This is a genomic window from Butyricicoccus sp. AF35-5AC (genome assembly GCF_003477715.1).
Classification (GTDB): Bacteria; Bacillota; Clostridia; order Oscillospirales; family Butyricicoccaceae; genus Agathobaculum; species Agathobaculum butyriciproducens.
This window is the reverse complement of sequence record NZ_QUDX01000001.1, coordinates 384,624-442,294: the sequence shown is the minus strand read 5'-3', so window position 1 is coordinate 442,294 and position 57,671 is coordinate 384,624. Positions and strand designations below refer to the sequence as shown.

53 protein-coding genes and 1 other annotated feature (1 of these 54 only partly in view) are annotated in these 57,671 nt (G+C 54.9%); of the genes, 14 read left to right on the top strand and 39 right to left on the bottom strand.

All coding sequences use genetic code 11. The annotated features are described in order from the left end of the window. The 8 genes from accD to DWZ82_RS02030 all read right to left on the bottom strand — a co-directional run. On the bottom strand, positions 1–826 hold the 5' portion of the coding sequence (gene accD / locus DWZ82_RS02065) for an acetyl-CoA carboxylase, carboxyltransferase subunit beta (RefSeq protein WP_442861213.1). The gene continues 8 nt to the left of window position 1, outside the view; only the first 826 of its 834 coding nucleotides appear in the window; the start codon lies at positions 824–826; its stop codon lies off the left edge, out of view. A gap of 218 nt (positions 827–1,044) precedes the next feature. Next, positions 1,045–2,388: an acetyl-CoA carboxylase biotin carboxylase subunit gene (gene accC / locus DWZ82_RS02060; protein ID WP_118478372.1), complete on the bottom strand. Its 1,344-nt coding sequence runs from the start codon at positions 2,386–2,388 to the stop codon at positions 1,045–1,047. A 20-nt stretch (positions 2,389–2,408) separates the two neighbouring features. Beyond that, positions 2,409–2,834: a 3-hydroxyacyl-ACP dehydratase FabZ gene (gene fabZ, locus DWZ82_RS02055; protein WP_199667351.1), complete on the bottom strand. Its 426-nt coding sequence runs from the start codon at positions 2,832–2,834 to the stop codon at positions 2,409–2,411. A gap of 229 nt (positions 2,835–3,063) precedes the next feature. Further along, positions 3,064–3,537, bottom strand: coding sequence for an acetyl-CoA carboxylase biotin carboxyl carrier protein (gene accB / locus DWZ82_RS02050; protein ID WP_118478370.1), 474 nt, complete (start codon positions 3,535–3,537; stop codon positions 3,064–3,066). Between the two features lie 2 nt (positions 3,538–3,539). Further along, complete coding sequence (gene fabF / locus DWZ82_RS02045) at positions 3,540–4,769, bottom strand: beta-ketoacyl-ACP synthase II (RefSeq protein ID WP_118360849.1); 1,230 nt, start codon at positions 4,767–4,769, stop codon at positions 3,540–3,542. A 226-nt stretch (positions 4,770–4,995) separates the two neighbouring features. Further along, positions 4,996–5,724, bottom strand: a complete 729-nt coding sequence (gene fabG, locus DWZ82_RS02040; protein WP_110435157.1) for a 3-oxoacyl-[acyl-carrier-protein] reductase — start codon at positions 5,722–5,724, stop codon at positions 4,996–4,998. A gap of 63 nt (positions 5,725–5,787) precedes the next feature. Beyond that, on the bottom strand, positions 5,788–6,735 hold the full coding sequence (gene fabK, locus DWZ82_RS02035) for an enoyl-[acyl-carrier-protein] reductase FabK (protein WP_118478368.1): 948 nt from the start codon (positions 6,733–6,735) through the stop codon (positions 5,788–5,790). Between the two features lie 152 nt (positions 6,736–6,887). Beyond that, positions 6,888–7,877, bottom strand: coding sequence for a beta-ketoacyl-ACP synthase III (locus DWZ82_RS02030; RefSeq protein WP_243022861.1), 990 nt, complete (start codon positions 7,875–7,877; stop codon positions 6,888–6,890). 203 nt (positions 7,878–8,080) lie between these two features. Here DWZ82_RS02030 and fabD point away from each other — a divergent pair, with 203 nt between their 5' ends. Beyond that, positions 8,081–8,998, top strand: coding sequence for an ACP S-malonyltransferase (fabD, locus tag DWZ82_RS02025; protein WP_118478366.1), 918 nt, complete (start codon positions 8,081–8,083; stop codon positions 8,996–8,998). Positions 8,999–9,277: 279 nt separating this feature from the next. Here fabD and DWZ82_RS02020 read toward each other — a convergent pair whose 3' ends face one another. Then, positions 9,278–9,841: a manganese efflux pump MntP gene (locus DWZ82_RS02020; protein WP_118478364.1), complete on the bottom strand. Its 564-nt coding sequence runs from the start codon at positions 9,839–9,841 to the stop codon at positions 9,278–9,280. A gap of 966 nt (positions 9,842–10,807) precedes the next feature. Here DWZ82_RS02020 and DWZ82_RS02015 point away from each other — a divergent pair. The 3 genes from DWZ82_RS02015 (at position 10,808) to DWZ82_RS02005 (ending at position 13,846) form a co-directional block, all read left to right on the top strand. Continuing rightward, positions 10,808–12,178: a Mur ligase family protein gene (locus DWZ82_RS02015; protein WP_118478362.1), complete on the top strand. Its 1,371-nt coding sequence runs from the start codon at positions 10,808–10,810 to the stop codon at positions 12,176–12,178. Between the two features lie 14 nt (positions 12,179–12,192). Then, positions 12,193–12,927: a type 1 glutamine amidotransferase gene (locus tag DWZ82_RS02010; protein WP_118478360.1), complete on the top strand. Its 735-nt coding sequence runs from the start codon at positions 12,193–12,195 to the stop codon at positions 12,925–12,927. Positions 12,928–13,597: 670 nt separating this feature from the next. Continuing rightward, positions 13,598–13,846, top strand: a complete 249-nt coding sequence (locus tag DWZ82_RS02005) for a DUF6061 family protein (RefSeq protein WP_033121501.1) — start codon at positions 13,598–13,600, stop codon at positions 13,844–13,846. Positions 13,847–13,895: 49 nt separating this feature from the next. Here the strand turns inward: DWZ82_RS02005 and DWZ82_RS02000 are convergent, their stop codons facing one another. The 7 genes from DWZ82_RS02000 to DWZ82_RS01970 all read right to left on the bottom strand — a co-directional run bounded on the left by DWZ82_RS02000 (position 13,896) and on the right by DWZ82_RS01970 (position 21,567). Further along, entirely contained in the window at positions 13,896–14,921 is a 1,026-nt protein-coding gene (locus DWZ82_RS02000) for a sensor histidine kinase (protein ID WP_055228679.1), read from the bottom strand. A 63-nt stretch (positions 14,922–14,984) separates the two neighbouring features. Continuing rightward, positions 14,985–15,593, bottom strand: coding sequence for a response regulator transcription factor (locus tag DWZ82_RS01995; protein WP_442861209.1), 609 nt, complete (start codon positions 15,591–15,593; stop codon positions 14,985–14,987). A 19-nt stretch (positions 15,594–15,612) separates the two neighbouring features. Further along, positions 15,613–17,685, bottom strand: coding sequence for an ABC transporter permease (locus tag DWZ82_RS01990; RefSeq protein ID WP_118478358.1), 2,073 nt, complete (start codon positions 17,683–17,685; stop codon positions 15,613–15,615). Next, on the bottom strand, positions 17,675–18,442 hold the full coding sequence (locus DWZ82_RS01985; RefSeq protein ID WP_033121505.1) for an ABC transporter ATP-binding protein: 768 nt from the start codon (positions 18,440–18,442) through the stop codon (positions 17,675–17,677). The genes DWZ82_RS01990 and DWZ82_RS01985 overlap by 11 nt, the downstream gene beginning before the upstream one ends. 77 nt (positions 18,443–18,519) lie before the next feature. After that, entirely contained in the window at positions 18,520–19,707 is a 1,188-nt protein-coding gene (locus DWZ82_RS01980; RefSeq protein WP_033121506.1) for a hypothetical protein, read from the bottom strand. 35 nt (positions 19,708–19,742) lie between these two features. Next, positions 19,743–20,450, bottom strand: coding sequence for a hypothetical protein (locus DWZ82_RS01975; RefSeq protein ID WP_055228676.1), 708 nt, complete (start codon positions 20,448–20,450; stop codon positions 19,743–19,745). 10 nt (positions 20,451–20,460) lie between these two features. Continuing rightward, positions 20,461–21,567, bottom strand: a complete 1,107-nt coding sequence (locus tag DWZ82_RS01970) for a DUF6076 domain-containing protein (protein WP_118478356.1) — start codon at positions 21,565–21,567, stop codon at positions 20,461–20,463. Positions 21,568–21,789: 222 nt separating this feature from the next. Here DWZ82_RS01970 and DWZ82_RS01965 point away from each other — a divergent pair, with 222 nt between their 5' ends. The 6 genes from DWZ82_RS01965 to DWZ82_RS01935 all read left to right on the top strand — a co-directional run bounded on the left by DWZ82_RS01965 (position 21,790) and on the right by DWZ82_RS01935 (position 28,058). Further along, positions 21,790–22,410 carry a CHC2 zinc finger domain-containing protein gene (locus DWZ82_RS01965; protein ID WP_033121509.1) on the top strand — a complete coding sequence of 207 codons (621 nt, stop codon included), beginning with the start codon at positions 21,790–21,792 and terminating at the stop codon, positions 22,408–22,410. Position 22,411: 1 nt separating this feature from the next. After that, a complete protein-coding gene (locus tag DWZ82_RS01960; protein ID WP_117347204.1) occupies positions 22,412–23,758 on the top strand; it encodes a DNA primase family protein in 1,347 nt (448 codons plus the stop codon). A 394-nt stretch (positions 23,759–24,152) separates the two neighbouring features. Continuing rightward, a complete protein-coding gene (locus DWZ82_RS01950; RefSeq protein ID WP_347003522.1) occupies positions 24,153–24,374 on the top strand; it encodes an LLM class flavin-dependent oxidoreductase in 222 nt (73 codons plus the stop codon). Between the two features lie 346 nt (positions 24,375–24,720). Next, complete coding sequence (locus tag DWZ82_RS01945) at positions 24,721–26,010, top strand: plasmid recombination protein (protein ID WP_033121833.1); 1,290 nt, start codon at positions 24,721–24,723, stop codon at positions 26,008–26,010. A gap of 18 nt (positions 26,011–26,028) precedes the next feature. Next, positions 26,029–26,331: a hypothetical protein gene (locus tag DWZ82_RS01940; protein ID WP_033121834.1), complete on the top strand. Its 303-nt coding sequence runs from the start codon at positions 26,029–26,031 to the stop codon at positions 26,329–26,331. Continuing rightward, positions 26,331–28,058 (top strand): recombinase family protein, encoded by a 1,728-nt coding sequence (locus DWZ82_RS01935; protein ID WP_033121835.1) that lies wholly within the window; start codon positions 26,331–26,333, stop codon positions 28,056–28,058. The genes DWZ82_RS01940 and DWZ82_RS01935 overlap by 1 nt, the downstream gene beginning before the upstream one ends. Before the next feature lie 199 nt (positions 28,059–28,257). Here DWZ82_RS01935 and DWZ82_RS01930 read toward each other — a convergent pair whose 3' ends face one another. The 8 genes from DWZ82_RS01930 to DWZ82_RS01895 are packed head-to-tail and all read right to left on the bottom strand — an operon-like array spanning position 28,258 to position 34,613. Then, positions 28,258–28,881 carry a precorrin-8X methylmutase gene (locus DWZ82_RS01930; RefSeq protein WP_118478352.1) on the bottom strand — a complete coding sequence of 208 codons (624 nt, stop codon included), beginning with the start codon at positions 28,879–28,881 and terminating at the stop codon, positions 28,258–28,260. A gap of 8 nt (positions 28,882–28,889) precedes the next feature. Beyond that, the gene (locus DWZ82_RS01925; RefSeq protein WP_118478350.1) at positions 28,890–29,414 is read right to left on the bottom strand and encodes a cob(I)yrinic acid a,c-diamide adenosyltransferase; all 525 of its coding nucleotides are present in this window, start codon (positions 29,412–29,414) and stop codon (positions 28,890–28,892) included. Further along, the gene (locus DWZ82_RS01920; RefSeq protein ID WP_118478348.1) at positions 29,411–30,910 is read right to left on the bottom strand and encodes a cobyric acid synthase; all 1,500 of its coding nucleotides are present in this window, start codon (positions 30,908–30,910) and stop codon (positions 29,411–29,413) included. The genes DWZ82_RS01925 and DWZ82_RS01920 overlap by 4 nt, the downstream gene beginning before the upstream one ends. Before the next feature lies 1 nt (position 30,911). Continuing rightward, the gene (locus tag DWZ82_RS01915) at positions 30,912–31,973 is read right to left on the bottom strand and encodes a pyridoxal phosphate-dependent aminotransferase (RefSeq protein WP_158575053.1); all 1,062 of its coding nucleotides are present in this window, start codon (positions 31,971–31,973) and stop codon (positions 30,912–30,914) included. Positions 31,974–32,018: 45 nt separating this feature from the next. Beyond that, complete coding sequence (gene cbiB / locus DWZ82_RS01910; protein ID WP_118478344.1) at positions 32,019–32,975, bottom strand: adenosylcobinamide-phosphate synthase CbiB; 957 nt, start codon at positions 32,973–32,975, stop codon at positions 32,019–32,021. Next, complete coding sequence (locus DWZ82_RS01905) at positions 32,972–33,301, bottom strand: bifunctional adenosylcobinamide kinase/adenosylcobinamide-phosphate guanylyltransferase (RefSeq protein ID WP_118361808.1); 330 nt, start codon at positions 33,299–33,301, stop codon at positions 32,972–32,974. Before DWZ82_RS01905 ends, cbiB begins: the two co-directional genes overlap by 4 nt. After that, entirely contained in the window at positions 33,298–34,086 is a 789-nt protein-coding gene (locus DWZ82_RS01900) for an adenosylcobinamide-GDP ribazoletransferase (protein ID WP_158575052.1), read from the bottom strand. Before DWZ82_RS01900 ends, DWZ82_RS01905 begins: the two co-directional genes overlap by 4 nt. Beyond that, a complete protein-coding gene (locus tag DWZ82_RS01895; protein WP_117488890.1) occupies positions 34,083–34,613 on the bottom strand; it encodes a bifunctional adenosylcobinamide kinase/adenosylcobinamide-phosphate guanylyltransferase in 531 nt (176 codons plus the stop codon). The genes DWZ82_RS01900 and DWZ82_RS01895 overlap by 4 nt, the downstream gene beginning before the upstream one ends. Before the next feature lie 86 nt (positions 34,614–34,699). Between DWZ82_RS01895 and DWZ82_RS01890 the strand changes: the two genes are divergently transcribed. Continuing rightward, positions 34,700–35,236, top strand: a complete 537-nt coding sequence (locus DWZ82_RS01890; protein WP_118478340.1) for a YcxB family protein — start codon at positions 34,700–34,702, stop codon at positions 35,234–35,236. 142 nt (positions 35,237–35,378) lie between these two features. Here DWZ82_RS01890 and cobT read toward each other — a convergent pair whose 3' ends face one another. Genes cobT through cbiD form a run of 8 tightly spaced genes read right to left on the bottom strand, consistent with a single transcriptional unit; the run spans position 35,379 to position 44,058 of the window. Further along, the gene (cobT, locus tag DWZ82_RS01885; protein WP_118478338.1) at positions 35,379–36,437 is read right to left on the bottom strand and encodes a nicotinate-nucleotide--dimethylbenzimidazole phosphoribosyltransferase; all 1,059 of its coding nucleotides are present in this window, start codon (positions 36,435–36,437) and stop codon (positions 35,379–35,381) included. Continuing rightward, complete coding sequence (locus DWZ82_RS01880; protein WP_118478336.1) at positions 36,434–37,783, bottom strand: cobyrinate a,c-diamide synthase; 1,350 nt, start codon at positions 37,781–37,783, stop codon at positions 36,434–36,436. Before DWZ82_RS01880 ends, cobT begins: the two co-directional genes overlap by 4 nt. Then, the gene (cobK, locus tag DWZ82_RS01875) at positions 37,770–39,722 is read right to left on the bottom strand and encodes a precorrin-6A reductase (protein WP_118478334.1); all 1,953 of its coding nucleotides are present in this window, start codon (positions 39,720–39,722) and stop codon (positions 37,770–37,772) included. Before cobK ends, DWZ82_RS01880 begins: the two co-directional genes overlap by 14 nt. Next, a complete protein-coding gene (gene cobJ, locus DWZ82_RS01870; protein ID WP_118478332.1) occupies positions 39,719–40,447 on the bottom strand; it encodes a precorrin-3B C(17)-methyltransferase in 729 nt (242 codons plus the stop codon). Before cobJ ends, cobK begins: the two co-directional genes overlap by 4 nt. Continuing rightward, positions 40,444–41,484, bottom strand: coding sequence for a cobalt-precorrin 5A hydrolase (locus DWZ82_RS01865; RefSeq protein WP_118478330.1), 1,041 nt, complete (start codon positions 41,482–41,484; stop codon positions 40,444–40,446). Before DWZ82_RS01865 ends, cobJ begins: the two co-directional genes overlap by 4 nt. Next, positions 41,481–42,236 (bottom strand): precorrin-4 C(11)-methyltransferase, encoded by a 756-nt coding sequence (gene cobM, locus DWZ82_RS01860; RefSeq protein WP_118478328.1) that lies wholly within the window; start codon positions 42,234–42,236, stop codon positions 41,481–41,483. Before cobM ends, DWZ82_RS01865 begins: the two co-directional genes overlap by 4 nt. Continuing rightward, positions 42,233–42,925 (bottom strand): precorrin-2 C(20)-methyltransferase, encoded by a 693-nt coding sequence (cobI, locus tag DWZ82_RS01855; RefSeq protein ID WP_118478326.1) that lies wholly within the window; start codon positions 42,923–42,925, stop codon positions 42,233–42,235. The genes cobM and cobI overlap by 4 nt, the downstream gene beginning before the upstream one ends. After that, positions 42,922–44,058, bottom strand: coding sequence for a cobalt-precorrin-5B (C(1))-methyltransferase CbiD (gene cbiD, locus DWZ82_RS01850; protein ID WP_118478324.1), 1,137 nt, complete (start codon positions 44,056–44,058; stop codon positions 42,922–42,924). The genes cobI and cbiD overlap by 4 nt, the downstream gene beginning before the upstream one ends. 466 nt (positions 44,059–44,524) lie before the next feature. On the opposite strand from cbiD, the gene DWZ82_RS01845 reads away from it, so the two are divergent. The 3 genes from DWZ82_RS01845 to DWZ82_RS01835 all read left to right on the top strand — a co-directional run bounded on the left by DWZ82_RS01845 (position 44,525) and on the right by DWZ82_RS01835 (position 48,398). After that, positions 44,525–44,905 carry a RidA family protein gene (locus DWZ82_RS01845; RefSeq protein ID WP_110435180.1) on the top strand — a complete coding sequence of 127 codons (381 nt, stop codon included), beginning with the start codon at positions 44,525–44,527 and terminating at the stop codon, positions 44,903–44,905. A 146-nt stretch (positions 44,906–45,051) separates the two neighbouring features. Then, positions 45,052–46,707, top strand: coding sequence for a tryptophanase (locus DWZ82_RS01840; protein WP_118478322.1), 1,656 nt, complete (start codon positions 45,052–45,054; stop codon positions 46,705–46,707). A 278-nt stretch (positions 46,708–46,985) separates the two neighbouring features. Continuing rightward, positions 46,986–48,398, top strand: a complete 1,413-nt coding sequence (locus DWZ82_RS01835) for a sodium-dependent transporter (RefSeq protein ID WP_118361782.1) — start codon at positions 46,986–46,988, stop codon at positions 48,396–48,398. A gap of 568 nt (positions 48,399–48,966) precedes the next feature. Here the strand turns inward: DWZ82_RS01835 and DWZ82_RS01830 are convergent. From DWZ82_RS01830 to DWZ82_RS15455, 7 genes are all read right to left on the bottom strand, one after another. After that, entirely contained in the window at positions 48,967–49,917 is a 951-nt protein-coding gene (locus DWZ82_RS01830; RefSeq protein WP_118478320.1) for a TIGR03943 family putative permease subunit, read from the bottom strand. A 12-nt stretch (positions 49,918–49,929) separates the two neighbouring features. Continuing rightward, a complete protein-coding gene (locus DWZ82_RS01825; RefSeq protein ID WP_118478318.1) occupies positions 49,930–51,084 on the bottom strand; it encodes a CobW family GTP-binding protein in 1,155 nt (384 codons plus the stop codon). Positions 51,085–51,411: 327 nt separating this feature from the next. Beyond that, the gene (locus DWZ82_RS01820) at positions 51,412–51,864 is read right to left on the bottom strand and encodes a YjbQ family protein (RefSeq protein WP_117488921.1); all 453 of its coding nucleotides are present in this window, start codon (positions 51,862–51,864) and stop codon (positions 51,412–51,414) included. A gap of 13 nt (positions 51,865–51,877) precedes the next feature. Beyond that, complete coding sequence (gene rfbA, locus DWZ82_RS01815; RefSeq protein ID WP_118478316.1) at positions 51,878–52,735, bottom strand: glucose-1-phosphate thymidylyltransferase RfbA; 858 nt, start codon at positions 52,733–52,735, stop codon at positions 51,878–51,880. A 266-nt stretch (positions 52,736–53,001) separates the two neighbouring features. Continuing rightward, the gene (locus DWZ82_RS15045; RefSeq protein WP_158575051.1) at positions 53,002–54,435 is read right to left on the bottom strand and encodes a MerR family transcriptional regulator; all 1,434 of its coding nucleotides are present in this window, start codon (positions 54,433–54,435) and stop codon (positions 53,002–53,004) included. A 135-nt stretch (positions 54,436–54,570) separates the two neighbouring features. Continuing rightward, complete coding sequence (locus DWZ82_RS01805) at positions 54,571–57,192, bottom strand: valine--tRNA ligase (protein ID WP_118478314.1); 2,622 nt, start codon at positions 57,190–57,192, stop codon at positions 54,571–54,573. 80 nt (positions 57,193–57,272) lie between these two features. Further along, positions 57,273–57,485 (bottom strand) — a binding site (T-box leader). Next, positions 57,473–57,671, bottom strand: a 199-nt coding sequence (locus DWZ82_RS15455) for a hypothetical protein (RefSeq protein ID WP_207663667.1), incomplete at its 5' end; no start/stop codon positions are given. Its footprint overlaps the feature before it by 13 nt.

Sequence of the window (57,671 nt, the reverse complement as noted above, 5' to 3'; positions counted from 1 at the left end):
GACGCCACACCTGCCATTTCTTGGACTTGGAGCCGCAGTGCAGCTTCAAGAGTTTTTCCAGCGTTTCTCTGAGTTGATTACGCGGAACTATTTTATCACAGAAACCGTGCGATAGCAAGAACTCCGAGGACTGAAAATCGTCCGGGAGGGTTTGGCCGATGGTGCCCTCGATAACACGGCGGCCGGCAAAGCCGATGGTCGTGCGCGGCTCCGCGAGGATAATATCGCCCAGCATGGCGAACGACGCGGTAACGCCGCCCGTGGTCGGGTCGGTCAGCACGGTGATATACAGCAGTCCGGCATCCGAGTGACGGCGCGCCGCCGCAGACACCTTTGCCATCTGCAGCAGCGAAAACATGCCCTCCTGCATGCGCGCACCGCCGGAACAGGTGAACAGCACGACAGGCAGACCCTTTTCGGTCGCGTACTCGAACAGGCGGGTCAGTTTTTCACCGACGACCGAACCCATGGACGCCATCATGAAATGGCTGTCCATGACGCCGATCGCGGTCTCCACACCGCCGATCTTACACACGCCGGTCTTGACTGCGTCCGGCATGCCGACCTTTTCAGCCAGCACTGCCGTTTTCTCTGCGTATCCCGGGAAGTGGATCGGGTCCGCCGGTGCCAGATTGGCATACATCTCCTCAAAGCTGTCCTTATCCGCGATCTGACGGATGCGCGTGCGCGCGAGCAGTCGTCCGTAGCGTCCGCAGTGCGGGCACACATACAGATTCTTGCCGTAGGCATACGCCTTCAGTTCTGCGCCGCAGCCCTTGCAGGTTACGACCTTGGCCGCTTCGTCCTCCTGCGGTTTCATTTCCATAGAGGTCTCGCGTGTTTTTTGAAACAGGTCGATCAGACCCATGCGTAACTCCCCTTTCACTGTTAAGATCAATACCGCGTGATTGTTTACAATCATGCGGTATCACCTCTTGAATCCTGCAGATTAACAGTCTGCGGATTGCAAAAATCTGCGGATTGCTCAAACTTCTTCGGATTCAACTATACTTGCGCTAAATCTATTATACCATAATAATTGATTTAGTCAAAATCGCCGTTTGCGATGGAATTAACATTAAAGTTTGCTTCCACAAACGCCTTCGAGCACAGGATGTGCATCTGATAGTCGGTTGCGGTCACAACGCCCTCAAACAGCGTCTCCGCGAGGGCACGGCGCATGCGAACGATGGCCTGCTCACGGTCGGCGCCGTAGACGATCAGCTTGCCGATCATGGAATCGTAAAACGGCGGAATCTTATATCCCTGATAAGCCGCGGAATCCACGCGCACGCCGGGACCGCCCGGCAGATGCAAGGACACCAGTGTGCCCGGACAGGGTGCAAAATTTCTCGACGGGTCCTCCGCGTTGATACGGCACTCGATGGCGTGGCCGCGGATGGTCAGATCCTCCTGCTTAAAGGACAGCGGCTCGCCTGCCGCCACGCGAAGCTGCTCGCAGACCAGATCTACGCCGGTGACCTCCTCGGTGACCGGGTGCTCGACCTGAATGCGGGTGTTCATCTCGCAGAAGTAGAAATTGCGGTCGTTATCGACCAGAAATTCGATCGTACCCGCGTTTCGGTAGCCGACGCGCTTTGCCAGCGCAACAGCCGCCGAGGTCATCTTCTCGCGCAGCTCGGGCGTGACGAAAGCCGACGGACTTTCCTCGATCAGCTTCTGGTGACGGCGCTGCACCGAGCACTCACGCTCGAACAGGTGCACCACGTTGCCGTAGTTATCACCCAGAATCTGCACCTCGATATGGCGCGGATTGTGAATATATTTTTCCATGTACAGGCGGCCGTCACCGAAGTTGGCAATAGCCTCTGCAGAGGCGCTGTCGTACGCGTCCTTGAGGTCCTTGACGCTCTCGGCCACGCGTATGCCCTTGCCGCCGCCGCCGGATGCCGCCTTGAGCATGACCGGATAGCCGATGCGCTCGGCCTCGGAGATGGCTTCGTCAAAATCGCGCAGCGGACCGTCCGTGCCGAGCGCGACCGGAACGCCTGCGGCGATCGCGTTGCGCTTTGCCTCGGATTTGTCGCCCATCAGGCGGATAGTTGCCGCAGTCGGGCCGATAAACGCCAGACCGGCCTGCGTGATGCGCTCGGCAAAATCCGGATTCTCGGACAGGAAGCCGAAGCCCGGATGAATGGCCTGACAGCCGGAAGCCAGCGCCGCCGAAATGATATTATCCATATTCAGGTAGCTGTCCGCCGCACGGGCCGGACCGATGCAGACCGCTTCGTCCGCGATCTGCGCGTGCAGCGCTTCGCGGTCAGCCTCGGAGTAAACGGCCACCGAGATAATGCCTAAATCACGGCAGGCCTGAATAATGCGGACCGCAATCTCGCCGCGGTTCGCAATGAGTACCTTCTGAAACATTCGATTAGCTCTCTCCCGCCTCAGTCATTGATGACCATGCATTTGATCTCCGCTTCGGCGGCCTTCTCGTCACCGACCCAGGCAACGCCCTCGGCTACTGCCATCGGGCCGCGGCGCTTGGTGAAGGTAACTTCCAGACGAAGGGTATCGCCCGGCTTTGCCATCGCACGGAATTTCGCCTTGTCAATGCCGGTGTAGACCGCAGTCTTGCCCTTGAATTCGGGCAGGGACAGCAGCGCTACGCCGCCTGCCTGTGCGAGCGCCTCCAGACGGAACACTGCGGGCATGATCGGGTTGCCCGGAAAGTGGCCCTGGAAGAAGAACTCGTCGCCGGTCAGGTGCAGCGCACCGACTACATGGTTCTCGTCCATTTCGAGGATCTCGTCCACCAGAAGCATCGGCGGACGGTGCGGAAGGATCTCCATGATCTGTTCTTTGTTCAGCATATTATAATCCCTCTCAATCTAAAAAGCAAGATAATTACCGCAAAACTACAGTTTTGCCGGTAATAGGAACGGATCGTGGACCGTTCCCAAGTCGTACGAAAGTTCCTCCCGTCGGTCGAAACTTTCTCCCTCTATCGGTATAAAAACGGTGATACTTGCTCCCCGTTTTTATGAATTTGCTATGCAAATTCTATTGAATCCGCGCTGATGCGCGGCAGATGCTTACGTCTTACTCAATAACACAAAGGACTTGGTTATACTCCACCATATCGCCCGGCTGCGCCATAATGCGGATGATCTTGCCGTCGCACGGTGCCTTGATCTCGTTCATGATCTTCATCGCCTCGATGATGCAGAGGGTATCGCCCTCCTTCACCTGCTGACCGACCAGCACGAACGGCGGTTCGTCCGGAGACGGAGAAGAATAAAACGTGCCGACCAGCGGGCTCTTCACCTGCGTGCCTGCCGGAAGCTGCTCCTCAGCCGCCGGTGCCGCGTCTGCGCTCTCCGCTGCGGGTGCTGCCGCCGGCGCCGCTGCCGGTGCCGCCGCTGCTACCGATGCTGCAGCGATCACGGGAGCCGGTTCAGCTGCCTTGATCTTGATTTTTGCGTTATCCAGCTCGATCTCGACCTCGCCCAGCTTTTTTGCAGCCAGCGCGTCCATCAGCTCAAGCGCGATGTCTTTCAATTCTTTGATGTCCATTTTTATACCTTCTTGATCAGGATGCAGGCGTTGTGGCCGCCAAAGCCGAGCGAGTTGGAGATGGCAACATTGATCGGCATCTCAACCGCCTTGTTCGGGGTGATATCCAGATCACACTCCGGATCCGGCTCCTTGTAGCCGATGGTCGGCGGTACAATGCCCTCGCGGATTGCCATAACGCAGGCAATGGCCTCAACCGCAGCCGCGCCGCCCAGCAGATGGCCGGTCATGGACTTGGTGGAGGATACCTTTACGTTGTAAGCCTCCTCGCCAAACGCCTTCTTGATGGCAATGGTCTCATACTTTTCATTCAGCGGCGTGGAGGTGCCGTGCGCGTTGATATAGTCAACGTCAGCCGGGGTCAGACCGGCATCCTCAATGGCACCGCGGATGGCGTGTGCAGCCGCATCGCCGTCCGGAGACGGGCTGGTGATGTGGTAAGCGTCGCCGGAGGCACCGTAGCCTGCCACCTCTGCCAGAATGGTCGCGCCGCGCTGCTGTGCGTGCGTCAGGCTCTCGAGTACGAGACAGCCTGCGCCCTCGCCCATGACAAAGCCGGAACGGCGTGCATCAAACGGGATGGAAGCCGCCGTCGGGTCCTCGCCCATGTGAACCGCCTTCATGTTCTGGAAGCCTGCCATCGAGATCGGGATAATGCCGTTCTCGGTGCCGCCGCAGACAACAACATCCTGATAGCCGTGGCGGATGGCGCGCATTGCCTCACCGATGGAGTGGTTGCCGGTCGCGCACGCGGAGACCGGGCAGAAATTCTCGCCCTTGAAGCCGAAGTGCATGGAGATATAAGCCGCCGCGATGTTGGCGATCATCTCCGGGATAGCGAACGGCGAAACGCGGCCGGGACCCTTTTCGAGCAGCTTCGGGACCTCCTGCTCTGCAACGTGCAGACCGCCTACGCCCGAGCCGAAGATAACGCCCGTGCGATAGGGATCGAAATTGCCTTCCTTGAGGCCCGCCTGCTCGACAGCCTGAATCGCTGCCGCCATTGCGTAATGCACATTTGCATCTGCGCGGCGCGCCTCACGCTTCTCCATATACTGGGTCGGGTCGAAATCCTTGACCTCTGCACCCAGCTTTACCTTAAAATCGGATACATCAAACTTGGTGATGGGACCGATGCCGCACTTGCCGGTCTTGAGCGACTCCCAAAACGACGGCACATCGTTGCCGACCGGAGTGATGGCACCCATGCCGGTGATTACTACACGTTCCATATATTTGCTCCTTCATTCCAATATCACGCATTTATCTAATCGCAATTTTTATTCCACGCAGCAAAAAGGTATCACCGGATAATTCGGCAAGAGCAATTTGCGCAGGAATTTTGCGTTCTGATTAGGCGCGGGTTTGCAGCAATACTTTGTGTATTGCAAAAATCCGGAACGACATCAGAGCGGAAAATTACCGCAAAGTGCCGCAGGCGAATTGTCCGGTGATGCCTTAATAAAGTCCGCCGTCCGCGATGATCGTCTGGCCGGAAATATAGCTTGCAGCGTCGGAAGCCAGAAAGGCAACCACGCCTGCGATCTCCTCCGGCTTGCCGAAACGGCCGAGCGCGATCTGCTTCTTGGCGTTCTCGCGGATGTCCTCGGGCACCTTGTCGCTCATCTCGGTGGCGATCCAGCCCGGAGCGACCGCGTTTACTGTAATGCCGCGCGCGCCCAGCTCCTTGGCGGCGGTCTTGGTCATGCCGACCATACCCGCCTTGGCAGCGGTGTAGTTGATCTGGCCGTAGTTTCCGGTGAACGCCGAAACCGAGGTGATGTTGATGATGCGGCCCTGCTTTGCACGCATCATCATCGCACCGCACAGGCTGAGCATGTTGAAGGCGCCCTTGAGGTTGGTGCGGATAACATCGTCAAACTGGTCCTCCTTCATGCGGACCATCAGACCGTCGCGGGTGATGCCCGCATTGTTGACGAGAACGAACGGTACGCCGATCTCTTCCTTAATTTCCTTGAGAGCGGTGCTGCAGGCGTCATAGTCCGCAACATCCCACTTCTTCACATAAGCGTTGACGCCGTGCGCGCGGCACTTCTCCGCCACAGCCTCAGCCTTTTCGACCGAGGACGCACAGTTGATGAGGACGTCAAAGCCGTCCTGCGCCAGCTTTTCCGCGATTGCCGCGCCAATGCCGCGGGAACCGCCGGTTACGATTGCTAAGCTCATTGTTTACTCCATTCTATAGACAGGCAGGAGTGAGGAGTTTTCCTATCTCTTCACTCTCCGCTCTTATTCAAATCTCTTGTACGCGTTCTTCAGAAGGTCCTCCGCCTGCGCGGTCATGCCCTTGAGGATTTCCTCGCACGGATGCAGCTCCTTGAGCATGCCCGCAATCTGACCGGACATAAAGGTGCCCTCCTCATAGTTGCCGTCCTGCACAGCCTTGCGCAGCGAACCGGCGGTTGCCTTCTCAAGCTCCTCAAGGGAGGCATCGGTGTTCTGCTTCTCGAGCTCGAGGCACTTGCGCGCCATCGGGGTCTTGAGCGAACGCACCGGATGACCGGACGGACGACCGGTAACAACGGTCGAAATGTCGGTCGCCTTGAGGACGAGTTCCTTATACTTTTCCGAAATCTGGCACTCCGGCGTTGCAAGGAAGATCGTGCCGCACTGCACGCCTTCGGCGCCGAGCATCATGGCAGCTGCCATGCCGCGGCCGTCTGCAATGCCGCCTGCGGCGATGACCGGAATGCTCAGTGCGTCTACAACCTGCGGAACGAGCGGCATGGTAGTCAGCTCACCGATGTGGCCGCCGCCTTCCATACCCTCTGCGATAACCGCATCTGCACCTGCGCGCTCCATGCGCTTTGCCAGTGCAACCGAAGCAACGACCGGCATAACCTTAATTCCTGCGTTCTTCCAGTCCGCGATATACTTGCCCGGATTGCCTGCGCCGGTGGTCAGCACTTCGATCTTCTCGTCGATAGCCAGCTGCGCCAGATCGTCCGCATTCGGGGAGAGCAGCATGATGTTCATACCGAGCGGCTTGTCCGTGATGGCACGCGCCTTATGGATCTCCTCACGGATGTAATCGACCGGAGCCGCGCCGCCCGCGATAATGCCCAGACCGCCTGCCTTGGAAACCGCAGCAGCCAGATGGTGCTCCGCGATCCACGCCATCGCGCCCTGCACGATCGGATATTCGATACCGAGAAGTTCTGTGATCTTGGTTTTCATAGGTTTGTTCTCCCCTTTTTAATAGGTAGTAAATTATTATAACATATTTTAACGCAAATAATAGACAGCGTGCATATTTTAGACAATTCACCTTAAATTTGTCTAACAGATAATGCCGGACGGCTGCAAGAACCGTCCGGATTTATCCAATATTATAGTTTAATCACAAATGCGCCATAAGTCAAGCCTCCGCCGAAACCGGTGCAGACAATAGTCTGACCCTCCTTCAGCAGGCCGTTCTTACGCATTTCGTTCAGACAGATCGGCACGCTTGCCGACGAGGTATTGCCGAAACGATCCATATTGACGTAGATCTTCTCCTTCGGCAGATGGTATCTGCGTGCAATAACATCCAGAATACGCAGATTCGCCTGATGCGGCACCACCCAGTCGATTTCCTCTGCGGTGACGCCCGCCCGCTTGAGTGCGGTGTCGATCGCAAGCGGTACGGCTCTTGCGGTAAAGCGCACGACCGGTGCACCCTGCATTTTCAGGAAACGCGCCTTCGGGTCCACCGTGCGGTCGCCGGAAAGCGGATCCTCGACCGGCAGGGCTTCCATGTGCAGGTACTCTGCACCCGAGCCGTCTGCCGCGGTGAAGGTGGACAGAATGCCGACCGTTTCGTCCTCGGTCGCCTGATAAACGGCCGCAGCGGCACCGTCGCCGAACAGAATGCAGGTCGAGCGGTCGGTGTAGTCCACGATGCGCGAAAGCGTTTCCGCCGAGACAACCAACACGGTCTTTGCCTTGCCGGATTTAATGTAGCTGTCCGCAATGTCGGTCGCGGAGACAAAACCGGTGCAGGCGTTGTTGATGTCGAACGCGCCGACCTGACGCGCACCCAGCTTGTCCTGCAGGATAGACGCCGTATTCGGCGTGTTGGTATCCGGCGAGCAGGTGCTGACGAGAATGAGGTCAAGCTCCTCTGCGGTGATGCCTGCGTCCGCGAGTGCGTCCTGTGCGGCACCGAGCGCCAGCTCCCATGTATGTGTATTCTTTGCGATGCGGCGTTCGCGCACACCGGTGCGCTGCACGATCCACTCATCGTTGGTATCGACCATTTTTTCCAGCATGGCGTTGGTCAGGACAAAATCCGGAATGCAGGCGCCCGTGCCGATCAGTTTACTGTTGATGATTTCCACGCTCCTAAAAAGTCCAAATCGCTCTCCCAAAAAGCGTGGAAAAGCGACAATAGTTAGATTGACAAAGTATTCTCCGACTATTATAATAAAAGCACAGTAAATTGTCAAGACAGACCGTTATTATTTAGCAACACTTTGTGTGAAGAATATCTATTAAAATACGGTGCTGTCAGCGTTTGATTATTATTTTGGAGGAACGAAACGTGAACTACGGTTTTGCATTTTTCCCGGGTCAGGGCGCACAGGCCCCCGGCATGGGCAAGGATCTTTATGAGAACTCGCAGGCTGCCAAGCTGGTTTTTGAGGAAGCAAGCGAAGGCGCCGGTCTGGATGTAGCCAAGCTGTGCTTTGAGAGCGATAAGGAAACGCTCTCCCGCACGGAGAACAGCCAGATCGCTATTTTCACCCATTCCATGGCAGCTTGGGCTGCACTGAAGGAAGCAGGCGTGGAATTCAAGGCAGCGGCAGGCTTCTCGCTCGGTGAATACACCGCACTGGCGGCTGCAGGCGTTGTTTCCCTCGCAGACGGCGTGAAGATCGTTTCCATGCGCGGCAAGCTGATGCAGCAGGCTGCGGACTCGATCGACGGCGGCATGGCGGCTATCCTCGGACTGGAGGACAGCGTAATTGAAGAAGCCTGCGCGAAGGTGACCTCCGGCGTGGTCCGTCCGGTAAACTACAACTGCCCGGGTCAGCTGGTTATCGCAGGTGAAAAGGCGGCTCTCGCAGAGGCGATCGAAAACTGCAAGGCTGCCGGCGCACGCCGTGCGCTCCCGCTTGCGGTATCCGGTGCATTCCATACCCCGCTGATGGCAAAGGCTGCCGCAGAGCTGCGCGCTTACGTTGCGGACTTTACCTTCTCCGCACCGAAGATGGATATTTACTCCAACCTCGACGGTAAGGTTTACGACTGCTCCGACCTGCCGGCACATCTCGAGCAGCACATGATCTCTCCGGTTCGCTGGACGCAGCTGGTGAAGAACGGCATGGCTGCCGGTCTGACCTCGGCGTGCGAGATCGGTCCGGGCAAGACGCTGACCGGCTTTGCGGGCAAGATCAGCAAGGAGCTGACCTGCAAGACCGTACAGGATATGGCGGGCGTCGAAGCCGCCTGCCACTAAGGGGGACGCTGTCCCCCTTAGTTACCGAGGCAGTTTCCTTGGGAACTGCCTCGGATAACCCCCTCTCGTCCGCACGGCGGACGAGGCTCGGGACACGTGTCCCGAGGCAGTGGGATAAAAGTCAGGTACACGCCCTGACTTTTATAGAAAATTGAATGCGGCGCACTGCGGTGCGCCTGTCCTGCCTGTTTCTGCTTTGCCGAAATGCGGCAGGAGCTGCAAAAAAAATTGCACGCCCTTGGGCGTGCTCTTTTTTGCTGTGGAACGGTAAAATCCGCTTTATCCCAGGAAGCCCAAATGCTCCAGCAGGATTTTGAGACCCATCAAAATCAGCACGATACCGCCGAACAGCTCTGCGCGGGACTTGTACTTTGTGCCGAACACATGGCCGATCTTCACGCCGATGCACGACAGCACAAACGTGGTTGCACCGATGAACGACACCGCCGGAACGATATCGACCTGCAGGAATGCAAACGTCACGCCGACCGCAAGTGCATCAATGCTCGTGGCAACCGCAAGCGGCAGCATGGTCATAAAGCGGAACGAATCGCTGACGCTTTCGTCATCGTGCTCGCGCGACTCGCGCACCATGTTTGCGCCGATAAGCCCCAGCAGCACAAAGGCGATCCAGTGATCAATGCTTGTGATGAGCGACTGAAAGCGCACGCCGAGTGCAAAGCCGATGAGCGGCATTAAAAGCTGAAAGCCGCCGAAATACAGTCCACAGATGACCGCGTGCTTAGCCTTGAGCGTGTGCACGCTCAGTCCCTTGCAGACAGACACCGCGAACGCGTCCATCGACAGACCGACTGCGATCAAAAACAACTCCAGCAAACCCATTTTCTTGTCCTCCTCAGTCGTTTATCCGGCGGAAAACAGGCACAAAAAAAGACCCATCTGCCGCGTAGAACAGATAAGTCTCGTCATTTCATGCAAAACCAGAGGAGCGTCCTCCCCAGTATGTTGGCTCTGCCGCGCGGCGGAACGCTCCGCGCCGACTACTCCCTTATTGCGATTTATCTTAGCATATGCGCAGCCGAAAGTCAATATGCGGGCAAAATTGTTGCCCTATGCAAACCGAAAAGCCGATACGGAAACGGCGGCACAGGCTGTCCGGTGTGCCCGAACCGCGCAGGCGGTTCGCCCTGTCCGGGCGGGGAGTTTTGCCGTGAACCACAGCGGGGAATTGCCGCTACGCGCGGCAGGCGCACAAGAGGGTAGACAACCTGCGGTTTTCCACCCTCTTGTGAATCTCCCCTTTTCCCTACTACCTTGGGTGCAGACGGTAGACTGCGTAAGCGTAGAAAAAAGAGAACGGCAGAGGATTTTTTCTTCCGCGTTGTATAACACCTATTCGCATTTCGGCTACCATACTGCTACACAGGCGATTTACTCCACGCAGGCGCGGCATAACAGTGCCGCGCAACATTTTTACCTGTGCCGATTATCCCAATCCTGCGGGTATAGCTGATTGGCACTCGCAACCGAGTTGCGCGGCACTGTCATGCCGCGCCTGCGGAAAGTAGCCGGTATGTGTAGCAGTAAAGTAGCCGAAATGCGAATATGCGGATACCACGCGGAAGAAAAAATCCTCTGCCGTTCCCCTATTTTTCGCAGCGGTCACATATCGGCAATCTGCGCCAGACCCTCCAAGGGAAAGGGGTGATTCATAAGAGGGTGGAAACCGCAGGTGTCTACCCTCTTGTGCCCCCGCCGGGTAGGCGCATTTTCCGACGTTTTCCCTTGTGCAATGCCGCAAAATGCGCTATACTTATTTTATATGACTTGAAAAAAGAGGTTACAGCAATGAAACTCCAAACCAGACTGGCGGTGCTGGTGTGCAAGGCATCGGGCGCTGTTCTGCGCAAGCTGGGACGCGGCGGCACCAACCTGCCGGGCAAGCTGGCACTGAAAATTGATAAAAATATTCTGGGTGAGCTGTCGCGCGGCGTAAAGGTCACGGTCGTGACCGGCACGAACGGCAAAACCACCACCTCCCGCATGATCGAGCAGGCGTTCGCCGATGCGGGACTCAAATATTTCTCCAACAAGTCGGGCGCGAACCTGCTGACCGGCATCATCGCGGTATTCGCGCAGCACGCCACCCTGTCCGGCAAATGCCCGTACACGCACGCGCTCATCGAATGCGACGAGGCGGCCTTCCGCAAAACGAGTGAATACCTGCCGGTCGAATGTCTGGTCGTCAACAACATTTTCCGCGACCAGCTTGACCGCTACGGCGAAATTACGCACACGCTCAACGCCATCCGTGAGGGCATTACGCATGTGCCGAATGCAACGCTCTGTCTGAACGCGGACTGCTCGCTCACCGCTTCCCTTGCGGACAGCGTGCCGAACAAGATCGTCTGGTTCGGCGTGAATGTCCCGATCTACAAGGAGACCGCGCACGAGCTGTCCGACGCGCCGTACTGTATCCACTGCAAGACCGAATATGAGTACGATTACATCACCTACGGCCATCTCGGCGGCTTCCGCTGCCCGAAGTGCGGCTACCACCGCCAGACGCCGCAGGTCGCTGTCACCAAGGTGCTCGCCACCGGCGCGGACTCGTCCGACATCGTACTGGACATCTTCGGTCACGAGCACGAGGTACACGTCAACCTGCCGGGCGGCTACAACATCTACAACGCCGCCGCAGAGGCCGCTGTCGCGCATGTTGTCGGCATTGAGGAGCAGACCGCGGTCAGCGCGCTTTCTCAGTTTGAGTGCGGCTTCGGCCGTGCCGAGCAGTTCAAACTCGGTCAGGCACAGGCGCGCATGATGCTGGTCAAGAATCCTGCCGGCTTCAATCAGGTCATCAACCTGATCGCGCACGATGAGGGCAATTACAAGCTGGCATTCCTGCTCAACGACCGCTTCGCGGACGGCACGGACATCAGCTGGATCTGGGATGTTGATTTTGAGGCGCTCGCTGACCAGCAGGTGCGCTTTACGCGCGTACTGGTTTCCGGCGTGCGTGCGGATGATATGGCGCTGCGTCTCAAGTACGCAGGCTTTGCACCCGAGCGTATCGAGGTTATCCGCGAGTACGACAAGCTGCTGACCGAGATCGGCTCGGATGAGACACCGGCGTTCCTTATGCCGACGTACACCGCCATGTTCGACCTGCGCGGTGAGATCAGCAAGCACACAGACGTCAAGGCGTTCTACGAATAAGGGGGGCAACTGCAATGGAACTGAATATCTGCCATCTTTACCCCGACATTCTCAATCTGTACGGTGACCGGGGCAACATTATCACGATGAAGCGCCGTCTGGAGAGCCGCGGCATCAGCGTCAATGTGGACGAGTGCTCGATCGGTCAGCCGCTCGATGTGGACAAGTACGACATTTTCTTCATCGGCGGCGGACAGGACTTCGAGCAGGAGGTGCTGCTGCGCGACCTCGCCTCCGGCAAGGGCAAGGACATCCGCACCGCTGTTGAAGAAGAGAAGGTGTTCCTCGCCATCTGCGGCGGCTACCAGATGCTCGGCCAGTATTACAAAACGTGGGACGGCGTGCAGCTCGACTTCATCGGTGCGATCAACGTGCACACCATCGGCGCGAAAGAGCGCATGATCGGCAACTACATGTACCGCACAACGCCCGAGAGCAGCGGCTCCATCGTGGTCGGCTTTGAGAACCACTCGGGCAAAACCTATCTCGGCGAGGACGTCGCGCCGCTCGGCATGATGATCAAGGGCTACGGCAACAACGGCGAGGATCAGACCGAGGGCGCACGCTACAACAATGTGTTCGCCACCTACTCGCACGGCTCCCTGCTGCCGAAGAATCCCGTGCTGTGCGACTTCATCCTGCAGACCGCGCTCGACCGCCGCTACGGCAAGACCGATCCGCTCGTGCCGCTCAACGATACGCTTGAGCTGAACGCGCACAATTATATGGAGCAGCGATTGAGCAAGTAATTAGGAATTAGGAATGAGTAATTCGTAATTGACGCGGTGACGGAGATTTCCTGCACCGGCTTTGCGGGGTGCCCGAACCGCGTGAGCGGTTTGCCATTTCCGGGCGAGAACATTGCGGCGTTCGCCGCGGGGACAAAGAGGAAGGACAACCTACGGTTTTCCTTCCTCTTTGAACTCCTACCTTTCCCTTAGAGGGCTTGGGTGCAGATGGTAGACTTCGTAAGCGTGGAAAAGGAGAACGGCAGAGGATTTTTTCTTCCGCGTGGTATAACACCTTTTCGCATTTCGGATAACGTACTGCTACACAAACCATTCACCTTGTGCCGCGCTTGCGTGGATTCACCCACATATGCAGCACAAAGGTATCTGACACTGCGTATAGGCAGAGAAATGGGCAGACACATTGGTCTGCCCCTACGCAAATGCAACCCCACTGTTGTTCCCCTTTGCTATGCTTACGCAGTTTACCATCTGCGTCCAAGCTATCCAAGGGCAAGAGGAAGATTCACAAAAAGGAGGAAACCGTTGGCTTAACAGTGATAAGGAACTAATTTACTTATCAACTGTTAGCTGACGGTTTCCGGGGTGCATACGGACAAATCCCGTCTGATTTCTAACAGGAAGTCAGACGGGATTTTCGCTTTATATTACGAATTATGGAGGACATACCATGAAAACCTTAATATCTTGTGCCTACAATATGGATAATTGCTGTGTGGAAGTGAAATTCAGCGACGGCAGTATGATTGCGATTGACACTATCGTCGTTGAGAACGAGATTGCTGACAATATGTATCAGCGGTCAGAGCTGGATTATTTGATCTACAACGCTCCTTTGGAGTATGCAGACCTTATCTTGAACGGCGATCCCGAAACCTATTTGAAAACTGTAACAGAATACAAGCCTTGGGATAGCTGACAACACGCTGCCCGCAGGAGAAAATCCTGCGGGCGTTTTTCTGTTTATATTATTTCCCTCCGTTGGATCTCAATTTAGGAAAGAAGATGACAATCTTGAAGCTCTTTCCCCACTGGGAAGCTGCTTCCAGATGAAGATTTAGATCGTCGGCCATCTTCTTAACCAGGTAAAGTCCCATACCGGTAGCCTTCTTTCTGCTGTCAGTAGAATCCCCGGTAAAGCCCTTTTGAAAAATGTACGGCAGATTATATTTTTTTACGCCAATGCCGTTATCTTCAACAGAAAGGATATCTGCAGTCTCCGAATGTATCACGGAAATTGTAAGCATGGGACTATCGCTGCTATATTTGATGGCATTGCTAACGATTTGTCCCAACATAAACTGAAGTCCTCTACGGTCTGTATAGACTGTTTCAGATTGCAGTTTGTTGAGAATGACAAAATGCTTCTCTTCAAGAAGTGGGGCATAGTCCTCCAGAACTTCACCCAAGCAGTCATTCAAATTGACATCCTCAAATCGGTAATCCTTTGTACTGCTCTTCAACCGGGCATAGTACAGCATCTGCGTGACATCCTCCTGAAGCTGACTGCGGACATAATCCAGCTTTGCTTGCAGGGAAGGAGAGATTTCATCGTTCCGGTTATCCAAGAGCATGGTCAGCAACGATAGGGGCGTTTTCGCTTCATGTGCCCAGCCCTCCACGTATTCTTCATAGTCCCGTAGGGCATCCGCCATATTGTTACTCTCGTTTTTGTATTCCCGTAAAACCGAAGCCAAAAATCGGACAGATTCTCCTTCTTTCTGACTAATGGCACTGAGCAGCCGTTCTTCATTGCAGATGGTAGGATCACTGAGGAAATCTCGGAACAGTTCCATGTGGGTGTTCTCCCTCTTGTTTAGTACAAACAGAATCGCTGAAAACAAAAGGATGCTCGTCAGAACTACTAACCCGATCAAGGTTTGAAATACCTGAATGTCAGAAATCCAAAGAATGACAGCGCAAAAGCAATCCACGCCCAGCAGCAACAGAAGCCAGGGGTAGTACCGTTCTATCATGTGCCAAAGCTGCTTCATAGAGACACCTCCGCTTCCAAACGGTAGCCCATTCCTCGAACTGCAACGATTCGCTGCTTCATTTCAAGGGCGGACATCGTTTTTCAGCCGGGTTAGGTTAACCTGCAAGGCATTTTCATCTATGTATTCCGTGGTTCCCCATAGTGCCATGCAAAGCTGCTCCGTCGTGACCAGAGCATCGCCGCCGGACAAAAGAGCGACCAACAGTTTTCCCTGATTTTTTGGAAGCACCACAGAGGTATTATGAATATAAAGCGTGTAGGTCTGCTGGTCTAACAGGAAATCTGGTCCCTCTATGAGATTGGTACGGCCTTCATACCTTTTGAGAATATTGGATACCCTGGCAAGAAGTCGATCTTTTCTGCACGGCTTCGTCAAATATTCATCGGCACCCAACTGGAACGCTTGCAGTTCATCCTTTACCTGATCTCTGGAAGTCAGCACCAGGACGGGGATAGCAGTTTTATTCTTTAGCTCCTGGCAGATTTGAAAGCCACTGATCTCCGGCAAGTTCAGGTCTAAGATCACAAGGTCAGGGCGGAGGGCTGCCAAGAGCCGAGCGGCATCTTCAAACTCGGTAATTGCCTCCACAAGATAGCCGTCCTTTTGGAGCATATCGCAGAGTTCTTCCCGCATATAGACTTCATCTTCCACAACAGCAATTCTTTTCATGACAGCACCTCCTTCCAAATTATTCTTCTCTCTGCGGCTGCATCAGTGTCAGCAAATACCGATCACTGGAGCGCTTGACCACTCTCATATAAATATATTCTATCACGCAAAGTAGTAAAATCATAGCAGCAGATACAAGCAGCATTTCAGACACTGTCCCACGGGTTCGGGACGAGAGTATCCCTGTAAATAACGCCCTGACTCCAAACAGACTGCTGACAGCCGCAACCAATACAGGAAGTCCCATAAACCAGGTAATTTGCTTTCCAGCAGACTGGCAAAGGGTTTCGTAAGTAGCTCCCAGGCGGATCAGGGTCTGGTATCTGCGCCCGGTTTTCTGCTGACTCATCAGGAACTGAACACCCACGATGGTGTTGGCAACTACCAGGAAAACAATCGCAAGATAGAGGGTAATATAACTGGATGCTATGGTGTAGAAAAGCTGACGACCTATATTCTGAAGATAGCTTTCATATTCAATGCCAGTTTCGTCCAGCTTCTCGTTCAAATCCAAATATGCAGTCATAAGGCTATTTCCATCCAGAGCCTGCTCACTGAGCACCGCATTGACATAGGTATCATACATTCCCTGGCTATAATATAGGAATGCTTCATCCGGAAGAATCAATGCAAAGGACAAGGTTATAGAACGGTCCGTGACCAAATTCACAGACTGAACCTCTCCTGTAAGATGAATCGGACTACCATCCAGTTCCACCTTGGGCTGTCCGGCCAATACTTGGTTCAGCATTGCGGTACGACTTACCGTAGTAAACTCTGTATCAATATAGACAGCGGCCTCCTTTTCGCCTAATTGGAGAGCCGGTTTGCCGGACAATTCCAACAAACGATTATAGTCCGATAAACAAATCAAATATGGGTATGTGGCATAACCAAGATTGTTCAGAAGGACATCCCGGTCTTCCGACTGGGGCAGGCTCCGAAGAGAGTCCATAACAGCGTCCATGCTGTAGGCATTATCATAATCTTCTGTGGTGCGAATACGCCCAACCCTCATTTCAAAAAGCTCTGAAAATTGATTTTCCAAACCGTTTTCTTTCAGGGCTGCCTTTATATTCGGAAGAACCTGCGATGAATCTTCTGCAGTATGATCTTCAAAAGTATAGTCGATTACATGGCCAGAAGACAGGCTATTCGTTCCTGCAATTCCTACGCCCGCACCAAAACAACACAGCGCCGCCAGAATCAGCAGGGAGCTGATGGCCATGGAGGTTGACTGATGAATAACATTCTCCTGAATCTGCCGGAAGGTAAATACATGAAGCTGCTTATTTCCTTTTCCTTTCTTAACAATCAAAGCAATCAGCGCACGCATCCCATAGAAAAGCAGCATCGTACCAACTATGCCCAACAGCAAAGTCCGTCCCATCATACTTACCTTTGTCCATGCAATTCCCTGAATCGCCATGTAGTAAGCCACTGCCAACATCACACTTCCGCATATAGCAGCCAGTCCATAGATAACAGATGGCATTTGCTTTTTGGGGCGGTTCGTTGGCTGGGATAGCAAAGTACCGATCTCCTGGCGGCTGATTCGTCCACTCAAAATCAGAAGTGCCGTCAGCTTAATTGCCAGAAATCCTGCCAGCGTCCATTCAATTGCAGACCAGGATAAAGAAAACTGATGACCGATGATCCCCATGCCTACCAGCTTGGCGGTGACAAGACTGACAATTTCTGAAAGCACCACAGCCACAGGTAAGCCTATGAGCATGGCAAGAATACTGGTCAGGAAATCTTCCGCCAGAAGCATACCAAACAGTTTACTTCTACGCATCCCCAACATTAGATAAACACCAAACTCATGCCGTCTGCGCTCGAACTGATACTTGCAGGCAAAATAGATCAAAAAGAACAGAATACCGAGGGTCATCCCATAAAACGCAGGAATCAGAAGCAGGAGTTTGTCAACTGCGTCACTCTCCATTTTCTGCAAAAAGAGCATCACATCTTGAGTGGAGATGGAAAGAATCATGTAAAAGGCAACAATAGAAATCACCAGGGAGCTGAAAAACAGACCGTTTTCCTTTCGGCTGCGGTGGCTGTTCCGAAGAATGAGATTAGAGAACATTTGCGCTGCCCCCTCCCAGTTGCGCCATCACCTTCAGGATGCGCCCGTAGAACTCCTGCTGGCTTTCGTCTCCACGCCGAAGCTCATGAAAGATCACGCCGTCCTGGATGAACAGAATGCGCTTGCAAAAGCTGGCGGCATTGGAATCATGGGTTACCATCAGGATCGTAGCTTGTTCGTCACGATTCAGGCCGGACAGCTTCTCCATAAGACTTCTTGCGTTCTTAGAATCCAGCGCACCCGTCGGTTCATCGGCAAGGATCATTTGGGGATGTAAGATCAGAGCCCTTGCTGCCGCAACACGCTGACGCTGGCCGCCGGACATCTTGGACGGAAACTTATCCAGAACATCAGTGATTTCCAGATAGTCAGCCAACTGCTTCAGCCGCTGGCTGCTTTCTGCTTCGGATACCCCATGCAAGGAAGTCGGGAGCAGGATGTTTTCCCTGCCAGTCAGGTTGTCCAGCAATTCAAAGTTCTGGAATAGATAACCAACTTTTTTGCCACGGTACTCTGCAAGAGCCTTTCCCTTGAGGGATTGCAGAGTATCGCCTTCCACCTGAATGCTTCCACCTGTGGGTTGAATCACAGTCGCAATACAATTGAGCAGTGTGGATTTACCGGAACCGCTGCTTCCCATAATGCCGAGAAACTCTCCCGGCATCACCTGGAAGGTGATCCCATTCAGTGCCTTTGTTTGACTTGGCACATTGCCATAGATTTTTGTTAAATTTTCAATATTCAAAATGGGTTTCATGTGAATACCTCCTATCATTTGTAATAAAATGATAGCATGGGAACACAGCAAATACCACTTACAGTGGTTGTAAGGATTCAAGATATAAGTGGCGGCTCAAGGGGGACGAGCATATATTTTGTAAGAGCATCAGGCGACAATGATAAAATATACCGGATCGCCTCCTTGGCAAACCAGTTCGTTTTAATTGTATCCCAATCAGCAAGTCGGATAATCTCTGCTGTGCCGTTCTCAAAATCAACTGAAATTTCGCCCCATTCGCCGTCGCAGTCTGCTTGATATTCGTAGATTGCGGCGGCGATTTTCTTTTTGCGCTTGGTTTTGGTTTTCTGTTTCAGCCGGACAGCATGGAGCGCACCTTCGGCAACCAGCAGTTCTGTCAGTTTGTCCACCGCTTTCCGGTAGGCTCGCTCTGCACCGCTGGCTGTGCTGCCCTCAAACATAATCGCCAATTCTTCAAAAGTGGGGCGGTTCTTCCATGAGCCAACTCGCCCGCAGGTCATACAGATTGCTAACCGTTTTTCGAGCAAGGTCTGTTCCCGGTAATTCAGCTTCTCAAATGCCCGCTGTACCTTTTCTGCTTGTATGCCGTTCCAGAGGATGTCGGTATAGTTCCAGCTATCGTCAAGGGCTATATCCTCGCCTGTTTCCTCGCCGTCCTCGTCCGTTATATAGAACGGCTGCTGGTTGCGGATTCCACGGACAACTTTCAGATATTCTTCCGCAAGAGCAAGGTCGCAGTTATACTTCTTGGAAAACTGGTTGACCGCATCTTTGGTGTTATGGTACAGCCACGCCATTGATCGCACCATTTTGTAATTGGTCAGAGAGGATACCGACCATTTTTCTTCGCCCATGCGGAAACGGAGCATAGAATCCCAGATGAACGGATAGATGTATGTAGCATACTCCGCACCCTTGGCAGGATCATAGTCCATCAGCTTTTGGAGCATTTGCTCCCGGCAGGAGATCTTTATATCGATAAATCGGTCTGTGTCGTACAGATTGCCGCCGTCCACACTGAGAAAGCCTTTGATGCGCTTGTTGAGCTGCGTTTCGTAGTGGTGCAGAAAGAACGAAAAATATAGCAAATTCTTTTCCCGCAAAGCAGACAGGATATATTCATTCAGACTGTCCACCGCTGGCGGTTCCGGTTCCAGTTGGAAGATGCGCTCTGCCACATAGGGGATGATGCCGTCACCGTGTGGATTAACTTGGTGCTTCGGTATGTATCCGGTCATGTTCCACGAAAAATCATTTAGCATAGCGCACCTCCCTTCTAAGTAATCAGTGGGAATAATTAACCATAATTCCAAGTTTGTCTTGCAGCATTTATATTATCCAGAAGAACAGATGCAGGATTTGCCTCGTAATAGTACGTGCTCATATCCAAAATGCCTTCTTCCATTTCACCCCACTCTGCTGTGCGAGAAACAAAGATTCTATTATATACACACCAATCGCATGTGGTGGTGAAAGCAGCAATATCTGCAAAGTCTTTTGGAAATACAATTCTTCTTCCATTTGATGTTGGCTTAAGATAGTTCTCCATTATTTCTTTGAAATTCTTCAGATCATAATCCGTAGCGTTTTCCAAAGCTTTACAGACAATCAATTCTTCGTGCGTGAATTCTGTAAGTGTTTCTAAATGGTTTGCAAGAATTAGACCATAAATAACGCAAACCTTTGGGCATTCTGCATTTACGGTTTGTTTGAACAGATTGGCTACGATAATAGCCTTTTCCGGGCTGGAGTTTACATAGTTGTAAAGCTCGTTCAATCTTCTTTCGAGATTAAAGCCAGATGCAAGACCGTTCAGTAGATGGCCGAGTTTGAAGGTATTGTATTCAGATAGAAGATCATTTCCTATTCCGCCTACAATTCCCGCAACTGGGTTTACTACGCCCAACACACCAATAGAGCCAGAACGGATTATTTTGGTCATAGGATTGTCCATAACCCGGCTAAGCGCATTCCCAATATCAGTTAAATCATATTTCTGTGCCATTACATATTCCTCATTTCGTCCGTAATTTTGCTTCTTTCTTCAAAGCAGCCTGTCCCATCTCTTTTTCGTAATCACCTTTGGCATAGGCGACATTGCTCAGCGCTCGAAGCATTTTATCCTTTGCCAGCTTTTTCATAACCTCTGCAAGATCAGCGTCCAGAGTACCACGCTTCACATAGCGGTTTATGGTGTTCAGCCGTTTCTCATAAATCTGTTTCACCGGATGATCGTCCGCAAGCTCCCGTTGTTCTCTGCCTTTCAGGTTGCCGATCTGTCGGCAAGTGCGGTGCAGCTTGTCCCCCGGTGCATAGCCGCCGCAGTATTTGGTGTGCCTTGCGTTGGTGGTGAGGAACCACTTGCCGCAGATTTTGCATTTTTTCGGGGCATGACCAACACATAAGCCCTCAAAAAGATCAGACCGGAACATCCCTACAAAGGATACATAGTGCATCCGCTTGACCAGCTTCGCAACTTTTTCGCCGGGACGGATGACCGATATATACTGAACGGAATTATTCAAAGTAGACATCCAGGCATTGCCCTCCGTGATAGAGAACTCCGGCGGAAAATAGTCGCCGAACATTTTTGCAAAACCCTCTGCGGTGCGTTCTGCTTCATTGCCGTCTGATTTTTCTGCAAAATCAAGCATGGCCGTTTGGTATTCCCCAAGGGAGTATGCCAGATGCCCGAAAACTGCGGTATAGCGTTGGAGCATCATCGCATCGGTAAAGTTCTGGATTTCTTCAAATTGCAAAGAATTGGTTGCGGCTTTTATGGCAAACTCCACATATTTCAGCGCATTGTCCACAGTAAAGACTTTTTCAATCCGTTCTCTGTGCTTTGAGATATTCATATAGGAGAACGGCGGTGTTTGACTGAGAATATCGAGCATCGTCAGAGCAGCTTCCTTTGCAATAGGACAGAGTGCAGAAGCATCCTGTCCGGCGTTTAATATTCCAAGCAGCAGATTGATTTTCTCGCATTGCTCGTTCATCTTTGCGATGGTATCCGCAGGGACATTCAGCGCATCACAGGCAAGAGCGCCGACAGGAAGTGTTTTTCCCTCATATATGACCGTATCCTGCCAAAAATCCAATGTCATCAGTTCTTGGTTCATGCTTGCCCCTCCTGTCCTGTTTTTTCATTTTCTTAATTCTATCATGCTAATGTAAAGAAATCTACATCTATCCATAAGTTGTCCTGTTTTTTGAAACGGGGTTGTCCTCCGATTAGCCTGTTTTTTGAAAAATCCGGCATAACCATAGTAGAAGGAGCCAAACCCCTGCCAATCACGGCGGGTGTTTCGTGCTTTCTAAATACTATGAACGGAGGTTTTTCTATGACAATCTATGAAATCATCAAGGCGGCAATCAGCGTAAAGCAAGCCGCAAAACACTACGGGCTGAATGTCAACCGCAATGGTATGGCTTGCTGCCCGTTCCACAACGACAGGCATCCGAGCTTGAAGCTGAACGAGGATTATTTCTTCTGCTTCGGCTGCGGAGCCAAGGGGGATGTAATCGACCTTGTGGCAAGACTGTTCGATCTGAGCAGTTATGAAGCAGCGCAAAAGCTGGCTGCGGACTTCGGGCTTGACCCGAAACCGCCCACTGCCGCAGCTATGGTCAAGCCAAAGCGTCCCTATATCCGTCAGTTCCGGGAGAATGAAATGCTGTGTTTCCGGGTGCTGACGGATTATCTGCATCTGCTGGAAGATTGGAAAATACGATACGCACCCAAGACACCGGAAGATGCTCTGGATGACCGTTTTGTGGAAGCCTGCCAGATGCACTGCTATATCGAATATATGGCAGATGTGCTGACGGTGGGTGATCTGGAAGAACGGGTGGCATTGGTGGACAAGCTGATGCAGGACGACAAAATTGCTTTTCTGCAAGAGTATACCGCACGAAAGAAAAAGGAGGTGGCGCACCGTGGCGAAGAACCGGAAAACGCCTAATATGAATTTTCCTGTCTGGTTTGACGGGCAGAACATCAACGAAGCTCTGTTTTGTGAAGAATTTCTGCATGAGCGCAGAATCATCTTCGCAAACGGAGCTTTTTTCACGCCCGATGGTCGAGTGACGGATGACCTTCCTCTGCGTGGGGAGATTTACGACAAGCTGAAATTTTGTGCCGTGAACAACATCCCACGGAAGATCACCAACATTCTGGAAGTGCTGAAACTGGAAGCGCAGGTGTCTGACTTCCCTCCGGAGCAGGATCGCATCCATGTTGCCAACGGTACGCTGCTCTTGAACGGCACTTTCACCGAAGGCAGACCGGCTATCGTGCGAAGCCGTCTGCCTGTCGGCTATAATCCCGATGCTCCTGCACCGGTGATCTGGCTGAACTTTCTGGATGGGTTGCTTTACGCCGAGGACATTCCAACTTTGCAGGAGTTTATCGGCTATTGCCTGATTCCCTCCAACAAGGGGCAGCGCATGATGGTGATTAAAGGCAACGGTGGCGAGGGTAAATCTCAAATCGGTGCGGTGCTGTCCACCATCTTCGGCACGAATATGAAAGACGGCAGCATCGGGAAGATTTCTGAAAACCGTTTTGCCCGTGCCGATCTGGAACACATCCTGCTGTGCGTGGATGATGATATGCGGATGGAAGCTCTGCGTCAGACCAACTATGTAAAATCCATCGTGACTGCACAGGGCAAAATGGACTTGGAACGCAAGGGCAAGCAGAGTTATCAGGGCTGGATGTTTGCCCGGTTGCTGGCATTCAGCAATGGTGATCTGCAAGCCCTATATGATCGCAGCGATGGTTTTTACCGCAGACAGCTTGTGCTGACCACCAAAGAAAAGCCCATGGACAGAGCCGATGATCCTGACCTTGCAGAGAAGATGAAAGCTGAAGCCGAGGGTATCTTCCTGTGGGCATTTGAAGGCTTACAGCGGCTTGTTGCCAACAACTTTAAGTTTACGGAGAGTGACCGTATCCGGAAAAACCGGGAAGCGGTCAAGCGTGACAACAACAATATCTTTGATTTCATGGAGTCGGAGGGATACATCCGATTGAAAGCGGATGCTTCCATCAGCTCTAAGGATTTCTATGAAATCTACCGGATGTGGTGTGAGGAAAACTCCCTTGCACCGCTGAAAGCCCGTAGCTTCAGCGATGCCATGATTGCCAATGCCGGGAGATTCAATCTGGAGCATTGCAACAACATCACCAACTCTGCCGGACGGCGGGTGTGGGGCTTTATGGGCGTGGAAGCTGTGGCAAGACCTCATATAAATGGATTTTACGATGTTTCGCCGTGTACGTACGTACCGGAGGACTGGCGGGATTGATTTTGCCAGTCATGCTCTGTACGTATGTACGCAGCATTTACCCCTGTTTTCTTCCGTTATAGGAAACAGCAGCTTTCAAAGCTGACCTGTTTTCGGGCATTAAAAATCAATGGTAATGGAAACAGCAAAGTTTTTGACCGCAGGACGAAACTATTTCACGAAATCGTGCTTCTCTGAACCGTGTACCCTGTTCACGGAACAATGGGTGTTTTCACTGTTCCAGACCAAACCACACAAAACGGCAAAGTGGGATATGGTCATATATGGACAGGACATCACAAGCGAAATTCTGGACGGATTTCGGAGATTGCAGATTTTTCACTGTTCGGTGCATCCACTCCACCTTGGAGCGCAGAGGTTGCACCGACACATGAACTGAATTATGGAGGATTTTATCAATATGAATATACGCAACGAAATAAAGGCACAGATCATCCGTGCCGGGATGACCATGCAGGAAGTTGTTGACCTGCTCTCGGACGAGTACGGATGGAGCGACAGCGTTTCCAACCTGTCCGCAAAATTACAGCGGGAAAGTATACGATACAAGGAAGTATTGGAGCTTGCCGCTGTGCTTGGTTACGACATCGTATGGCAGAAAAGACGGGAGAAGTGATACCCCGGCAACAGCCCTCCGCATCTCCCGTCCCCATAGGCGCACCGCAGTGCTGCCCATGGACAGGCAGTGAAAGATACGGTTTTCGCTGCCATCGTCTGCAAGAAATGTTCCGCAGAACAGCTTCATGCAGACGGGCTGACCAAGGTAAAAGGCGCAGACATTTTGCCTTGGTCAGCAGAGGTCACCGCAGTGACCGCATTCCCCCTCGGGAGAGCCCTCGGAGAGCCCACGGCACTTTGTAGCCAGCATGGATGAAAGTGTAATAGTGGGTTATTACACTTTGAAAAAGTGCCGTTCCTCAGCCCTCCGCTGTCTGCAAATCTTAAAGAAAGGACAAAAATCTATGGCAAGAAATGATGGAATTGATCGTACCTTAGCCAGAAATCAGGACTTGGAAACTCCGGATGATGTGACAAAAGTACAGGAACACAATGAGCGTGAAAAAGACCGTTATTCCAATGTGGACATCGTGCCGGAACGTACTGCGCTGAATGTTCACTTCAAGTCTCCCACTGACGATTATGTAAAAATGTTTGAGCAGATGGAGCAGGACAAGATCATCTCCACCAGAGGGCTGAAACCGGATGCCGTCAAATATGGCGAGTTGGTTTTCGATGTGAACTCCGCTTATTTCTACAACCACGGCGGCTATGAGTTTGCAAAACAGTTTTATGCCGATGCCTATAAAGCCGCCGTGGAGATCGTGGGCGGTGAGCAGTATATCCTCTCCGCTGTAATGCATGCCGACGAGCGCAACCGGGCAATGTCGGAAGCTCTGGGTGAGGATGTGTACCACTATCACCTTCATGTGGTTTATATCCCGGTGGTGGAGAAACAAATCCTGTGGTCGAAGCGATGCAAGGATGAATCCCTCCGGGGAACGGTAAAGGAAACGATCACACAGGTCAGCCGCAGTAAGAAGTGGGAATCCAAACCCGTTCTTGATGAAAACGGAAATCCTATGTTGAACGCAAAAGGGAAAAAGATTTTGAAGTCGTCCTACAGTGTGCTGCAGGATGACTTTTTCAATTTCATGCGAAACGCTGGTTATACCGATGTAGAGCGTGGAGAATGTGGCAGCACCGAAGAACATCTGACGGTGACACAGTTCAAGGTACAGGCCGAACAGCAGCGTTTGGAAGCTGTGACCGGACAGGTGGCACAGGCCGAGCAGAGCTTAGCGGATGCCAAAGCTGCCACGGAGAAGCAGAAAAAGAAACTGGAAGCTCTGAAAAAGGAAACTCAGGCTGCTAAGTCTGTTGCTATGACTGCACATGAGATTGAGTCGATGGGCAAGAAAAATCCCATTACGGGAAATGTTACCATGACGGCGGATGAGTGCCGCACGCTAAAGGATTATGCGGTCAGCAGCTTTGCGGAAAAGTCTGAGAAGCTGAAATACAAGCAGAAATTCGAGCAGGCAGATAAAAACGCAAAGATATGGAAAGACCGTTTTGAAAAACTGAACAAAGACTATGAGGAGCTGAAACAAAAAGCCCAGCCTTTCCTGGATGCGATTGAGATTGCATCTGAAAAGGTCTGGGCTTTTATCAATGCCATCCTCGCCAGGGGAAAGGAACTGTATGAACACAAACACCCTGCCCGCAATCGTGGACAGGACATGGAAATTTAAGAAAGGAACTATTTGCCTATGAAGAAAACCGTAGATGAAATTAACAAGATGATTATGGAAGATGCCCCGATGGAAGAAATCAACGATGCCATCGGCTATATTGATATTTGCTCCTGCTTCGATCCGATTTTTGAGCCGCCTATTGATTTTCTGGAAGAATGCCGCAAGCGTTGGGAAGCGGCACAGTCCTCTTTCTGCAAAACCATTGAGTGCAAGATCGGAAACACATGGTATGTGATTGAAACGGAGTGTGATGGAAATGAGCCACTTACCGACAAGGTAAAACGGCTCATTTTTTCTGACAAGGGGGTGATTTGTTAATGACTGCGACACAAAAGCATGATATAATTCCAATATGCACAACGGTACTGTCGGCTGACCAACCACCGAAGGAGGATATTATGTTGGATCAGCAGAAAATTACCATTCTCTATTGCCGTCTGAGCAACGAGGATGCCCAGGAAGGCGAGAGTAACAGTATCGCAAATCAGAGAGAGTATTTAACCCGATATGCCCGTGACCACGGGTATACAAACCTGAAAATTCTGGTGGATGACGGTTATACGGGGACGAACTTCAATCGTCCCGGTGTGCAGGAAGGCTTTGAGCTTGTCAAGCAGGGGCTTGTGGGCTGCTGGCTGGTCAAAGACCTCAGCCGCTTTGGTCGTGACTATCTGACTGTTGGACAATATACGGATATTATCTTTCCGAGTTATGATGTCCGCTTTATCGCTATAAATGATGGCGTAGACAGCAACCGGGGAGACAGCGAGGGCTTCGCCGCAATCCGTAATCTGTTCAACGAGTGGTATCCCCGTGATACCAGCAAGAAAGTCCGTGTCAGTTTGCGGCAGAGAGGAACCAGTGGGAAGCACATGGGCAAACCGCCCTACGGATACCGCTGTGACCCGGAGGACAAGGATCACTGGATTCTGGATGAAGAAGCGGCTCCGGTAGTCAAGCTCATCTTCGACCTTTGCATTGACGGCAAAGGCCCGGAGCAGATTGCAAGGATTCTGGAAGAAAAGCAGATTATGACCGCAAAGGCACTCTATGCCAAGCGAAAGAAAAAGCCGATGCCGGAAAGACCGTACCACTGGGGCAACCAGTCCATTGCAGGGATTTTGGAACGGCAGGAGTACACAGGCTGTACCTGCAACTTCAAGACTTATTCCAAGTCCTACAAGCTGAAAAAGCGGATTCCCAATGAGCCGGAGAATATGTTTTATCTGCCGGACACACAGGAAGCGATTGTATCTCAGGCACAGTTTGACAGGGTGCAGGAACTGAGGAAAAACAAACGCCGCCCCGCAAAAGCGGAACGGCAGGGATTGTTCTCCGGGCTTCTGTTTTGTGCCGATTGCGGCGGCAAGCTCCACTTTGCCACAAGCAAAAGCTTTGAGGGCAAGCAGGATCACTACGTCTGCAACAACTACAAGAGCAACCGTGGTACTTGTACTGCCCACTATATCCGGGAAGATGTGCTTCGTGAAATCGTTCTGGAACGCATCCGGGCAGTCAATGAGTATATCCGAAGCGATGTGGACGGTTTTCAGGAGGAATGGCTGCAATGCCGCAGGACTGACCAGGAGCGCAGCATCCGGGATGACAAAAAGAAGCTGGAACAGGCAAAGAAACGCCTTGCCGATCTGGATGTCATCATCGCCCGGCTGTACGAGGACTATGTTCTTGGAAATCTCAATCAGGACAGATACAGAAAGATGTCTGCGGACTATGAAGCGGAGCAGGAACGGTTAAAGCTCGAAATTGAAGTTATCGAAGAATGGGTGGAACAGCGGGAAGAAATGAACGACGGTCTGGATGCCTTTATCGCCCTGACACAGAAATATGTGGATGTGGAGGAGCTGACACAGACCATCGTGAACGAGTATATCAAGAAAATCATCGTCTATGCCCCGGACAAATCCAGCGGCAAGCGCAAGCAGAAAGTGAAGATTTTCTTCAACTTCGTGGACGATGTAGATATTCCCGTTATTTCCGAGCCTATCATCACGCAAACAACCTATGAACACAGAAAAACGGCGTGACCTTCGGGTCACACCGTTCTCTGCGACAAAATAGTTACTTGTCACTATTAAGCCTTGGTTTCCTCCTTTTTGTGCGCCTGCGGCAATACTCTCCGCTCGGAAAGAGCGTACCGCTGCGCGGTTCGTGTGCACCGGAAAGCGAGTGCAGAGAAAAACCGCCGCCGGTCAGCCAACCCATTACGCAATTCCTAATTCCTGCTTAAAATCCTTCTCGATGTACCATCTGATAGAGCAGCGCATTGACGATGGACGCGGCTACATTCGAGCCGCCCTTGCGGCCTCGTGCGATGATATACGGCGTGTCCCCGCCGATGAACAGCTCCTTCGCCTCGACCACGTTGACAAATCCGACCGGCACACCGATGACGAGCGCAGGCGCGACAATGCCTTCCTCAATCAACTCATGCAGACGGATGAGCGCGGTCGGCGCATTGCCGATGGCGAAGATGAGCGGACCTTCAAATTTGGCGGCGTGCTCCATCGAAACGACCGCCCGCGTGACACCGCGCGCCTTGGCCTCGCGTGCCACCTGCTCATCCGCCATCAGGCAGACCGCCTTTCCGCCGAGCTTTGCCAGCGTCACCTTGCTCACCCCGGAGAGCGCCATATTGGTATCGGTAACCACCGTCGCCCCTGCCGCAAGTGCGGCTTTTGCCTTTTCGATCACGTCCGGCGAAAACGCAAGGCTGTCCGCATAGTCAAAATCCGCCGTGGTGTGAATGACGCGCTTGACTACCTCGGCGATGCCCGCCGGAAACGTGCGCTCGCCCAGCTCGGCGGTGATGATTTCAAACGACCGCTTTTCAATGTCCTGCGGCTTCATGTATCCATTCAAAATTCGATTCCCTCCCGCGCAGCGATGCCCTTTTCAAACGGGTGCCGCTGCATTTTCATTTCTGTAATGTAGTCCGCGTGTGCCTGCAGCGCTTCGGACGGCCCCCGTCCGGTCAGTACGACCTCGAGCGTTTCCGGCTTGGTCTCAAGAAATTTTACGACCATTTTCTCATCCAGAAAGCCGCACGAGATTGCCGCGCAGACCTCATCCAGCACGAGCAGCCGCGCGTGCTCCCGCACGGCAAAGCCGGTTGCCGCATCGAAGGTGCGGGTGAGCGCGTCCGCTGTCTCCCGCTTCTCCGCATCCGTCATGCGGAACGAGAACTTGCCGACCGGATTGGCTGCCATAACGGTCACGTCGGGCAATTTCGCCAGCACGCGGCACTCGCCCGAAGTCCCATCCTTGAGAAACTGCGCGAACACGACCTTGTTTCCGCGACCCGCGCAGCGCACGGTCAGTCCGACCGCCGCCGTGGTTTTGCCCTTGCCGCCGCCGCAGTACAGGTGAATGAGTCCTGTCATGCTTTTCCCTCCATTATGCGGTAAATCCACTCCATATCGAGCGATTTTCGCACCGAATCCGCCAGTTTGTCGTACTGCTGCTCCTTGTAGGCGTGCGTGTCGAGCGCTTCACCGGTGAGCGTCACACCCTTCTTTTTCGCCAGTGCTTGTGTCGTCCGCAGCGCCGCCTCCGGCGCATCGAACACACCGTGCAGATAGGTGCCGAAGGCGTTTTCCGTCTGACAGCCGTCCTCGATTTCACCTTCCCTGCGAAGCAATCGAACGAGCGGCTTTGCACTCGCGTCGCGCACGGTTTCGCCCATGTGAATCTCGTAGCCCTCGACCGCCAGACCGCTCAAATCGGACAGCACACCGTCAATCTCAAGCAGCGTGCCGCGCGTCTGCGTCGTGGTCTTGCTCGAGCGGAACACCGTGTCGATCGGCAGCAGACTCATGCCGCGCAGACTGCCGCCGCCCTCGGTATTGTCCGGGTCGGAGACCGTGCGTCCCATCATCTGGTAGCCGCCGCAGATGCCGAAAACCGGCGTGCCTGCCGCGTGCGCCTTGAGAATCTGCGCCTCCATGCCGCTCTCGCGCAGCCACCGCAGGTCTGCCAGCGTGGACTTGGTGCCCGGCAGGATAATCAGGTCGGCTCCGGCAAGCTGCGCCGGTTTGTCCGCGTACGCGACACTCACGCCGGATACACGCGAAAGTGCGGAAAAATCCGTAAAATTGGACAGTCTCGGCAGCTTTACCACCGCAATGTTCACCAGTGCGGGAGCAGCCTTTGCGTCCAGACGCTCGGACAGGCTGTCCTCATCGTCGATGTCAAAATGACCGTACGGCACCACGCCGATGACCGGCTTGCCGGTCAAATCCTCGAGCTGCGTCAGACCCGGCCGCAGAATCTCCACGTCACCGCGGAATTTGTTGATGATGAGACCGTGAATGCGCGCCTGCTCGTCCTCATCGAGCAGCTTGACCGTGCCGTACAGCGACGCGAACACGCCGCCGCGGTCTATATCACCGACCAGCAGAACGGGTGCATCCACCAGCTTCGCCAGACCCATATTTACAATATCATCCTGCTTGAGATTGATCTCCGCCGGACTGCCCGCCCCCTCGATCACGATGATGTCGTTCTCGGCGGCAAGGCTGTCAAATGCGTCCTTGATCATGGGCAAAAGCGCCTTTTTATGCCCCCAATATTCGCGCGCGGTGCGGTTTCCCTGCGCCTCGCCCATGATGATGACCTGCGAGCCAACATCGCTCGTCGGCTTGAGCAAAATCGGGTTCATACGCACATCGGGCGCGATGCCCGCCGCCTCGGCCTGCACGACCTGCGCGCGGCCCATCTCCCTGCCGTCCGCCGTGATGAACGAGTTAAGCGCCATGTTCTGTGACTTGAACGGCGCAACGCGGTAGCCATCCTGCCGGAAAATCCGGCACAGGGCCGCGCAGAGAAGGCTTTTGCCTGCATTCGAGCACGTTCCCTGTATCATAATTGTCTTTGCCATTTTACACCTCACATTGGGTATAATTAGTAATGATTTGCAGTAACCGCTCACTTGCTTCTCTCGTTTTTACCGCAACGCGATAGTATCCCGCCGAAAGTCCGCGATAATTATCGCAGTTTCGTATCATTATGCCGTGTTCAGCGAGTTTCTTGTGCAGTCCGATATCGTTTGAGCGGAACAGCAGGAAGTTGGCCTCGCCCGGAAAGACGGTCAGTCCGCAGGCTGCAAGTCCGTCGGATAAAAACCTGCGTTCCTTGGCAATGCGTTTGGCGGTTTCCGTGGCCCAGTCCGGCTCGTTTGCCGCCGCGACGGCGCACGCCTGCGCGATGACCGACACGTTCCACGGCTGTCCGGCATGGTATAATTTCTCAATCAACGCCGCGTCTGCCGTCATGCACCAGCCGAAGCGCACACCGGGCACGGCGTACATTTTCGTGTACGCACGCAGGATAATCAGACCGGGATTGGATTCCAGCAGGTCTTTCAGTGTGTGTTGCGCGGCGTCCTCCAGAAAGTCATTGAAACACTCATCCACAACCGATTTTACGCCATTTTCTGTGCATTTTCGGACGATTTCCCGCAGAAGTTCCGGTTGGGCGGTTCGCCCGGTCGGATTGTTCGGATTGCAGAGATAAACCGCATCCAAATCCGATGAAATCTCGTCCAAAATGCGTTCTGTGAGCGCAAAACCGTCCGTTTCCCGCAGATCATGCACCCGAATCTCCGCACCTGAGAGCGTGCGCTCGTACTCCGCAAAGGTCGGTGCAGTGAGAAGTACCTTGCGCGGTTTCAGCACCGCCGCCAATCGGTCGAGCACATCCGCCGCACCGTTGCCGCAGTACAGAAAATCCGGATTGACGCCTTCTCTCGCACCAATCGCCTGCCGCGCGGCGCGGCAAAACGGGTCGGGATACTGCGTGCAGTTATCCACAGCCCTGTGCATGGCCACGCGTACCGCGTCCGGTATGCCGAACGGATTGATGTTCGCGGACAGATCGAGCGGCGCGAAGCCGTGGCGGTCGATGTAGGTTTGGATATCGCCGCCGTGGACATAGGTTGGCAATGTTGTCACCCTTTCAAATACGAATTTTCTCTCTCGCACAGCGTCCTAACTTTTTACGATCAGGCGGATTGCACAGCACAGCACCAGCGCAAACACGCTTGCCGCCGTCATCAGATCGACCGTTGCGAGAATATCCGTGCGGTCTACGCGGCGGATCGGATCACCGAAGGCGGCCTTTTTAACGACTTTGCCGAAGTAGCTGGCATCGCCGCCGAGCTGGATGTGCAGCGCGCCCGCGCACGCGGACTCGGTCTGACCGGCGTTCGGACTTTTGTGCTTATTGCGGTCTCGGCGGTAAATCCGCAGCGCATTTCGGTTATCGAGATGCAGCATTCCGGCACCGGCGATCATGCACAGTGCGGACAGTCTGGCAGGAATAAAGTTGAATAAATCATCCATTTTTGCCGAAAGCTTGCCGAAATACTCGTATTTATCGTTATGATATCCGACCATGGAATCCAGCGTGTTGACCGCCTTGTACAGCATGCCGAGCGGCGCTCCGCCGATGAGCATGAACACGAGCGGCGAAACCACACCGTCCGTCAGGTTCTCAGCTACGGTCTCGACAGCGGCCTTGATAACGCCCTCCTCGGACAGCTCTGCGGTGTCGCGGCCGACGTACCACGCGATGGCCTTGCGCCCCTCCTCGAGCGACTGCTTAACCGCGCCGTAGACATGATAACCGGCGTCCGCAAGGCTTTTTCGTGCGAAAATCATCCAGCAGAGCAGCGTTTCGGCGGTAAAACCGAGCCAGAAGTTCACATGATACAGCCAGCGCAAAAGGAAAAACGGCACGGCAAAGCTCATACCGCAGGTGATGAGCCAGAGTAAAATTCCGGCGAATGTCAGTGCCGCGGGCGTTGCGGGAAAGATGCGGCGCAGTACTTTTTCAGCCGCTGAGATGAGTTTTCCGACCGCACATACCGGATGCGGCAATTTTTTCGGGTCTCCGAGCAGCCAGTCGAGCGCGAAGCCGAGCAGCACGGCAAGGGTTATCGTCATGGTTGTTCTCCTTTGATGAATTGCGGCACGCCTGCGATCACGCGCACGACTGCATCTGCTTTCTGTGCCAAAGCACAGCACAGGCGACCAACCGTTTCACGCCAGTTTTCGTCCGCACGGTCGATGGGAACGATGCCGCAGCCGATCTCATCGCAGGTGATAACGTGTCCGCACAGCGTATCTGCGAGTGACAGCGGGTCTTTGTCTTCCTTCAGCATTTTTCGCACAATTTCGTGCAGATTTTCAATTCTCGGCAGGTCTGCATACAGGTTTTCGGCAACTTTTCGTTTCCCCTGATATGCCCCGCCAATGATGAGCACGGTCATAAAATCAGTCCTCCAATCGCTGCTGCCGCAAGCGTGATCAGTTCCGACAGCGAGATGCAGAATCCCGCCAGGTCTCCGGTTACACCGCCGAACACGCGGCGGCTTATGTGCTCATGCACAGCATACCACGCAACGAGCACGATAACGAGCACTTTCGCCGCAGCAAGCGCGTGCGGCACGCGGTATATCCACAATCCGAGAAGCACCGCAAACAGAACAAATTCAGCAATTAACATGCGCGATACCGCGCGTTTATCGCTGTTTTCCGCAAAGATATGTGCGAGTCCGCTGTCTTTTGCGCACGGTGATGCAACCACCTTACGGCCGCCCATTGTCCGTGCAAAAGCAAATCCTGTGCATGCCAGCGGAAGAAGCACAGGCCGATCGTAAATCTGGGCAAAACAGCCAACCTCGGCCAGTAGGAATGCCATCAGCCAGAGCGGCCCAAACGCGCCAACGTGCGGGTCCTTGAGAATGTTCAGCCGCTTTTCTCGGTCACCGAACGAGCACAGCGCGTCGCAGGTGTCGCACAGGCCGTCCAGATGAATGCCGCCGGACACTGCCAGAGGAATCAGCGCTGCGATCACAGCGTAAAACACGCCTGCCGCGCCGAAATGCACGCAAAATGCGAACCAGAACCACTCTATCGCACCGATCAGCACACCGATGAGCGGCAGGAAGCCAAGTGCCCACCGCATGGTCTGTTTTTCCCAGTTCACTTGCGGAACAGGTATCGCAGAATACATTGAGAACGCGACCCAAAGTCCGCTGATTACACTTTTCACGGCTGTTTTCCCTCCTTTACCGGCAGTAAAATCCCGCATACCGATTCATATACCGCGTCTGCTTTCCCAGTTAATTTCTGGTGCAGTTCTCCTAAAATCCGGATATACTGCATGGTCTCCGGCGGGTACGGCACGCCGTCCGCAAAGATTTCGTTGGAAACGATAACCAGCGTTTCACAGTATTTTTGCAGATTATCCACGCCTGCAACAATGCTGTCGAACGCCGATCCTGCGCCTGCGCCTTCCGGCGCAAACAGCTCGTTTGCCAGCAGATTGCCCAAATCCTCGAGCAAAATTCCGTCGTATTGCTGAGAGAGCCTGAGATTCGCTAAGTCAAGTGTTCTCTCTACCGTAGCGAACCCCTTTCCCGCACGAAGCGCCCGATGCCGCGCAATCCGCGCCTCTGCAGACTTGCCGAACGGCTGCATGGTCGCCAGATATAATCGACTCTGTGCTTTTTCACACACCAGTCGTTCCGCGTGCTCCGACTTGCCCGAAGCCGCTCCGCCGGTCACTAAAATCAGCATTTTCGCTCCCCTTTCTGAATTAGACTTGCAATCCGCTCTGATTTTCGATACAATAACTTTATCCGAGTAAGTTGAGGTAAGAAAAAATGGAGCTGCATTACGATATCACCAAACAGGATTTCATTGATTTTAATTTGAATTATTACAACAATAATGCGATTGTTCAACGCAGCATTCGCACCATGAGAATCGCCACCGCGGCTATTGTCATTCTCGGCGGCAGTGCGCTCATGTACTGGCTGCATACGCTCACGCCGGTTTCCATCGCGGTTTACGTTGCGCTCGCTGCCGTCTGCTTCTGGGGCACACCGCGCTATATGCGTCATAAAATGATCAAAAATATCGAGAAAATCCTCAAGAACGCAAAGAATAAACAGCTTTGCGGACCGAAAACGCTCACGCTGCGTGAAAGCGAATTCGAGCTGTCCGGCGAGAACGAAGATACCGTTTACCAGTATTCGGCCGTTCAGCGCACCGCAACCGATGACAAGCATTATTATGTTTTTGTTGATGAATTCTCCGCGGTCATCGTGCCGTTCTCAGCGTTTGAAAACGATGCGCAAAAGCAGGAGTTCTACAACAAAATCACCGCAAATATCGCAGATGAAGCGCTGAAATGCTAAGAATTTGAACCGTAAGCACCGAGTTAACGCTCGGTGCTTTTTGCTGCACGCAGTATTCCTGTAAAGAATGCGGGCAGATCGCATTTATCGGCGTTACACACAATATTTATATAAAAATTTGTGCTATCTGTCAGACAAACAACTACTTTTGCGGCTGATATGCCTCTATTCCAATGTCCGCGAAGCTCACCATTTCCCGATATGGCGCCAGTGCCAGGTCCAAAAGTGCCACGCCTGCCGCCGCGCCTGTCCCCTCCCCGAGATGCATGCCCGCCGTCAGGAACGGCCGCTTGCCGAGTGCATCGAGCAGCAAAATGCTCGCCGGTTCGTCCGATCTGTGCGCTGCGACCATAAAATGCACAGACTGCGGGCACAATCGCACCGCGAGAAGCGCCGCCGCGCACGAAATCACGCCGTCCAGCACGACCGGGATGCGCTGTGCCGCCGCACCCAAATACAGACCGCACAGACCCGCGATATCCAAACCGCCAACCTTATGCAGCACGTCGATCGAGTCATTCGGGTCGGGTTTGTGAAGCGCCAGCGCCGCCTCAATCACCGCGATTTTCCGCTCCAGACCGGCCGTTGACAGACCCGCTCCGCGTCCTGTGACCGCCGCAGCCTCCGCGTCGGTGAGCGCCGCCGTGACTGCCGCACTCGTAGTCGTGTTTCCGATGCCCATTTCGCCGCCAATGAGCAGCGAATATCCCTTTTCGGCACACATTTCTGCCATTTTAATACCGATTTCGACCGCTTCGAGCGCCTCTTTCCGCGTCATGGCAGGCTCATGCGCAAGGTTTGCAGTTCCGCGCCGAACGGAAAATTGCAGCACTTTTTCGCTCTTTATCGGCTGTGCAACACCTATATCGACCGGAAACACGTCCATTCCGAGCTGTTTTGCCATTAGACACACGGTGGACTCGCCGCGGCCCATATTTTCCGCGACCGTTGCTGTCACCTCCTGCCCACACTGCGTCACGCCCTCGGCGACCACGCCGTTATCCGCGCAGAAAACAACCGCCGCGCGTCTGGAAATATCCGGCACCGGCTGACCGAGAATACCTGCAAGCTGCACGATCGCGTCCTGCAGAAGCCCCAGTCCGCCGAGCGGCATGGCAATATTTGCAAAGCGGTTTTGCGCCGCCGTCATGCTTTTTTCATCCAGCGGCCGGATGGCAGAAATAGTCTGTTCAAGTGTCATTTTCCGCTCCTTTCTGCGCATTTCCGGACAAAATTCGCAACAATTTCAGTTTTCGCACGGAAATACAAATGTGGAAATCCTGCATAGAGCGTATCCGATGCAAAGCCGCAGTCCCACGCGCGCCCGTTTGGCTTGACCGCATGAAAATCTGTGCCATTATCCACAGCCTGTGCATAATGAAACTCGTGCACAGGAAATTGTCCACCGGCTTCGCACAGCAGGTTATCACTGTTTGCCGTGAGCATGACATAGCCGAACGGCTGCAACCTGCGCGTCATGTGCGCCGAAGTCGGCAGCACCCCTGCCATTTCCGCGCCGTCGAGCGACTGCATCAGATAAAGAAATCCGCCGCATTCTGCAACTGTCGGTAAACCGTTTTGAATCGCTTTTTTGATAGAATTTCGCATGATTTCATTCTCTGAAAGCCGTTTTTCATACAATTCCGGATAGCCGCCGCCGAGATACAGACCATCGATATTCTCCGGCAGCCGCTCGTCTGTGAGCGGCGAAAACGGCACAAGCTCTGCCCCCAGCTCGCGCAGCACATCGAAGTTATCCTCATAATAGAAGCAGAATGCGCGGTCCTTCGCTACCGCGATCCGCACCGGAAAATCGGTCACACGAGCGAGCGGCATGTGCGTATCGGTCAGCGGTTTCGCCGTCTGTGCTAATGCACACAACGCGTGGAGGTCAATGCCCTCCTCTGCCGCATCCGCGAGCCGATCAATTTTCTCACGCAGGTCGGACAGCTCATCCGCCGTCACCAGACCGAGGTGGCGGTCAGGTATTTCGGCCTCCGGAACCGGCGGCAAAAAGCCGAGCACAGGCAGTCCCGCTTTCCCTGCAATTTGTTTGTAAAACGAGTACATTCCCGCCGAAACGCCGTTCAAAATCACTCCTGCGAGCGTATTTTTCGCAAATGTGCGGAACCCGTGAATCTGTGCCGCAAGCGACAGCGACTGCCCCTTAGGCCGCACGATCAGCACCGCAGGCGTGCCGGTTGCGCGGGCCAGATGCGCCGCCGAAGCCGTATCCGTCGTACCGGAAACGCCGTCGTAAAAGCCCATGACGCCCTCGATCACACCGAGACCGTCCGGCCGGATATGCCGCGCAAGCTGACTGCAAATACCGGCCTCGTCCTCGAAAAAAAGGTCTAAATTGCGGCTCGGAACGCCCAAAACCGCCGTGTGGAACATCGGGTCGATGTAGTCCGGACCGCACTTGAATGCGTTGAGTGTTACGCCGCGGCGCTGCAGCGCCCGCAGAATCGCGGTCGTGACCGTCGTCTTGCCGCAGCCGCTGCCGGTGCCCGCAAGCAGCAGTCTTGGTGCATTATTTTGTGTCATTTTCGGCCCTCCCGGACAGAATAAACACCGGATTGTTCGCAGTCAGCATGGTATACGCGCCGACCGGCTTACCGCGCGTGGCCGCCAACTGTGTGACCTCAATGTCAGTAAATCCCAATTCTTTCAAAGCCGTCTGCGCCGCAAACAACGTCTCGAGCGCAATCGCGTTCACGACCACGCGGACTTCCGGATTTTTCTTCTTAGCAAGTGCCAGAATCTCCCGCATTCTGCCGCCGCTCCCGCCGACGAACACGCAGTCCGGTGCCGGAAGGTTCTCCAGTGCCTCCGGCGCAGGTCCTTCAATGATTTTCACATTGTATCCGCCGAGTTTTATGCGGTTTTCGTGCAAGAGCGCGACCGCTTCCGACTTTCGCTCGACAGCGTAAACCGTGCCGTCGCTGGCCTTGCGCGCCAGCTCGAGCGTGACCGCGCCAGTGCCCGCACCCACGTCCCAGACCGTGTCGGTCGGTCGGACAGTCAGGCGGTTCACCGACACCCACCGAACCTCTTCCTTGGTCATCGGCACCTTTCCGCGCGTGAGCATTTCATCTCGAATCGGTTCGTTTTTGTTCGCCGCACGCGGGTTTTCGATCAGCAGAACCGCTAAATCCGGGCACGAAAGCTGCGCGATCTCTGCGGCTGTGCCGTGCACAATCCGCTCATTTTCCGCGCCGAGGTTTTCCCCGAGATGAACGGGCAGCGCGCCCAATCCCGCGTCCGTAAGGCTGTTGCAAACCGCCTGCGCGTTGTTCTCGCCGCCGGTCAGCGCAAATGTTGCCGCATGGTAACTTACGGCACCGAGAATATTTCCTGTGCGACCGTGCAGGCTCTTAAAACACAGATTTTCGTAGGAAATGCCGCATTTCGCGCACATATACTGCATGCTTGACAATCCCGGCATGAGTGTTACCCCGCCGTATGGCAGGAGCCGCTCACGCAGCTTTCCGGCCGCGCTGAAGAATCCTACGTCGCCGGAAACCAACAGCGCCGTGTGCCGGGCATTACCGGAAATTGCCCGCTCAGCCAGCTCTGAGAACGCGCAGACCTCCGCCTTGGGCGACAGCGATGCGAGCCGTTTTGTGGCAAATACTTTCTCTGCGGCTGCAAGCGTGCGGACGGCTTCGCCGGTCAGCGTGTCCGCCGTGCCCATGCCTGCGCCGATGATGAAAAATTCCCGCTGCTGCTTTTCGTTCCGTAAACCGAGCAATTCCGTCAAAAACACCTGCATCTGCGCCTGATTTTTGCCGTTTTCCATACGCGGACGCGCAATGACCAGTACCTTTGCGCCGACCTCCTCGGCTGCCGCGACCTTCTCCGCAAAGCCGCCGGACACGCCGGTATCCTTGGTCACGAGAATTTTTGCGCCGGTCTCGCGCAGCAGCGCCGCGTTCATCGCCTGCGAAAACGGACCTTGCATGGCGATGATGTGCGCGCCCGGGAAGCCGAGTGCAGCGCACTTTTCGAGCACCGTGGCGGTCGGCAGCACGCGCGGGAACAGCCGCGTTTGGAAGTCCTGCACCGCCGTGTACGCTTCCAGTTCTTTACTTCCTGTGGTGAGCAGGACCGCGCCCTCGTGCGCGTTCAGCCAGTCCACTGCAGCGGCTGTGTCCAGCACGATTTCGCAGTTCTGATAAGGCAGGGCAGGCCGCAGCAGCCGCTCGTAGCGTGCGCCCGATTTCGCGCAGGCCGCCCGCAGATTGTCGGTCACAGCCGCTGCATACGGATGCGTTGCGTCGATGAGCAGCGTATCCGAGGTCAATCGTTTTTCCATCTCCCGCTCATCCAAGCGGCCCTCGTGAACCGTGATTCCCGCCATCGGCTCCATCACCGCCGCACCATACTCTGTGGCAACGAAAACATCTGCCTGCACGCTCTTTTTCGACAAAAACCGGCACAAATCGTGTCCTTCTGTCGTACCGGAGAAAATCATCAGCTTCATACGCCGCGATACCCCCTCGGCGTGACCATGCGGCCGTCCATCACGCGCGTACGGCTGTTTCCGACAAACACGGTGGTCAGCATATCGACCTGTGTATCACGCAGCTCACCGAGCGTTGTAAGCGTGCAGCTTTCGCCTTCTCGGCCAATGCTGCGCACCAGACCGCAGACAGTCTCCGGCGGTACAATCTCCAGCAGAATATCGCAGGCACGGCGCAGATGGTCGGTGCGTTTTTTGCTCGACGGATTGTACAGCGCGATGCAGAAATCGCCGGCCGCCGCGCCGCGCAGACGCTGCTCGATCTTGTCCCACGGCGTGAGCAGGTCGGACAGGCTGATGCACGCAAAGTCACACGTCAGCGGCGAGCCGAGCACGGCGCCGCCCGAGCAGGCCGCCGTGATGCCCGGAATGACCTCGACCTCGAGGTTCGGCTCGTGCTCGCAAAGCTCGAGCAGCAGGCCGGCCATGCCGTACACACCGGCGTCTCCCGAGGACACGACCGCGACCGTTTTGCCCTGTTTTGCCGCCTCAACCGCCGCTTTGCAGCGCAAAACCTCGCGCGTCATGCCGGATTCGATGCGTTCCTTGCCCGAAATGAGGTTCTCGATCAAATCGAGGTACAGGCCGTAGCCTGCCACACAGTCACATTTTTCCAGAGCACGCACCGCGCGCAGCGTCATCTGCTCCTCGCCGCCCGGCCCAATGCCGATGCAATACAGCTTCATACTTCGCCCTCCCGTTCTTCAAAGCACACGCGCCAGTCCGGCACAGCGACAGCCGCCGTCACGCCGTTCTGCGCGAATTTATGCAAGATAAGTGTGCCGTTCTGTGCCGCGCACACAGCCGCGCGTTCGCACACATTATCGACGCCAACGGTCTGCTGCACGAACGCCGACCGGCTGAATTCGCCTTGTGCGTCCTGCAGCTGCTCGGCCGTAAAGGTACGGAACGGCAGTCCGTGTTTTTCGCAAAACAGCAGCAAACCCGGCTCATCCTGCTTGATATCAATGCTCGCCGCGCCGCAAATCGCCTGCCAGGGCAGCTTTTTCGATGCAAGCGCCGCCTGAACTGTCTGCTCGATGGCATCTGCGCTCGTGCCCTTGCGGCAGCCAATGCCGAGATATGCAATCCGCGGCACGAGATGCAGCGTGTGTGCAAACGGCTGTGCGTCTGTGCGAAATCCAATCGTGAACCCACTTTCCGCGTCTTTTTTGAGATCAATACGGGCGGGCAGCAGCCCGTCTATCGGAAAATCCGAGCGAACGCCCACGGTTTCCCCCCTGAGCAGCGCACCGGATACATATTTAATATGTTCCGGCTCCAGAACTGCACAGCTGTGTGCTTTTGCCCAAGTGTCCACAGCGAACACCTGCCGACCGTCTGTCGCGGTGGTGAGCACCGGCACAGCCTGCAGACCTTCCGCAAGTGTTTTTGCAATCTCGTTGGCGCCGCCCAGATGTCCGGACAGGAGCGGAATCACGAACTTTCCCTGCTCGTCAATGACGATTACCGCCGGATCATAGGCTTTCCCCATCAAATACGGCGCCACTGCGCGTACCGCGATTCCGGTCGCGCCCACGAACACGATCAGGTCGCAATCGACCATTGCCTGCTGCGCAAAGCGTTTCAGGCTCGTGCCCGAGAGCGACGCATCCGCCGTCCGCGCGTACCGCTCACACCGGAAATCCGACAGGAGTTTTACCGCCTTTTGTACAGTCTGTGCGCCGCACAGGGTAAAGGATACAAATTTTGCGTGCTTCATCGGCTTGCCTCACGAAATTCGGTCGTAAAGGTCGGGTCGTACAGCTTGGAGCGCTCGTACTCGGTGCCGAGGAACCCGCCCACCGTGATGAGCGCGGTCTTGGTGATGCCCTCCCGCGCACCGGCCGCGGCGAGTTCACCGACCGTTGTCCGCACGACCTTTTCGTCCGGCCAGGTGGCCTTGTACACGATGGCCGCAGGCGTGTCCGGCGCGTAGCCGCCCGCGAGCAGCCGCTCGGACAGGCGCGGCAGCTGACCCGCCGACAGGAAGATGACCATGGTGGCTCCGTGTGCCGCGAACGACTCGATCTGCTCCTTTTCGGGCACGGGCGTGCGGCCCTCCATGCGCGTCAGGATGACCGACTGGCTCACGTTCGGCAGTGTGTACTCGGCTTTGAGTGCCGCTGCCGCGCCGCAGAACGAAGACACACCCGGGCAGACCTCATACGCCAGACCGAGCCTGTCCAGCTCGTCCATCTGCTCTCTATGCGCACCGTACACGCACGGGTCGCCGGTGTGCAGACGCACGACTGTTTTGCCCGCTTTCGCGGCAGGCGCCATCACGGCGATGACCTCCTCGAGCGTCATCTTCGCGCTGTTGTACACCTCGCATCCGTCCTTTTTATAGTCCAAAAGCGCCGGATTGACCAGCGAACCGGCGTAAACGATCACATCTGCCTCGCTCAGCAGACGTGCGCCGCGTACCGTGATCAGGTCGGGCGCCCCTGAGCCTGCACCCACAAAGTAGATCATTCGCTTTGCTCCTTTACCAATATAATAGAGAAATAGCCGCTCGGCTGTTCCAGCTCATCTAAATTTTCGATCAGCCGCTGACCGTCCATGCCGACCCGCTCGATCAGTGCCGCGCTGCCGAGTTCGCCGCGCTGTCGGAGCAGTTCGCGGACCTCCAATACACTCTTTCCGGTCTTCATCAGCACCCTGCTGCCGGAGAGCGCAAGCCCTTCCTCCGCCCTGCCGTGCGTGGCCGGAATGATGTGCAGCATTTCGCCGTCCTCGCACAGGGCGCGTCCCATGGTGGCAGCCGCGGCGCAGAAGGACGGCACGCCGGGCACCAGCTCGGCTGCATAGCCGCGGGCGGCAACACGCTTGTGTACATACCAGTATGTGGAATATATCGTCGGGTCGCCGAGCGTGAGAAACACCACGGTCTTGCCCTCGTCGAGCAGCGCACAGAGCGCGTCTGCCGCCGCGTCGTGGCTGGCATTTCGCGCCTGCCTGTCGTGCGTCATCGGCATATCGAACAGCAGGATTGACTTGTCCTGCCCGATGTACGGCGAAGCAATATCCAGTGCGGTCTGTCTGCCGTCGGCGGACTTCGGTGCGGCGACCGCATCGCACTCGCGCAGCAGCCGGATCGCCTTGGCGGTCAGCAGCTCCGGATCGCCCGGACCGACGCCGACTCCATATAAAATACCCTTCATTGCAGCTTCAACCTCTCACAGAGTGCGCGCGCGCCCGCCGACTCGGCCAGCACGCCGTATTTTCCGGTAAACATGATGAATTCTACGCACGCCTGCCCCTTCATGCGCAGGGCGATGCGGGTTTCCATCTCCCTGCCAATGCGCGACAGGACGGGCTGACGCAGATTCACTTCGTCCAGCAGCTCCACGCACGCGTCCACCGAGATGGCAGTCATCAGCCCTTCGAGTATTTCGCGCGGTGCGCCGCACAGTGCCGCATGCGCCGTGAAAATCTCCTGCCGTGCGTCTGCGACCGACGAATGCGTGTTCATCACGCTTGCGGCCATCTTGACCAGCTTTCCGGCATGCCCGACAAGCAGGATCTCGGGATAGCCGCGGTACGCCGCATGGTCGAACGCCTCACCGATGAAGTTGGAGCACTTGACCGCGCGTTCGAGGTCAAGGCCGAGCGTGTCCCGCGCGAAATCCGCGCCGTAGTTGCCCGGGCACAGGAACGCAATGCGCTGTCCCTGCGCGTACAGGCTGTCCAGCTCCAATCGGATGGTGTCCACGAGCGCCTTTTCGCTCATCGGCTCGACAATGCCGCTCGTGCCGAGGATAGAGATGCCGCCGACGATGCCGAGGTGGCCATTGTAGGTCTGGGCGGCAAGTGCCTCGCCGTCCTCCACCGAAATGGTGACAGAAAAGCCGCCGTCGTATCCGTTCTGTTCCGCGGCCCGGTGCACCGCGTCCGTGATCTGCTGCCGCGGACCGGGATTGATCGCCGCTTCTCCGACCGGCATCGCCAGTCCCGGGCGGGTAATTCGTCCGACGCCGGCGCCGCCCTCTATGGCAACGCCCTTTTCGATTCGGCGCACGGAAGCCGTGATGCGAACCCCGTTTGTGATGTCCGGGTCGTCGCCCGCGTCCTTGCGGACGGTGCAGACAGCCGCGCTCCCGCTCCTGTGTGCGTTCTCGACCGGCAGGCGGAAGGTGATGCCGCCCGGCGTGTGCAGATGAATCTCCGGCGGCGCGATTCCGCTCAGCAGCAGCACAGCCGCCGCCTGCGAGGCCGCCGCCGCGCACGAGCCGGTTGTCCAGCCGCGGCGAAGCGCTTTGCCGCCGCGGCTGGTGATGAGTTTTTCGTCCGGCATGCGGTGCACCTCCCTGTGAAATGTAATCCAATTTATTATAGCATACGCAGGCTTTTATTTGAAGTGCAAACGCGGGATGTCTTTTCTCTGCACCGGTTGAGCGGTGTCGGAATTTTTATCACTTTCCGCAGCAATGCCGCTCTCCCTGCGATTCTTCATGAATTCTTCATCGCATTGTTTTAGTAGGATGACAAAATTTTTTTATAAATTCGCGCTTTGATTACCATGTTCTGTAAAATAATAAACTTTTCTAAGCGCAAGGTGAAAAAAGTAAATATTTTACGCAGTATTTTTGTACAAAAAGTCTGTCCGAAATTATCATTATTCCACAATAGTTGTTGATAATATTGATAAATACGCGAGATTTTTTTATTCATTCATCCAAACTGCACAAATACGTCTTGACAAAGAATTTGAAAAGTGATAAATTTATCTCACGAAAGGACGAAAGGAGGCTGAGCAGGAAATGAAAAAGGTTATCTGTTCGGAACACGCACCCGCAGCTATCGGCCCGTATGCACAGGCAATCGCCGCTAACGGTATCGTATTTACTTCGGGTCAGCTTCCGATCGATCCCGCAACCGGTGCTTTTCCGGAAGGGATCGCAGCACAGACCAAGCAGTCGCTCACCAATGTAAAGGCTATCCTTGCTGAGGCAGGAACCGGTATGGATCAGGTGATCAAGACTACCGTCTTCCTGAGCGACATGAACAATTTCGGCGCGATGAACGAGGTTTACGCCACCTTCTTCGGTGAAGGCAGCTACCCGGCACGTTCCGCTGTGGAGGTTGCAAGACTTCCCAAGGACGCTCTCGTCGAGATTGAGGTAACCGCTCTCCTGCCGTAAGGCAAACCAGAAAAGAAAAGAAAACAGCCAAAAAGAAAGGTGCTGTCCGCTAAGCAAGGCCGGAACCGGAAAAACGGCTTTGACAACCGGGGTATCTCCAAAACACAAACGGCGTAAAACGCACGATTTTATGGAGGTAATGAAAAATGAACAAGAACGAGAAGCACTATCCGCTGGATGTAGCAATGCCGCAGCACTGTGCATACGCTGTACGCGATCTTCCGCAGGCAACCGTTGAGCAGCGCGAGCGCGCACTGAATGCAACGCACTGGAACGAGTTCGCATTCCCGTCCGGCATGCTGACCGTTGATATGCTGTCCGACTCCGGCACCACCGCAATGACCAACCAGCAGCTGGCTACCCTGTTCCTCGGCGACGAGGCTTATGGCCGCAACACCGGTTATTACGTTCTGCTCGACACCTTCCGCGACATCTTCGAGCGCGGCGGCGAGAAGAACTGGAAGAAGATCATCGACCTCGTTCGCACCGACTGCCGTGACATCGAGAAGATGATGGACGAAGTTTATCTGTGCGAGTACGAAGGCGGCCTGTTCAACGGCGGCGCAGCTCAGATGGAGCGTCCGAACTCCTTCATTATCCAGCAGGGCCGTGCAGCTGAGTCTGTTCTGATGGAAATCGTTAAGAAGATCCTGGCTGCTCGTCATCCGGGCAAGGTATTCACCATTCCGTCTAACGGTCACTTTGATACCACCGAGGGCAACATCAAGCAGATGGGCTCTGTTCCGCGTAACCTGTACAACAAGGAACTGCTGTACGAAATTCCGGAAGGCGGCTCCTACGAGAAGAACCCGTTCAAGGGCAACATGGACATCGAGAAGCTCGAGCAGCTGATCACCTCTGTTGGTCCGGAGAACGTACCGCTGGTATTCACCTGCATCACCAACAACCCGATCTGCGGTCAGCCGGTATCCATGGGCAACCTGCGTGAGATCAACCGCGTAGCTCATAAGTACGACATCCCGCTGGTATTTGATACCGCTCGCTGGGCTGAGAACGCTTACTTCATCAAGATGAACGAGGAAGGCTACGCTGACAAGTCCATCGCTGAGATCGCTACCGAGATGTTCTCTTACTGCGACGCATTCACCATGTCCGCTAAGAAGGACGGCCACGCTAACATGGGCGGCATGCTGGCATTCCGCGATAAGGGCCTGTTCTGGCAGAAGTTCTCCGACTTCAACGAAGACGGCACGGTTAAGACCGACGTTGGCGTTCTGATCAAGGTTAAGCAGATCTCCTGCTACGGCAACGACTCCTACGGCGGCATGTCCGGCCGTGACATCATGGCTCTGGCAGCTGGTCTGTACGAGTCCTGCGACTTCGGCTATATGCATGACCGTGTATCCCAGTGCGAGTATCTGGCACAGGGCTTCTACAAGGCTGGCGTCAAGGGCGTTGTACTGCCGGCAGGCGGCCACGCTGTATACATCAACATGGACGAGTTCTTCGACGGCAAGCGCGATCACACCACCTTCGCAGGCACCGGCTTCTCGCTTGAGCTGATCCGCCGCTATGGTATCCGTGTATCCGAGCTGGGCGACTTCTCCATGGAGTATGACCTGAAGACTCCGGAGCAGCAGGCTGAGCTGGCTAACGTAGTTCGCTTCGCAATCGACCGCAGCCGTCTGACCAAGGAGCATCTGGACTATGTAATCGCAGCTGTTAAGGCTCTGTACGAGGATCGTGAGTCCATCCCGAACATGCGTATCGTTTGGGGCCACAAGCTGCCGATGCGTCACTTCCATGCATTCCTGGAGCCGTACCCGAACGAAGATAAATAATTCCCTGTTCTATCCTTTCGTGAAAGGCGATACCGCATAATTGCATAAATTGTGCGGTATTCCCGCCAATGCCGCAGCAAAGGCGCTGCGGCATTGCATAACAGGAATTTCTCCTGACCTTTTTATAACTTGATAATCAGGGCGTAACCTGTGCCGCGTGGAAAGTGCACAGGAAAGCAAAGGACAAGGGCGTTCTTTTTCCCAGAAAACTAAACAGTTTCTGCGGCAAAGAGGACGCCCTTTTTCTATCCATTTACACATTAAAGGGGTGTAAGATAATGAGTAAAGAGCCTAAAAACTTAGAACAGAGAGATGGTTTCCAGAGTAAATGGGGTTTTATTCTGGCATGTATCGGTTCTGCGGTTGGTATGGGCAACATCTGGCGTTTCCCGATCATGGTGCAGAAGTACGGCGGCATGACCTTCCTGCTTCCCTATTTCATCTTTGTAATTTTGATCGGCAGTACCGGCGTTATCGAGGAGTTCGCTCTCGGCCGTCGTGCAGCCGCAGGTCCGGTTGGTGCGTTCGGTATGTGTACCAAGGAGCGCACCGGCAGTGAGAAATCCGGTAAGGCGATCGGCGCAATCCCGATCATCGGTGCATTGATGCTGGCAATCGGCTACACGGTCGTTCTCGGCTGGATCTTCAAGTACACCTTCATGTCCCTCTCCGGCAGCCTGTTCAATCTCGGCACGGATATGGGCGCTATCGGCGGCACCTTCGGCATGACCGCACCGGAGGCAGAAACGCTTCCCGAAGCCCTCAAGGCAATGGCGTCGGCTGGCTTCTTCGGCATCGGCAACGGCGTATGGCAGATCGTTGCACTGGTCGTTTCCCTCGCCATCATGGTAATGGGCGTTGCAGGCGGCATTGAGAAGGCAAACAAGGTCATGATGCCTGTTCTGTTCGGTCTGTTCCTCGTACTGGCAGTCTACATCGGCACTCTGCCCGGCGCATCCGAAGGCTATAAGTACATTCTGACCCTGAATCCGGCCGGTCTGGCTAAGCCCGACCTGTGGGTATTTGCATTCGGTCAGGCGTTCTTCTCCCTGTCTGTTGCAGGCAACGGTTCTGTAATCTACGGTTCCTACCTGTCCAAGAGCGAGGATATCCCGTCCTCCGCACGCAACGTAGCAGTATTTGATACCCTTGCAGCTCTGCTGGCAGCAATCGTTATCATTCCGGCAATGGCAGTTGTTCTGGGCGAAGGCATCCGCGACGTAACCGGCGGCCCCGGCCTGATGTTCGTTTACCTCGTAAATGTATTCAACGCAATGCCTGCCGGCCGTATCATCGGCGCGATCTTCTACATCTGCGTACTGTTCGCAGGCGTATCCTCTATCGTAAACCTGTACGAGGCACCGATCGCCTTCCTGCAGGAGCAGTTCAAGTTCAAGCGCGCAGCAGCCGTTGGCACCATTGGTGTGATCGGTCTGGTCGTTTCCATCGCAATCCAGCCGTGGACCTCTCAGTGGATGGACGTTGTTTCCATTTACATCTGCCCGCTCGGCGCTGCTCTGGCCGGCATCATGTTCTTCTGGGTACTCGGCAAGAAAAAGGCACTTGCTGCTGTTAACGAAGGCGCTAAGAAGCCCATCGGCAGCTGGTTCTTCCCGCTTGGTAAGTGGGTATACGTTATCTGTGCAATTGCTGCACTGATCCTCGGCATTATGTACGGTGGCATTGGCTAATCCCTCAAGCTAACCACTGGACTTTCGTTAGACGTTCATGGGTTTATGAATCGTCTGTATCCCCCCTTTTGTCTTTGTCCCCCGTCACTGCTGTGTGGCGGGGGACATGCTTTTCTAATTAGAAATTAGCAATCCGCAGGCAGTAATCGCTGCATGCAAAGCAAAACCCCGGCTTTGCCGCACTTGACAAAACCGGGGCTGCTCGGGTATAATATACCCAAGGGATGCTGTTCAGGCAGTCAGACCTTATTCAATCAGGATTTTTAGTCACTGACCGTTCGAGGCCTAATCGAGCGGTCAGTGCGCTTTTATACAGAAAATGTACAGCAGGATTACTGCACATACGAAAAGCCGAAGCAATTTCTTCTGCATTTGCGACACCTCCTTTCCTCCCCAAACCGAGGAAAGAAAGAAGGTCTGACCGCTATCGGAACAACATCTGCTTACAGTATAGCATATACGACAGAATATTGTCAATAAACCGTCCTTTCAGGCGGTTTTTGTTGTTATAGCAGAAAAAGAGACGAACCAGGCAGGCTCGTCTCTTTTTACGTTGTATGGAGAAGATTCAGTTAAAGTACACGATATCTTCCTTCGCCTTTTCGGCGGGTTCTACCGTGATGGCATGCAGCACCGGACCGGGACCGCGGTACTGCGGCAGCTCCTCGACGGTGATGGACGCCGTTACCTTGACCCAGTCGCGGTTATGCAGCTGATCGCGGTCGGGATAGCGGCAGAGGAAGCCGAGGAAGGTGACGTCATCCGCGCAGCAGACCATGCCGAAACGGCCGGGCACGAAGCTGCCGGCGGGCACATCCTTGCCGACGTAGGCCTGGGCAAGAAAGCGGACGGTCTTGCCGTCATACTTCATCGGATCGCTGGTGGCGTCGATGTACCAGAGACCGTAGTCCTCCGGCTGGATGTCGATGATATCCGCATCCACGTCAAACGGCAGCGGCATATTGCGGGCGTAGTCCTCGGAATTGCCGTTCACGTCATCCAGATAGATTGCCGCACGCGGGTTCATCGCCTTGATGTTCTTCTTGTACAGCATATCCTTCAGCTCATCCGTGCAGCGGTTGAACACAACCAGATCCGCAGTGGTGATATGCTCGAACATCATCGGGCCGATGTTGTTGGAATACAGCTCAAACGTGGTCGCATCGACCGTGGTGACGATCTGGTACAGCTCCCAGCGAGCAGGAAATGCCTGCATCAGCTTTTCCAGCTTCCACATGCCGTTGTACTCAACAAGAATGCGGTCCGGCTGGTATTTCTGCTCCACGCGCTTGAGGATATTCGGCGTCAGACGGTCCTCGGACTCGATCGGCACAAGCGCGGTGCCGTAGTGCAGCAGCCACTTCTCGTCGTATTCCTCGATGCCTTCCTCGCACAGCAGCAACACCGTGCGCTCGTTCTCGGTAAAGTTCGGGTCCGCGAGAATGTCCTGAATGAACTTGGTCTTGCCGCTCTCCAGAAAGCCGGTAAAGACGTATACCGGAATGGGTTCGTTAGCCATAATCTGGTTACCTCACTTTTCGTTTACGCCGAACAGAGCAGCGATGCGCTCCTCATCCAGCTCGGAGCCGATGACGCACAGACGGCCGGTGTAATCGGCAGCGCCGCGGCGGATTTCGGGTGCGCCCGGAACGTAGTCAAAGTGCAGCCACTCGCCGCCGTCTGCACACGGAACGATGCCCTTTGCACGCAGTACGGTGCCGAGCGTAACATCGCCGAGCGCGGTAAGTGCCGCGTTAAGCTCTGCCTCGGTGTACTTGTGAGTCGTTTCCTTACCCCAGGAGGTGAATACTTCGTCAGCATCGTGATCGTGGTCGTGACCGCAGCAGCAGTGACCGTCGTGGTCGTGATGATGGTGCTCGTGGTCATGATCGTGGTGATGCTCATGCTCATGCTCATGGTCGTGATTGTGGCAGCCGCAGGTGCAGTGCTCGTCATGCTCGTGATGATGCTCGTGCTCCTCATGGTCATGCTCATGCTCATGTTCGTGCTCATCATGCTCGTGGTCATGGTGGTGATGATGATGCTCGTGGTGCGGCTCGTGCGCGATCTCCTCGAGAACCTCCGCAACGAGGTCGCGGCTGCCTTCCATGGTGGAGAGCAGCTGCTCGCCGGTCAGGTCCTTCCACGGGGTGGTGACGATGCGGGCGTGCTCATTCAGGCCGCGCAGCATGGCAACGGTCTCGTCGAGGCGCTTCTCCGGGCACTCAGCCGTGCGGGACAGCAGGATGGCACCGGCATGCGCCACCTGATTCTCGAAAAACTCACCGAAGTTCTTGAGGTACATCTTGGCCTTGAGCGCGTCAACAACCGTGACGAAGCTGTTCAGCTGAACCTCGAGGTGCGCGTTCTGTACCGCAGCGATAACGTCACTCAGCTTGCCGACGCCGGACGGCTCGATCAGGATGCGGTCCGGATGGTACCGATCCACAACATCGTGCAGCGCCTTGCCGAAGTCGCCAACCAGCGAGCAGCAGATGCAGCCTGCGTTCATCTCGTTTACAACAATGCCGGCATCCTTGAGGAAGCCGCCGTCAATGCCGATCTCACCGAACTCGTTCTCGATCAGAACAACCTGCTCACCCTTGAGCGCATCGGCCAGCAGACGCTTGATGAGAGTCGTCTTGCCGGCACCCAGAAAACCGGAAATAATATCAATTTTAGTCATGCTTTGTCGCTCCATTTCTATGCACGGCACAGGGATTCCCGAACCGTACTTAAATTTTCCGAACGCTTATATTATACCACATTTATCGAAAAAAGAAAAGCTATTTGGTTAGCGGACGCTAATCTTTCCTGCTGCGCGGCGCGTGAGAGAGCCGCGACGCAACAAAACCCCGGCCCTGTCGCTTGACAAGACCGAGGTTCTGCGGGTATAATATACCCAAGGGATGTTGCTAAGCAACCAGACCTTTCCGTATCATAGTTAAACTAAGATGACCGTTCGGGCCCTACTCCGAACGGTCATCTTGCTTTTATACAGAATCAGTTTGCATTATTCTCCCATCACCTGAAAGACAATATCCCGCACGCGGTTGCGGGTATCGCACTCCACAAGGGTCAGATTCTGCCACGGGCCGATGGTGATCTCGCCATTCACGAACGGGATAACGATAAACGGACTGAGCAACGCCGCCTTGATATGCGACGAGCCGTTATCATCATGCCAGGTATCGTGGTGGTGGTAATGAATGACCGCACCGGTCTCATCGCGGTAGGGCGAAAAGACGTCCATCGCCGCCTTGAGGTCATGGTAGACCATGCCCGGCTCAAACTCGAGCGTGGTCAGACCGGCAACGCCGCCGGTGGTAAAGCCGGTAATCGTGCCGGACTTCATGCCGGTCTTGCGGCAGGCGTTCTGCACCGCTGCGCGGAAGTCATCGGTAACGTCGATCATGCCCATGTGGGCCTTGGTTTTGTAGGTTTTGGTTTCGGTATAAACAGGCATTTGCGATTCTCCTTTAGAGGCACTCTAAGTAGCGGCCGTACAGCGTTTTGCTGAGGTCGGCGGCGTGACGGAGCAGCGTCTGACGGCTGATATAGCCGCGCGCGTACGCGATCTCCTCCGGACATGCGATGTAGCGGCCGGTCTCATCCTGCACGCGGCGGACAACCTGTGCGGATTCGAGCAGGTTGTCGGCGGTACCGGCATCCAGCCAGACGAAATCCCGGTCGAGCTTTTCAACGTGCAGCTGACCTCGTTTCATGTACTCGATATTGACATCCGTGATCTCCAGTTCGCCTCTTGCCGAGGGCTTGAGTCCGCGGGCAATCTCCATAACCGAGTTATCGTAAAAATACAGACCCGGAATGATATAGTTAGACTTCGGATAGCGCGGCTTCTCCTCGATGGAAATCGCACGGCCCTGACCATCAAACTCCACAACGCCGAACGCACGCGGGTCATCGACATAGTAGCCGAATACGCAGGCGCCGGATTTCTGCTGCACGGCACGGTCCAGATAGTCCTGGAAATTGGGGGAATAGAAGATATTATCGCCCAGAACAAGGCAAACCGAGTCATCCCCGATGAACTGGGAGCCGATGAGCAGCGCGTCCGCGATGCCGCGTGCAACCTCCTGCACCTCATAGGTGATGTTGACGCCGAAGCGGCCGCCGGAACCGAGCAGACGGTAGAACGGGCCTTCCTCTCCGGGCGGGATGATGATGAGAATATCGCGGATACCGGCCTGCAGGAGCGCAGCCAGCGGATAGTAGATCATCGGTTTATCGTATACCGGCAGCAGCGGTTTGCATACCGGACGTGTCATCGGGTACAGGCGCGAGCCCTTACCGGCGGCAAGAATGATTCCTTTCATTGGCTATTCCTCTATCTATATGTTTTTGTGAGATTAGTATAGCACACTTTGGGCAAATAAGAAAGCCTTTTGTAAAGGCAGGAGTCAGGAGTGAGGAGTAATGGAAAATTGAAAATTGAGAATGGAGAATAGCGCTATCCTTGCGCAGGCTCCGGTCGCGCTGCGCCCGTAATGGCTTACCTCCTGTGTAATATTCGATTCCACGGATTTAATTGATAAATGTCCGCAGGGCGGGGCACCCTCACCCCGCCCCTACGATAACTCATTCACTCTTTCTCAATCGTCAGCACCGAATGATACGGCATCGGCTGATTGAGATACAGGTTTACGGTATCTGTATTGCTGTATTCATATTCGTACCGGAAATCCAGTCCGTCGAGATGCGCCTCCTTGACGTTTTTCGTATCCGGTACATCGTATTCCCAGCCGTCGTCAATGATGTCATCCCTCATGTGGTCGGCATACAGCCAGCTCCATTTGGCATACGCGGCCGCAAAGGCGTAATACACCGTCATGCGCTCCTGATAGCCGCACGAGCCGTTCTGCGAATCCGAAACCACCGTCACCGACTGCACATAGCCGTCCGCATCGGTTTCGACCGTCACATCGGATACAGAATCGCCCAGCGAGAAGAAATACCTGCCGCCCATTGCCACGTCGCTATTCCAGCTTCCGTCCGGCCGGACATACGGCGCCAGGCCCTGATTATACTTCAGGCAGTCGTTGCAGTTCTCCACATACTCCGCAAGAGTCAGCTCGCCGCGATTGGGCGGCAGCTTGGCGTACAGGTCAATGCCGTAACCTGCGGCTGCTCGCAGCACGAGCACCAGCAGGTACAGCGCCACGCGATACCAGCGCACCTCCCGCTCGCGGACGATGATGCTGCATCCGTTCTCCAAATCCCACGGGAGCTCCTCTTCTTTGCACGCGCGGTAGCACTTGTAATTGTAGTACCAGTCGAAGAACGGCAGCGCATAGCAGTTGCCGTAGCCGAACACGCCCCACAAACGGGCATATGCGGTGCGGATGGACAGCTTTTCTCCGTCCTCATCGCGGACGGACAGCCCGAAGATCCACTTGCCGGGCGTTGTGCCCCAGTAATGCAGCAGCACCGGCTCGAACACGAACGTCAGCAGCCAGCTGACATACCCGCACGCGAGCATCCACGCCAGATTCGACATAACCTGGATAAAATTCTCCGGATTGATGCGGAACACCCACTGCGACAGCATCGACCACAGCAGCCCATACAGTCCGGCATCCACATTGCGGGCAAGGAAGCGCCGCCACGGGCAGCCTGCCGGCGGGATGCGGTCTTTCTCGCGCGGGTCGTCTGCGGGCAGCACGATGGACTGGTACCGGTCTACATCCAGCCCGTTCCACTCCGCTCTGTCCTCGCAGATGGCGCGGCACATCGCATACGCCAGTTCGCTCTCGCGGATGTCCCCCTGCAATACGTCGAGCTGGCCTGCCGCCGCCTCGGGCAGCGCTTTCTCGCCGCTCTCGATGGCGCGGATGTCGGGCACGCTCAGGCGCAGCCGCCGCAGCAGCATGATCTTCCGCAGCGTCTGCACATCGTCCTCGGTGTAATCGCGGTAGCCGTTCGCGCCGCGTGTCGGCTTGAGTAAGCCTTCCTTCTCGTAAAACCGGATGTTCGCCCGGGATAATCCCGTCCTGCGCTCTGCTTCCGCTATGTTCATACGATCACCTTCCCTTCTATTGATTACATTATAAGGGATAAAGTGGGTTTACAGTCAAGTGTTTTGGGGAAAATATTAAGAAAAAAGAGTGGATAAAACTCCACTCTTTTTATATTTAATTCAGCTTAATGCAGCTTAATTCAGCGCTGCAATGGACTCCTCCAGCTTTGCGAGGTGCTCGCGCAGCTTTTCGGCCTTTTCGCGCTCGGCTGCAACAACCTTCTCGGGTGCCTTATCGACAAACTTCGGGTTGTTCAGCTTCTTCATAACAAAGTCGATATCAGCCTCGACCTTGCTCTTCTCCTTGCCGAGGCGGGCGCGCTCGGCCTCGAAGTCGATGAGGTCGCCCATCGGCATATAAATCTGTGCGTCGCCGGTGACTACGGATGCCATCTTGGCAGCGTCCGCCGGAACGGCGTCGATGAGTTCAATCTCGGAAGCGTATGCCAGCTTGGGGAAGAAGCCTGCGCCTGCGGAGAACGTATCCTTCTTCTCGGTCAGGATGAGCACCTTGGCCTTCTTGGAGGGCGGTACGTTCATCTCGGCACGGCGGTTGCGGATGGCGCGGACAGCGTCCATCAGGCTCTCCATCTGTGCCTCCTCCGCGGCAAAGTGCAGCTCCTCCTTGTATTCCGGCCATGCGGATACCATAACGGACGGGCCTTCATGCGGCAGCGCCTGCCAGATGGTCTCGGTGATGAACGGCATGAACGGGTGCAGCAGCTGCATCGCGCCGCTCAGCACATAGCACAGCACCTTCTGTACGTTCTCGTCGCCGGTCTGCAGACGGGTCTTTGCAATCTCGATATACCAGTCGCAGAAGTTCTCCCAGATGAAGTCGTTCAGCTTGGCAGCCGCCAGACCCAGCTCGTACTGGTCGATGTTGCGGGTAACGTCGGCAACCAGCGTGTTGAACTTGCTGATGATCCACTTGTCCTCGATGGCAAGGTCTGCGGGCAGCTGGACTGCCTTGTCCTTGTCGATGGTCAGGTTCATCTGGATAAAGCGGGATGCGTTCCAGATCTTGTTGCAGAAGTTGCGGGACGCCTGTACGCGCTCGTCCGAGAAACGCATATCGTTTCCGGGGCTGTTGCCCGTTGCAAGGGTGAAGCGCAGCGCGTCTGCGCCGTACTGGTCGATGACCTCGAGCGGGTCGATGCCGTTGCCGAGCGACTTGGACATCTTGCGGCCCTGCGCGTCGCGCACCAGACCGTGGATATAAACCGTCTCGAACGGGGTTTCGCCCATGTGCTCCACACCGGAGAAAATCATGCGGGCAACCCAGAAGAAGATGATATCGTAGCCGGTAACAAGCGTAGAGGTCGGGTAGAAATACTCAAGCTCCTTGGTCTTGTCCGGCCAGCCGAGCGTGGAGAACGGCCACAGAGCGGACGAGAACCAGGTATCCAGTACGTCCTCCTCCTGATGGATATGCGTGCCGCCGCACTTCGGGCAGGTGCATACATCGGTCTTGGAGACGGTCATTTCGCCGCAGTCCTCACAGTAGAACGCCGGAATGCGGTGACCCCACCACAGCTGACGGGAGATACACCAATCGTGTACGTTTTCCATCCAGCGCAGGTAGGTCTTGGAGAAGCGGTCGGGCACGAACTTGGTCTTGCCCTCGTTTACTACGTCCATAGCGGGCTTGGCGAGCGGCGCCATCTTGACGAACCACTGTGCCGAGGTCATCGGCTCAACGGTGGTGCCGCAGCGGTAGCAGGTGCCTACGTTGTGCTCGTGGTCCTCAATCTTGACCAGCCAGCCGCCTTCCTCAAGGTCCTTTACAACCGCCTTGCGGCACTCGTAGCGGTCCATGCCCTCGTACTTGCCGCCGTTTGCGTTGACGGTCGCGTCCTCGTTGAACACGAGGATCTGCTCGAGGTTGTGGCGCTGACCCATCTCGAAGTCGTTCGGGTCGTGGCACGGCGTAACCTTAACACAGCCGGTGCCGAACTCCATGTCAACGTACTCGTCACCGAAAATCGGAATCTCGCGGTTCATGATCGGGAGGATGCAGGTCTTGCCGATGAGGTGCTTGTAGCGCTCGTCATTCGGGTTGACCGCAACGCCGGTATCGCCCATGAAGGTCTCCGGACGGGTGGTCGCAACCACCAGCTCGCCCGAGCCGTCCGCGAGCGGATAGCGGATGTGCCACAGCTTGCCCGGCTGGGTTTCGTACTCAACCTCAGCGTCGGACAGCGCAGTCGCGCAGTGCGGGCACCAGTTGATGATGCGGTGGCCCTTGTAGATCAGGCCCTTGTTGTACAGGTTTACGAATACCTCGCGGACCGCCTTGGAGCAGCCCTCGTCCATGGTAAAGCGCTCGCGGTCCCAGTCGCAGGAGGTGCCGAGCTTTTTGAGCTGGCTGATAATGCGGCTGCCGAACTTGTCCTTCCACGCCCAGACGCGCTTAAGGAATTCCTCGCGGCCGAGGTCGTAACGGGTCAGGCCCTCCTCCTTGCGGAGGTTCTCCTCTACTTTGATCTGGGTTGCGATACCGGCGTGGTCGGTGCCCGGCATCCACAGTGCCTCGTAGCCCTGCATGCGCTTAGTGCGGATGAGGATATCCTGCAGGGTCTCGTCGAATGCGTGGCCCATGTGCAGCTGGCCGGTAACATTCGGAGGCGGGATAACGATGGTGTACGGTTTCTTGTCCGGATTGACCTCGGCGTGGAAGAAGCCGGAATCGACCCAGAACTTGTACAGCTTGTCCTCGACCGATTTCGGGTCGTAGGTCTTAGGCAGTTCGCTCATTGATCTATCTCCTTCAATTTGATTTACGATATACATGCGGGATACCTCTGTGCAAACAAAAAAGAGCATACTCATCCCGACAACAGGACGAAGTATGCTCCGTGGTACCACCTGAATTCGCGTAAAGACGCGCACTCGTTGCCCCGTAACGCGGGGTCAGACGGAACAGCTTAACGAACATTCGGCTGTTCTGCTCCAAAGCGACCTTCTTCTTCCCCGCCGAGGTGCTTGCACCGACCGCACCCTCTCTAAACGCGCAAAGGAAAAATACTCCTCTTTTTCACTGCATTTGTGTATTAACTTTAATAGTATAGCTGTTAAATCCGGGTTTGTCAAGGGATATCCCTTGTTTTCCGGCACCGACCCCCGGGGTACTTGAACCGCGCAGGCGGTTCACCCCTGACGGGCGGCTCCTTTTCAGCACCGGCTGACCGGGGCACTCGAACTGCCGCAGGCGGTTCGCCCTATCCGGGCGGCAG

Excerpts from the sequence above, each read along its gene's own strand:
- accC (WP_118478372.1), bottom strand. The coding sequence starts at position 2,388 with ATGTTTCAGAAGGTACTCATTGCGAACCGCGGCGAGATTGCGGTCCGC.
- fabZ (WP_199667351.1), bottom strand. The coding sequence starts at position 2,834 with ATGCTGAACAAAGAACAGATCATGGAGATCCTTCCGCACCGTCCGCCG.
- accB (WP_118478370.1), bottom strand. The coding sequence starts at position 3,537 with ATGGACATCAAAGAATTGAAAGACATCGCGCTTGAGCTGATGGACGCG.
- fabF (WP_118360849.1), bottom strand. The coding sequence starts at position 4,769 with ATGGAACGTGTAGTAATCACCGGCATGGGTGCCATCACTCCGGTCGGC.
- fabG (WP_110435157.1), bottom strand. The coding sequence starts at position 5,724 with ATGAGCTTAGCAATCGTAACCGGCGGTTCCCGCGGCATTGGCGCGGCA.
- fabK (WP_118478368.1), bottom strand. The coding sequence starts at position 6,735 with ATGAAAACCAAGATCACAGAACTTCTCGGTATCGAATATCCGATCGTG.
- DWZ82_RS02020 (WP_118478364.1), bottom strand. The coding sequence starts at position 9,841 with ATGGGTTTGCTGGAGTTGTTTTTGATCGCAGTCGGTCTGTCGATGGAC.
- DWZ82_RS02015 (WP_118478362.1), top strand. The coding sequence starts at position 10,808 with ATGAAACTCCAAACCAGACTGGCGGTGCTGGTGTGCAAGGCATCGGGC.
- DWZ82_RS02010 (WP_118478360.1), top strand. The coding sequence starts at position 12,193 with ATGGAACTGAATATCTGCCATCTTTACCCCGACATTCTCAATCTGTAC.
- DWZ82_RS02005 (WP_033121501.1), top strand. The coding sequence starts at position 13,598 with ATGAAAACCTTAATATCTTGTGCCTACAATATGGATAATTGCTGTGTG.
- DWZ82_RS02000 (WP_055228679.1), bottom strand. The coding sequence starts at position 14,921 with ATGAAGCAGCTTTGGCACATGATAGAACGGTACTACCCCTGGCTTCTG.
- DWZ82_RS01995 (WP_442861209.1), bottom strand. The coding sequence starts at position 15,593 with ATGAAAAGAATTGCTGTTGTGGAAGATGAAGTCTATATGCGGGAAGAA.
- DWZ82_RS01990 (WP_118478358.1), bottom strand. The coding sequence starts at position 17,685 with ATGTTCTCTAATCTCATTCTTCGGAACAGCCACCGCAGCCGAAAGGAA.
- DWZ82_RS01985 (WP_033121505.1), bottom strand. The coding sequence starts at position 18,442 with ATGAAACCCATTTTGAATATTGAAAATTTAACAAAAATCTATGGCAAT.
- DWZ82_RS01980 (WP_033121506.1), bottom strand. The coding sequence starts at position 19,707 with ATGCTAAATGATTTTTCGTGGAACATGACCGGATACATACCGAAGCAC.
- DWZ82_RS01975 (WP_055228676.1), bottom strand. The coding sequence starts at position 20,450 with ATGGCACAGAAATATGATTTAACTGATATTGGGAATGCGCTTAGCCGG.
- DWZ82_RS01970 (WP_118478356.1), bottom strand. The coding sequence starts at position 21,567 with ATGAACCAAGAACTGATGACATTGGATTTTTGGCAGGATACGGTCATA.
- DWZ82_RS01965 (WP_033121509.1), top strand. The coding sequence starts at position 21,790 with ATGACAATCTATGAAATCATCAAGGCGGCAATCAGCGTAAAGCAAGCC.
- DWZ82_RS01960 (WP_117347204.1), top strand. The coding sequence starts at position 22,412 with ATGAATTTTCCTGTCTGGTTTGACGGGCAGAACATCAACGAAGCTCTG.
- DWZ82_RS01945 (WP_033121833.1), top strand. The coding sequence starts at position 24,721 with ATGGCAAGAAATGATGGAATTGATCGTACCTTAGCCAGAAATCAGGAC.
- DWZ82_RS01940 (WP_033121834.1), top strand. The coding sequence starts at position 26,029 with ATGAAGAAAACCGTAGATGAAATTAACAAGATGATTATGGAAGATGCC.
- DWZ82_RS01935 (WP_033121835.1), top strand. The coding sequence starts at position 26,331 with ATGACTGCGACACAAAAGCATGATATAATTCCAATATGCACAACGGTA.
- DWZ82_RS01930 (WP_118478352.1), bottom strand. The coding sequence starts at position 28,881 with ATGAAGCCGCAGGACATTGAAAAGCGGTCGTTTGAAATCATCACCGCC.
- DWZ82_RS01925 (WP_118478350.1), bottom strand. The coding sequence starts at position 29,414 with ATGACAGGACTCATTCACCTGTACTGCGGCGGCGGCAAGGGCAAAACC.
- DWZ82_RS01920 (WP_118478348.1), bottom strand. The coding sequence starts at position 30,910 with ATGGCAAAGACAATTATGATACAGGGAACGTGCTCGAATGCAGGCAAA.
- cbiB (WP_118478344.1), bottom strand. The coding sequence starts at position 32,975 with ATGACGATAACCCTTGCCGTGCTGCTCGGCTTCGCGCTCGACTGGCTG.
- DWZ82_RS01905 (WP_118361808.1), bottom strand. The coding sequence starts at position 33,301 with ATGACCGTGCTCATCATTGGCGGGGCATATCAGGGGAAACGAAAAGTT.
- DWZ82_RS01895 (WP_117488890.1), bottom strand. The coding sequence starts at position 34,613 with ATGCTGATTTTAGTGACCGGCGGAGCGGCTTCGGGCAAGTCGGAGCAC.
- DWZ82_RS01890 (WP_118478340.1), top strand. The coding sequence starts at position 34,700 with ATGGAGCTGCATTACGATATCACCAAACAGGATTTCATTGATTTTAAT.
- cobT (WP_118478338.1), bottom strand. The coding sequence starts at position 36,437 with ATGACACTTGAACAGACTATTTCTGCCATCCGGCCGCTGGATGAAAAA.
- DWZ82_RS01880 (WP_118478336.1), bottom strand. The coding sequence starts at position 37,783 with ATGACACAAAATAATGCACCAAGACTGCTGCTTGCGGGCACCGGCAGC.
- cobK (WP_118478334.1), bottom strand. The coding sequence starts at position 39,722 with ATGAAGCTGATGATTTTCTCCGGTACGACAGAAGGACACGATTTGTGC.
- cobJ (WP_118478332.1), bottom strand. The coding sequence starts at position 40,447 with ATGAAGCTGTATTGCATCGGCATTGGGCCGGGCGGCGAGGAGCAGATG.
- DWZ82_RS01865 (WP_118478330.1), bottom strand. The coding sequence starts at position 41,484 with ATGAAGCACGCAAAATTTGTATCCTTTACCCTGTGCGGCGCACAGACT.
- cobM (WP_118478328.1), bottom strand. The coding sequence starts at position 42,236 with ATGATCTACTTTGTGGGTGCAGGCTCAGGGGCGCCCGACCTGATCACG.
- cobI (WP_118478326.1), bottom strand. The coding sequence starts at position 42,925 with ATGAAGGGTATTTTATATGGAGTCGGCGTCGGTCCGGGCGATCCGGAG.
- cbiD (WP_118478324.1), bottom strand. The coding sequence starts at position 44,058 with ATGCCGGACGAAAAACTCATCACCAGCCGCGGCGGCAAAGCGCTTCGC.
- DWZ82_RS01845 (WP_110435180.1), top strand. The coding sequence starts at position 44,525 with ATGAAAAAGGTTATCTGTTCGGAACACGCACCCGCAGCTATCGGCCCG.
- DWZ82_RS01840 (WP_118478322.1), top strand. The coding sequence starts at position 45,052 with ATGAACAAGAACGAGAAGCACTATCCGCTGGATGTAGCAATGCCGCAG.
- DWZ82_RS01835 (WP_118361782.1), top strand. The coding sequence starts at position 46,986 with ATGAGTAAAGAGCCTAAAAACTTAGAACAGAGAGATGGTTTCCAGAGT.
- DWZ82_RS01830 (WP_118478320.1), bottom strand. The coding sequence starts at position 49,917 with ATGGCTAACGAACCCATTCCGGTATACGTCTTTACCGGCTTTCTGGAG.
- DWZ82_RS01825 (WP_118478318.1), bottom strand. The coding sequence starts at position 51,084 with ATGACTAAAATTGATATTATTTCCGGTTTTCTGGGTGCCGGCAAGACG.
- DWZ82_RS01820 (WP_117488921.1), bottom strand. The coding sequence starts at position 51,864 with ATGCCTGTTTATACCGAAACCAAAACCTACAAAACCAAGGCCCACATG.
- rfbA (WP_118478316.1), bottom strand. The coding sequence starts at position 52,735 with ATGAAAGGAATCATTCTTGCCGCCGGTAAGGGCTCGCGCCTGTACCCG.
- DWZ82_RS15045 (WP_158575051.1), bottom strand. The coding sequence starts at position 54,435 with ATGAACATAGCGGAAGCAGAGCGCAGGACGGGATTATCCCGGGCGAAC.
- DWZ82_RS01805 (WP_118478314.1), bottom strand. The coding sequence starts at position 57,192 with ATGAGCGAACTGCCTAAGACCTACGACCCGAAATCGGTCGAGGACAAG.